The 55,708-nt window shown below is 71.4% G+C and carries 53 protein-coding genes (1 of these 53 cut by a window edge); 24 read left to right on the top strand and 29 right to left on the bottom strand.

Annotated elements, in window-relative coordinates; translation table 11 throughout:
- Together ABT171_RS18165 and ABT171_RS18170 are read right to left on the bottom strand one after the other, a co-directional pair.
- A protein-coding gene (locus ABT171_RS18165; protein WP_351244829.1) for a bifunctional [glutamine synthetase] adenylyltransferase/[glutamine synthetase]-adenylyl-L-tyrosine phosphorylase crosses the window boundary here: on the bottom strand, positions 1-1,066 show its 5' portion. It extends 1,928 nt beyond the left edge of the window; 1,066 of the gene's 2,994 nt are visible here — the first part of the coding sequence; its start codon is at positions 1,064-1,066; its stop codon lies beyond the left edge, outside the window.
- A 299-nt stretch (positions 1,067-1,365) separates the two neighbouring features.
- The gene (locus tag ABT171_RS18170) at positions 1,366-2,295 is read right to left on the bottom strand and encodes a DUF72 domain-containing protein (protein WP_351244831.1); all 930 of its coding nucleotides are present in this window, start codon (positions 2,293-2,295) and stop codon (positions 1,366-1,368) included.
- Positions 2,296-2,424: 129 nt separating this feature from the next.
- Here ABT171_RS18170 and ABT171_RS18175 point away from each other — a divergent pair, with 129 nt between their 5' ends.
- From ABT171_RS18175 to ABT171_RS18190, 4 genes are all read left to right on the top strand, one after another.
- Positions 2,425-3,312, top strand: coding sequence for an alkaline phosphatase family protein (locus ABT171_RS18175; RefSeq protein WP_351244833.1), 888 nt, complete (start codon positions 2,425-2,427; stop codon positions 3,310-3,312).
- Position 3,313: 1 nt separating this feature from the next.
- Complete coding sequence (locus ABT171_RS18180) at positions 3,314-4,573, top strand: MFS transporter (RefSeq protein ID WP_351244835.1); 1,260 nt, start codon at positions 3,314-3,316, stop codon at positions 4,571-4,573.
- Positions 4,570-5,589, top strand: a complete 1,020-nt coding sequence (locus ABT171_RS18185) for a TolB family protein (RefSeq protein ID WP_351244837.1) — start codon at positions 4,570-4,572, stop codon at positions 5,587-5,589. Before ABT171_RS18180 ends, ABT171_RS18185 begins: the two co-directional genes overlap by 4 nt.
- A 137-nt stretch (positions 5,590-5,726) precedes the next feature.
- Positions 5,727-5,996, top strand: a complete 270-nt coding sequence (locus tag ABT171_RS18190) for a hypothetical protein (protein WP_351244839.1) — start codon at positions 5,727-5,729, stop codon at positions 5,994-5,996.
- 116 nt (positions 5,997-6,112) lie between these two features.
- Here ABT171_RS18190 and glnA2 read toward each other — a convergent pair whose 3' ends face one another.
- A complete protein-coding gene (glnA2, locus tag ABT171_RS18195; protein ID WP_351244841.1) occupies positions 6,113-7,474 on the bottom strand; it encodes a gamma-glutamylpolyamine synthetase GlnA2 in 1,362 nt (453 codons plus the stop codon).
- A 308-nt stretch (positions 7,475-7,782) separates the two neighbouring features.
- On the opposite strand from glnA2, the gene ABT171_RS18200 reads away from it, so the two are divergent.
- Entirely contained in the window at positions 7,783-8,970 is a 1,188-nt protein-coding gene (locus ABT171_RS18200; RefSeq protein WP_351244843.1) for a globin domain-containing protein, read from the top strand.
- A gap of 10 nt (positions 8,971-8,980) precedes the next feature.
- Here the strand turns inward: ABT171_RS18200 and ABT171_RS18205 are convergent, their stop codons facing one another.
- Positions 8,981-10,027 (bottom strand): FAD-dependent monooxygenase, encoded by a 1,047-nt coding sequence (locus ABT171_RS18205; RefSeq protein ID WP_351244845.1) that lies wholly within the window; start codon positions 10,025-10,027, stop codon positions 8,981-8,983.
- Between the two features lie 150 nt (positions 10,028-10,177).
- Positions 10,178-10,621, bottom strand: a complete 444-nt coding sequence (locus tag ABT171_RS18210; RefSeq protein WP_351244847.1) for an Rrf2 family transcriptional regulator — start codon at positions 10,619-10,621, stop codon at positions 10,178-10,180.
- 152 nt (positions 10,622-10,773) lie between these two features.
- Here ABT171_RS18210 and ABT171_RS18215 point away from each other — a divergent pair, with 152 nt between their 5' ends.
- The 3 genes from ABT171_RS18215 to ABT171_RS18225 all read left to right on the top strand — a co-directional run bounded on the left by ABT171_RS18215 (position 10,774) and on the right by ABT171_RS18225 (position 14,387).
- Positions 10,774-11,496, top strand: coding sequence for a thioredoxin-like domain-containing protein (locus tag ABT171_RS18215; protein ID WP_351244849.1), 723 nt, complete (start codon positions 10,774-10,776; stop codon positions 11,494-11,496).
- Positions 11,496-12,143 (top strand): DUF305 domain-containing protein, encoded by a 648-nt coding sequence (locus tag ABT171_RS18220; protein ID WP_351244851.1) that lies wholly within the window; start codon positions 11,496-11,498, stop codon positions 12,141-12,143. Before ABT171_RS18215 ends, ABT171_RS18220 begins: the two co-directional genes overlap by 1 nt.
- Before the next feature lie 291 nt (positions 12,144-12,434).
- Positions 12,435-14,387, top strand: coding sequence for a S53 family peptidase (locus ABT171_RS18225; protein ID WP_351244853.1), 1,953 nt, complete (start codon positions 12,435-12,437; stop codon positions 14,385-14,387).
- A 305-nt stretch (positions 14,388-14,692) separates the two neighbouring features.
- On the opposite strand, the gene ABT171_RS18230 is transcribed toward ABT171_RS18225, so the two are convergent.
- The 4 genes from ABT171_RS18230 to ABT171_RS18245 form a co-directional block, all read right to left on the bottom strand.
- Positions 14,693-15,910, bottom strand: coding sequence for an MFS transporter (locus ABT171_RS18230; protein WP_351244855.1), 1,218 nt, complete (start codon positions 15,908-15,910; stop codon positions 14,693-14,695).
- 104 nt (positions 15,911-16,014) lie between these two features.
- Entirely contained in the window at positions 16,015-17,064 is a 1,050-nt protein-coding gene (locus ABT171_RS18235; RefSeq protein WP_351244857.1) for an endonuclease/exonuclease/phosphatase family protein, read from the bottom strand.
- 185 nt (positions 17,065-17,249) lie between these two features.
- Positions 17,250-17,879: a TetR/AcrR family transcriptional regulator gene (locus tag ABT171_RS18240; RefSeq protein ID WP_351244859.1), complete on the bottom strand. Its 630-nt coding sequence runs from the start codon at positions 17,877-17,879 to the stop codon at positions 17,250-17,252.
- Between the two features lie 76 nt (positions 17,880-17,955).
- On the bottom strand, positions 17,956-19,542 hold the full coding sequence (locus tag ABT171_RS18245) for an MFS transporter (protein WP_351244861.1): 1,587 nt from the start codon (positions 19,540-19,542) through the stop codon (positions 17,956-17,958).
- A gap of 197 nt (positions 19,543-19,739) precedes the next feature.
- Between ABT171_RS18245 and panB the strand changes: the two genes are divergently transcribed.
- From panB to ABT171_RS18260, 3 genes are all read left to right on the top strand, one after another.
- Positions 19,740-20,606 (top strand): 3-methyl-2-oxobutanoate hydroxymethyltransferase, encoded by an 867-nt coding sequence (gene panB, locus ABT171_RS18250; protein WP_351244863.1) that lies wholly within the window; start codon positions 19,740-19,742, stop codon positions 20,604-20,606.
- A gap of 112 nt (positions 20,607-20,718) precedes the next feature.
- Positions 20,719-21,744 carry an ATP-binding cassette domain-containing protein gene (locus tag ABT171_RS18255; protein ID WP_351244865.1) on the top strand — a complete coding sequence of 342 codons (1,026 nt, stop codon included), beginning with the start codon at positions 20,719-20,721 and terminating at the stop codon, positions 21,742-21,744.
- Positions 21,741-22,574, top strand: a complete 834-nt coding sequence (locus ABT171_RS18260; RefSeq protein WP_351244867.1) for an ABC transporter permease — start codon at positions 21,741-21,743, stop codon at positions 22,572-22,574. Before ABT171_RS18255 ends, ABT171_RS18260 begins: the two co-directional genes overlap by 4 nt.
- An 8-nt stretch (positions 22,575-22,582) precedes the next feature.
- Here ABT171_RS18260 and ABT171_RS18265 read toward each other — a convergent pair whose 3' ends face one another.
- Complete coding sequence (locus ABT171_RS18265; protein ID WP_351244869.1) at positions 22,583-25,852, bottom strand: AfsR/SARP family transcriptional regulator; 3,270 nt, start codon at positions 25,850-25,852, stop codon at positions 22,583-22,585.
- 22 nt (positions 25,853-25,874) lie between these two features.
- Positions 25,875-26,462, bottom strand: coding sequence for a DUF6578 domain-containing protein (locus tag ABT171_RS18270; protein WP_351244871.1), 588 nt, complete (start codon positions 26,460-26,462; stop codon positions 25,875-25,877).
- Positions 26,463-26,585: 123 nt separating this feature from the next.
- On the opposite strand from ABT171_RS18270, the gene ABT171_RS18275 reads away from it, so the two are divergent.
- Positions 26,586-27,386 (top strand): site-2 protease family protein, encoded by an 801-nt coding sequence (locus tag ABT171_RS18275; RefSeq protein ID WP_351244873.1) that lies wholly within the window; start codon positions 26,586-26,588, stop codon positions 27,384-27,386.
- Here ABT171_RS18275 and ABT171_RS18280 read toward each other — a convergent pair.
- Together ABT171_RS18280 and npdG are read right to left on the bottom strand one after the other, a co-directional pair.
- A complete protein-coding gene (locus ABT171_RS18280; RefSeq protein ID WP_351244875.1) occupies positions 27,376-27,567 on the bottom strand; it encodes a hypothetical protein in 192 nt (63 codons plus the stop codon). The two genes, ABT171_RS18275 and ABT171_RS18280, sit on opposite strands and share 11 nt — an antisense overlap.
- A 55-nt stretch (positions 27,568-27,622) precedes the next feature.
- Complete coding sequence (npdG, locus tag ABT171_RS18285) at positions 27,623-28,336, bottom strand: NADPH-dependent F420 reductase (RefSeq protein WP_351244877.1); 714 nt, start codon at positions 28,334-28,336, stop codon at positions 27,623-27,625.
- 137 nt (positions 28,337-28,473) lie between these two features.
- On the opposite strand from npdG, the gene ABT171_RS18290 reads away from it, so the two are divergent.
- The gene (locus ABT171_RS18290) at positions 28,474-29,070 is read left to right on the top strand and encodes a hypothetical protein (protein ID WP_351244879.1); all 597 of its coding nucleotides are present in this window, start codon (positions 28,474-28,476) and stop codon (positions 29,068-29,070) included.
- Between the two features lie 88 nt (positions 29,071-29,158).
- Positions 29,159-30,427, top strand: a complete 1,269-nt coding sequence (locus ABT171_RS18295; protein ID WP_503075656.1) for an MFS transporter — start codon at positions 29,159-29,161, stop codon at positions 30,425-30,427.
- A gap of 10 nt (positions 30,428-30,437) precedes the next feature.
- On the opposite strand, the gene ABT171_RS18300 is transcribed toward ABT171_RS18295, so the two are convergent.
- Positions 30,438-30,671, bottom strand: a complete 234-nt coding sequence (locus ABT171_RS18300) for a hypothetical protein (protein ID WP_351244883.1) — start codon at positions 30,669-30,671, stop codon at positions 30,438-30,440.
- A gap of 58 nt (positions 30,672-30,729) precedes the next feature.
- Here ABT171_RS18300 and map point away from each other — a divergent pair, with 58 nt between their 5' ends.
- Positions 30,730-31,587: a type I methionyl aminopeptidase gene (gene map, locus ABT171_RS18305; RefSeq protein ID WP_351244885.1), complete on the top strand. Its 858-nt coding sequence runs from the start codon at positions 30,730-30,732 to the stop codon at positions 31,585-31,587.
- A 160-nt stretch (positions 31,588-31,747) separates the two neighbouring features.
- A complete protein-coding gene (locus ABT171_RS18310) occupies positions 31,748-32,395 on the top strand; it encodes a biliverdin-producing heme oxygenase (RefSeq protein WP_351244887.1) in 648 nt (215 codons plus the stop codon).
- On the opposite strand, the gene ABT171_RS18315 is transcribed toward ABT171_RS18310, so the two are convergent.
- Complete coding sequence (locus ABT171_RS18315; RefSeq protein WP_351244889.1) at positions 32,392-33,036, bottom strand: PhzF family phenazine biosynthesis protein; 645 nt, start codon at positions 33,034-33,036, stop codon at positions 32,392-32,394. The genes ABT171_RS18310 and ABT171_RS18315 overlap by 4 nt on opposite strands.
- Positions 33,029-33,916: a hypothetical protein gene (locus ABT171_RS18320; protein WP_351244891.1), complete on the bottom strand. Its 888-nt coding sequence runs from the start codon at positions 33,914-33,916 to the stop codon at positions 33,029-33,031. Before ABT171_RS18320 ends, ABT171_RS18315 begins: the two co-directional genes overlap by 8 nt.
- 117 nt (positions 33,917-34,033) lie before the next feature.
- Between ABT171_RS18320 and efeO the strand changes: the two genes are divergently transcribed.
- The 4 genes from efeO to ABT171_RS18340 are packed head-to-tail and all read left to right on the top strand — an operon-like array spanning position 34,034 to position 38,273.
- Positions 34,034-35,170 (top strand): iron uptake system protein EfeO, encoded by a 1,137-nt coding sequence (gene efeO, locus ABT171_RS18325; protein WP_351244893.1) that lies wholly within the window; start codon positions 34,034-34,036, stop codon positions 35,168-35,170.
- 15 nt (positions 35,171-35,185) lie between these two features.
- Complete coding sequence (gene efeB, locus ABT171_RS18330; RefSeq protein ID WP_351244895.1) at positions 35,186-36,445, top strand: iron uptake transporter deferrochelatase/peroxidase subunit; 1,260 nt, start codon at positions 35,186-35,188, stop codon at positions 36,443-36,445.
- Between the two features lie 3 nt (positions 36,446-36,448).
- On the top strand, positions 36,449-37,321 hold the full coding sequence (efeU, locus tag ABT171_RS18335) for an iron uptake transporter permease EfeU (protein ID WP_351244897.1): 873 nt from the start codon (positions 36,449-36,451) through the stop codon (positions 37,319-37,321).
- A complete protein-coding gene (locus ABT171_RS18340; protein ID WP_351244899.1) occupies positions 37,281-38,273 on the top strand; it encodes an SCO2278 family lipoprotein in 993 nt (330 codons plus the stop codon). The genes efeU and ABT171_RS18340 overlap by 41 nt, the downstream gene beginning before the upstream one ends.
- Positions 38,274-38,300: 27 nt before the next feature.
- Here ABT171_RS18340 and ABT171_RS18345 read toward each other — a convergent pair whose 3' ends face one another.
- The 5 genes from ABT171_RS18345 to ABT171_RS18365 form a co-directional block, all read right to left on the bottom strand.
- Positions 38,301-39,026 (bottom strand): bifunctional DNA primase/polymerase, encoded by a 726-nt coding sequence (locus ABT171_RS18345; RefSeq protein ID WP_351244901.1) that lies wholly within the window; start codon positions 39,024-39,026, stop codon positions 38,301-38,303.
- A gap of 63 nt (positions 39,027-39,089) precedes the next feature.
- Entirely contained in the window at positions 39,090-39,719 is a 630-nt protein-coding gene (locus ABT171_RS18350; RefSeq protein ID WP_351244903.1) for a TetR/AcrR family transcriptional regulator, read from the bottom strand.
- A gap of 26 nt (positions 39,720-39,745) precedes the next feature.
- A complete protein-coding gene (locus ABT171_RS18355) occupies positions 39,746-40,753 on the bottom strand; it encodes a small ribosomal subunit Rsm22 family protein (protein WP_351244905.1) in 1,008 nt (335 codons plus the stop codon).
- Between the two features lie 20 nt (positions 40,754-40,773).
- Positions 40,774-41,955, bottom strand: coding sequence for a serine hydrolase domain-containing protein (locus ABT171_RS18360; RefSeq protein WP_351244907.1), 1,182 nt, complete (start codon positions 41,953-41,955; stop codon positions 40,774-40,776).
- Complete coding sequence (locus ABT171_RS18365; RefSeq protein WP_351244909.1) at positions 41,895-43,205, bottom strand: multidrug effflux MFS transporter; 1,311 nt, start codon at positions 43,203-43,205, stop codon at positions 41,895-41,897. The genes ABT171_RS18360 and ABT171_RS18365 overlap by 61 nt, the downstream gene beginning before the upstream one ends.
- A gap of 137 nt (positions 43,206-43,342) precedes the next feature.
- On the opposite strand from ABT171_RS18365, the gene ABT171_RS18370 reads away from it, so the two are divergent.
- Entirely contained in the window at positions 43,343-44,101 is a 759-nt protein-coding gene (locus ABT171_RS18370; RefSeq protein ID WP_351244912.1) for an SDR family oxidoreductase, read from the top strand.
- Between the two features lie 218 nt (positions 44,102-44,319).
- Here ABT171_RS18370 and ABT171_RS18375 read toward each other — a convergent pair whose 3' ends face one another.
- Together ABT171_RS18375 and ABT171_RS18380 are read right to left on the bottom strand one after the other, a co-directional pair.
- Entirely contained in the window at positions 44,320-45,540 is a 1,221-nt protein-coding gene (locus ABT171_RS18375) for a D-alanyl-D-alanine carboxypeptidase family protein (RefSeq protein WP_351244914.1), read from the bottom strand.
- A 125-nt stretch (positions 45,541-45,665) separates the two neighbouring features.
- Positions 45,666-45,992 (bottom strand): nuclear transport factor 2 family protein, encoded by a 327-nt coding sequence (locus ABT171_RS18380; protein ID WP_351244916.1) that lies wholly within the window; start codon positions 45,990-45,992, stop codon positions 45,666-45,668.
- 134 nt (positions 45,993-46,126) lie between these two features.
- Here ABT171_RS18380 and ABT171_RS18385 point away from each other — a divergent pair, with 134 nt between their 5' ends.
- Together ABT171_RS18385 and ABT171_RS18390 are read left to right on the top strand one after the other, a co-directional pair.
- On the top strand, positions 46,127-46,672 hold the full coding sequence (locus tag ABT171_RS18385) for a DoxX family membrane protein (RefSeq protein ID WP_351244918.1): 546 nt from the start codon (positions 46,127-46,129) through the stop codon (positions 46,670-46,672).
- A 132-nt stretch (positions 46,673-46,804) separates the two neighbouring features.
- Positions 46,805-47,110, top strand: coding sequence for a LysR family transcriptional regulator (locus ABT171_RS18390; protein ID WP_351244920.1), 306 nt, complete (start codon positions 46,805-46,807; stop codon positions 47,108-47,110).
- A gap of 9 nt (positions 47,111-47,119) precedes the next feature.
- On the opposite strand, the gene ABT171_RS18395 is transcribed toward ABT171_RS18390, so the two are convergent.
- A complete protein-coding gene (locus ABT171_RS18395; protein ID WP_351244922.1) occupies positions 47,120-47,863 on the bottom strand; it encodes an MFS transporter in 744 nt (247 codons plus the stop codon).
- A 68-nt stretch (positions 47,864-47,931) separates the two neighbouring features.
- Here ABT171_RS18395 and ABT171_RS18400 point away from each other — a divergent pair, with 68 nt between their 5' ends.
- Positions 47,932-48,303 (top strand): LysR family transcriptional regulator substrate-binding protein, encoded by a 372-nt coding sequence (locus tag ABT171_RS18400; protein WP_351245164.1) that lies wholly within the window; start codon positions 47,932-47,934, stop codon positions 48,301-48,303.
- Here the strand turns inward: ABT171_RS18400 and ABT171_RS18405 are convergent.
- From ABT171_RS18405 to ABT171_RS18425, 5 genes are all read right to left on the bottom strand, one after another.
- A complete protein-coding gene (locus ABT171_RS18405) occupies positions 48,300-48,824 on the bottom strand; it encodes a hypothetical protein (protein WP_351244924.1) in 525 nt (174 codons plus the stop codon). The two genes, ABT171_RS18400 and ABT171_RS18405, sit on opposite strands and share 4 nt — an antisense overlap.
- Complete coding sequence (locus tag ABT171_RS18410; protein WP_351244926.1) at positions 48,824-51,088, bottom strand: phasin family protein; 2,265 nt, start codon at positions 51,086-51,088, stop codon at positions 48,824-48,826. Before ABT171_RS18410 ends, ABT171_RS18405 begins: the two co-directional genes overlap by 1 nt.
- Before the next feature lie 36 nt (positions 51,089-51,124).
- Positions 51,125-51,562 (bottom strand): hypothetical protein, encoded by a 438-nt coding sequence (locus tag ABT171_RS18415; protein ID WP_351244928.1) that lies wholly within the window; start codon positions 51,560-51,562, stop codon positions 51,125-51,127.
- Between the two features lies 1 nt (position 51,563).
- The gene (gene mycP / locus ABT171_RS18420; protein WP_351244930.1) at positions 51,564-52,874 is read right to left on the bottom strand and encodes a type VII secretion-associated serine protease mycosin; all 1,311 of its coding nucleotides are present in this window, start codon (positions 52,872-52,874) and stop codon (positions 51,564-51,566) included.
- 1,778 nt (positions 52,875-54,652) lie between these two features.
- Positions 54,653-55,210 carry a DUF2563 family protein gene (locus tag ABT171_RS18425; protein WP_351244932.1) on the bottom strand — a complete coding sequence of 186 codons (558 nt, stop codon included), beginning with the start codon at positions 55,208-55,210 and terminating at the stop codon, positions 54,653-54,655.
- Between the last annotated feature and the right edge of the window lie 498 nt (positions 55,211-55,708).

Genomic DNA, 55,708 nt, shown 5'->3' on the forward strand with positions numbered 1-55,708 from the left:
GTTTGAGTTCTCTCTCGATCTCGGCCGCGGGGATGTTCGCGATGACGCGGCGGCGCATCTGCTGGACGTCCGGTACGAAGTTCTCGCGCTCGGCGGCCTTCCAGACCATCGGTTCGAGCGCGTCGACGTAGGCCCGGCCCAGTTCCGCGTCGCCCGCCACCGGGCGGGCCTTGAGCAGGGCCTGGAACTCCCAGGTCTTGGCCCACCGTTGGTAGTAGGCGAGGTGGGAGGAGAGGGTGCGGACGAGGGGGCCGTTGCGGCCCTCGGGGCGGAGGTTGGCGTCCACCGGCCAGATGGAGCCCTCGACCGTGGTCTCGGAGCAGATCCGCATGAGGTGCGAGGCGAGGCGGGTGGCGGATTTCAGGGCGTGGGCCTCCGTGGTGCCGTCGGCCGCCTCCGCCACGAAGATGACGTCCACGTCCGAGACGTAGTTCAGTTCGTGGCCGCCGCACTTGCCCATCGCGATCACCGCGAGGCGGCAGGCGGCGGCGTCCTCTGGGGCGTTCGCCCGCGCCAGGGCCAGGGCCGCGCGGAGGGTGGCAGTGGCGAGGTCGGCGAGTTCGGCGGCCGTCTCGGCGACGTCCGTGGTGCCGCAGACGTCGCGGGCCGCGATGGACAGCAGACAGCGGCGATAGGCGACGCGGAGGGAGACGGGGTCGGTGGCCTCGGCCAGGCCGCGCTCGAACTCCTCGACGCCGGGGTGCAGGTCCTGCGGCTCGTAGGTGACCAGGGCGCGCCAGTCGCCCGGGTGGCGGGCCAGGTGGTCGGCGAGGGCGGCGGAGGCGCCGAGGACGCCGAGCAGTCGGTCGCGCAGCGGCTTGGCGGCGATGAGGGTGTCGAGCAGTTCCCGGTGGGCCGTCTGGCCGTCCTGGGCCTCCAGGAGGCGGACGAGGCCGTGCAGGGCGAGGTCGGGGTCGGCGGTGGCGCCGAGGGCTTCCAGGAGGACGGGGTCGTTGCGGACGGGGGCGAGTTCCGGGCCGTCGAGGAGGCGCTCCGCGGCGGAGGGGTCGGTGAAGCCGTGCCGGAGCAGGCGGGTGAAGGTACTGCTTCTGCGGCCCGGCGTCATCTCCGTGACCTCCCCTCGGGTACGGGTCTCCTGGCCAGAGCCTAACCGGAGGGGCGGGGTGGGGTGGCTGGGAGCGGGGTGAGGTGGCTGAGGGTGGGGTGGATGGGCGTGGGGCGTGGGGGCCGGTACGGGTGAGTGTCGGGGGCGGGTCCGACGCCGGGTGTGGGTCCGATGCCGGGCGCGTGTCCGGTGCCGGCTGCGGCCTGTGGGGCGTCGTCGTGGCTGGTGTTCCGCCTGTGGCCGGTTGCGGGTCGGTGCCGCGGCGGGTGGTGTCCGTCCTCGGTCCGGCGGGCTGTTTCTCAGAGGCTCGGCGAGTTCTCGTCGGCCGCTGCGGGCGGACACCACCCGTCACGTCCGCCTTTCGCCGTGCGCGGCTGTGGGACCGTCGCGGACAGGAGGTCCCGCATCGTCTGCGCCGCCTTCACCGCCGCGTCGGCGCAGCAGTTGTTGAAGAGGAGGTGGATCTCCTCGGCGGCGGACGTGAGGGCTCGGATGCGTGGGAGCCATTCGAGCAGCTCCGCGGTGGTGTAGGCGTGGCGGAAGCGGTCCTCCTTGGTGCCCGAGCCCCAGTGGCGGCTGCGGCCGTGGAAGCGGATCACCGAGAGGCGGGCCGTGGTGAGGGGGGTGGTGGGCGGCATCGAGGTCGCTAAGCCCTGCGCGGTGTCGACCGCTACGGCGGTGGCGTCGAGGTCGGTGAGGAAAGCGCTGGTGCGGTGGGCCCGGTCGGGGTGCCACCAGGCGGGGTTGCGGAACTCCACGGCGAACGGCCAGCCGCGGGCGCGGTCCCGGGCCGTGCGGATGAAGGCCTCGGCGGCGGGGCCGGGGGTGAGGGCGGGCGGGTACTGGAAGAGCAGGGTGCCGAGGTGACCGGAGGTGCGCAGGGGGGTGAGCGCCTGGGCGTAGCGGGTCCAGATCTCCTGGCGGAGGGCGTCGTCCCGGGGGTGTGCGCGGAGGTCCGGCGGGAGGGCGGAGGGGCGGGTGGGGTGGCCGGTGAGGAGGGAGAAGGCCTTGACGTCGAACCGGAAGCCGGGTGGGGTGCGGTCCGCCCACTGCTGGCAGGTCCGTTCGTTCGGGAGGGCGTAGTACGGGGAGTCGGCCTCCACCACGGGGAAGCGGCTCGCGTAGTGCCGTAGGCGGCCCTCGGCGTCCCGGTGGCCGGGCGGGTACCAGCCGCTCGCCACCAGGGCTCGGTCCGTCCAGCCGCAAGTGCCCACGAGAATCCGCGCCATGGGGGCGGGAGTACCCCTCGTTCATCCGGTCTTCACCCGCGAGGTTGGCTGATGTGGGGCGCGGGAAGGTTGACGTGTGCATGCTCTGTCCGCACCGCCAGCCCCGTCCCCCACAACCCGGAGGTTGATGTGTCCGGCAGTTCCGTGTACCGCCGTGCCCGTACCGTCGTGGCGTCCGCGGCGGCGTTCGCCGCGGCCGCGGCCGGGCTGTGGACCGGGCTCGGCGAAGAGTCCGCGCACGCCGCGGGCGCCGTGCCGAGTCCGGACCACGTGATCGTCGTGGTCTTCGAGAACCACGCGTACAGCCAGGTCATCGGCTCCTCCCGCGCCCCGTACATCAACTCGCTGAAGTCGGGAGGCGCCAGCCTGACACAGTCGTACGCCGAGACCCACCCGAGCCAGCCGAACTACTACGCGATGTTCTCCGGCGACACCCAGGGCATCACGGACGACAGTTGTGTCACGCCCGGTTTCTCCTCGGCGCCCAACCTGGCGTCCGAGGTGATCGACGCCGGCCGCACCTGGGCCAGCTACAACGAGGATCTGCCCAGCCAGGGCGACACCACCTGCGGCAGCGGCGACTACGCCCAGAAGCACAACCCGTGGTTCGGGTTCAGCAACGTGCCGACGGACAGCGCCATGACGTTCGACCAGTTCCCGACGGACTACTCGACGCTGCCCCAGATGTCGTACGTGGTCCCCAACCTGTGCAGCGACATGCACGACTGCTCGGTGTCCACCGGTGACACCTGGCTGAAGAACAACCTGGGCGCCTACGCGACCTGGGCCAAGACCCACAACAGCCTGCTCGTCGTCACGTTCGACGAGGACAATCGGCTCAGTGGGAACCGTATTCCGACGGTGCTCTACGGTCAGCCGGTGACGGCCGGGTCGTCCAGCTCCACCACCTACAACCACTACGACCTGCTGCGCACCCTGGAGGACAGCCAGGGGCTGACCTCGCACGCGGGCAACGCGGCCTCCGCCAAGGACATCACCGGCATCTGGGCGTCCTGACGTGTACGTAGCGGACAGCCGCGCGAGTTCGCCGCCGTCCGCGGACGGTGCCGTCCGGCCCCTGGCCGGGCGGCGCCGTGCCGCGGTCGCCCCGACCGTGCTCGCGCTCGGCACGGTCAGCCTGGTGACCGATGTGTCGTCCGAGATGGTCACCGCCGTTCTGCCGTTGTACCTGGTCACCGGACTCGGCCTGTCCCCGCTGGGCTTCGGGCTGCTGGACGGGGTGTACAACGGGTTCTCGGCGGTCGTACGGCTCGCGGGCGGGCATCTCGCGGACCGGGGCGGCGGGCGGCACAAGTGGGTCGCCGGGTTCGGCTACGCGGTGTCGGCCGTGTGCAAACCGCTGCTGCTGCTTGCTCATTCGTTGACCCCGATCGGGCTGGTCCTCGCCGCCGACCGCACGGGGAAGGGGCTGCGGACGGCGCCCCGGGACGCCCTCATCTCGCTGTCCAGCACGGCGGAGACCCGTGGGCGGGCCTTCGGTGTGCACCGGGCCATGGACACGGCGGGTGCCCTGCTCGGGCCGCTGGTGGCCTTCCTGATCCTGCGGGCGACCGTTGACGGTTACGACGCGGTGTTCACCGTCAGCTTCTGTGTCGCGGTACTCGGTGTCCTGGTGCTGGTGCTGTTCGTGCCGGGCGCGCGTGGTGGCGCGGTCGCGGAGGAGCGGCCCACCCTGCGCGGTGCGGTGGGGCTGTTGCGGCACCGCGGGCTGCGGCGGGTCGCGCTGTGCGCGCTGCTGCTGGGTCTGGCCACGGTGAGCGACTCGTTCGTGTATCTGCTGCTCCAGCGGCGGCTGGGCGTACCGGACCGGTGGTTCGCGCTGCTGCCGCTCGGTACCGCCGCCTCGTTCCTGCTGCTGGCGGTGCCGCTCGGGCGGCTCGCGGACCGGGTGGGCCGGTGGGCGGTCTTCGTCGCCGGGCACGCTGCCCTGCTGGTCGCGTACGCGTCGCTGCTCACGGCATGGCACGGCCCGGCCCTGCCGTACGTCGTCCTGGCGCTGCACGGCGCCTTCTACGCGGCCACCGACGGGGTGCTGATGGCGGCGGCCTCGGACGGAGTGCCTCAGGCGCTGCGCTCGTCCGGGCTGGCCCTGGTGCAGACCGGGCAGGCGCTGGCCCGGTTCGCCTGCGGCCTGTTGTTCGGCGCGGCCTGGACGGTGTGGGGCGACCGGACGGCGCTGGCGGGCGCGACGCTGGTGCTGGCCGCGTGCGCCGTGTTCTCCCTGGTCCTGCGTCCGAAGGGGACGGTGCCCGGATGACCGTACGCAGCCGCGTCCTGATCCTGGTCGCCGCCGTCGCCGTGCTCGGGGCGGTGGGGCTGGCGTCCGTGCTGCACGCGTCGGCCCGGGCCGACCGCCGCGACCAGGAGCAGACGGGCGGTCCGCGGGTCACGGCGGGGACGCTGACGCTGAGCGGGCACGGGCGGATGGTGTTCCGGAACCTGGCGTGGGGGCCGCACCGGGACGAGCTCGTCGGTGTTCCGGCCGGCGATCCGTCGGGGGCGCGGACCGCGTCCGGGCTCAAGTGCCTGCGTTTCCACGCCGCTTCGGGCACGGGTGTGTGCCTGCAGGCGGTGCACGGGCCGGTCTCGGACACGTATCGCGCGCTCATCCTGGACGCCCGGTTGCGGACGGTGCGCCGGTACGACGTTCCGGGCATCCCGTCCCGGGCCCGGGTCTCCCCCACCGGTCACTTCGCGGCCTGGACGGCCTTCGTGGGCGGTGACTCGTACGCCGGGACCAACTTCTCCACGCGTGCGGCGATCGTGGACACGAGGAGCGGGGAACTGATCCCGTCCCTGGAGGACTTCCGGGTCGTCGGGGACGGGCATCCGTACCGGGCGCCGGACGTCAACTTCTGGGGGGTGACCTTCGCGGCGGACGACCGCACGTTCTACGCGACGCTGGCGACGAAGGGGCACACGTATCTGGTCCGCGGCGACCTGCGGACCCGTACCGTCACGACCCTGCACGCGAACGTCGAGTGCCCGTCCCTGTCGCCCGACGGCACCCGGATCGCCTACAAGAAGCGGGTCAACGGCCTGCCCAAGGACGCCCCTTGGCGTCTCTACGTGCTCGACCTGCGCACGATGCGCGAGACCCCGCTGGCCGAGCGGAGGAGCGTGGACGACCAGGCGGTCTGGCGGGACACCCGCACGCTGGTCTACGCCCTGCCGGGTGACTACGGCGCCGATCTGTACCAGGTTCCGGCGGACGGGTCGGGGCGGGCGCGGCGGATCGCCACGGCCGCGGTGTCGCCGGTGTACGTGCCGTAAGGGCCCGACCCCCGGTCCACTTGATCATGAAATCGGCGTGTCGATGTCCATTTTGGCGGATTTACACCCTAATCTCCGTTGCTGTAGGTGGAAGATCCGTGACAGGTCGCATCCACAACTCACTCTATGGAGATCACATGAACAAGCTTCACAAGGCTGCCGTCATGGTCGCGGCTCTCGGCAGCGTCGGGTTCCTGGCCGCCGGCACCGCGCACGCCGGGGGCGAAGGCGGCAACAGCGTCATGCAGAGCTCGAACTGCCGGTCGCACGACCTGAACGTCGACGTCCTCGGCGAGGTCGGAATCCTCAACGGCGTCCTGGGCAACGCGCTCAACGGCGAAGGCGACCCGGGCGCGCAGGCGACCCACATCGGCTCGACCATGGGCTGCGACAACAAGGCCTGGTAAGAGGCCGGTTCAGCACCCCTGAACGGTGGGAAGTGGCTGGGCGGTGGCACCGAGAGCGCTGTGGCGCACTCCGGTACCACCGCCCGCAACCGTTCCGGGCCGCACACCTGCCGCGACTACAGCACCGGCAGGTTCTTCCGCAGCTCGAAGGCCGTGACCTCGCTGCGGTACTCCTCCCACTCCTGGCGCTTGTTGCGCAGGAAGAAGTCGAAGACGTGCTCGCCGAGGGTCTCGGCGACCAGGTCGCTGCTCTCCATGAGGGTCAGGGCCTCGCCGAGGTTCTGCGGAAGGGGCTCGATGCCCATCGCGCGGCGCTCGGCGTTGGACAGGGCCCAGACGTCGTCCTCGGCGCCCGGCGGCAGCTCGTAGCCCTCCTCGATGCCCTTCAGGCCGGCGGCCAGCAGGACGGCGTAGGCGAGGTAGGGGTTGGCGCCGGAGTCGATGGAGCGGACCTCCACGCGCGCGGAGCCGGTCTTGCCGGGCTTGTACATCGGGACGCGGACCAGGGCGCTGCGGTTGTTGTGGCCCCAGCAGATGTAGGAAGGGGCCTCGCCGCCGGCGCCCGCCGTGCGCTCGGAGCCGCCCCAGATGCGCTTGTAGGAGTTCACCCACTGGTTGGTGACCGCGGAGATCTCCGCCGCGTGCCGCAGCAGGCCCGCGATGAAGGAGCGGCCGACCTTGGAGAGCTGGTACTCGGCGCCCGACTCGTAGAACGCGTTGCGGTCGCCCTCGAAGAGGGAGAGGTGGGTGTGCATGCCGGAGCCGGGGTGCTCGGAGAAGGGCTTCGGCATGAAGGTCGCCTGGACCCCCTGCTCCAGCGCCACCTGCTTCATGACCAGGCGGAACGTCATGATGTTGTCGGCCGTGGAGAGGGCGTCGGCGTAGCGCAGGTCGATCTCCTGCTGGCCGGGGGCGCCCTCGTGGTGGGAGAACTCCACCGAGATGCCCATCGACTCCAGCATGGTGATCGCCTGGCGGCGGAAGTCCATGCCGACGTTGGTCGGCGTGTGGTCGAAGTAGCCCGAGTTGTCGGCCGGGGTGGGGCGGGAGCCGTCCAGCGGGCGGTCCTTCAGGAGGAAGAACTCGATCTCCGGGTGGGTGTAGAAGGTGAAACCCAGGTCGGAGGTGCGGGCCAGGGCGCGCTTGAGGACGTAGCGCGGGTCGGCGAAGGACGGGGAGCCGTCCGGCATGAGGATGTCGCAGAACATGCGGGCGGTGCCGGGGGTCTCCGCGCGCCACGGCAGGACCTGGAAGGTGGACGGGTCCGGCTTGGCGATCATGTCGGACTCGTAGACCCGCGCGAAGCCCTCGATGGCCGAGCCGTCGAAGCCGATGCCCTCGTCGAAGGCCTGCTCCAGCTCGGCGGGGGCCACGGCGACGGACTTGAGGAAGCCCAGCACGTCCGTGAACCACAGGCGTACGAACCGGATGTCGCGCTCCTCCAGTGTCCGGAGCACGAACTCCTGCTGCTTGTCCATCTTCCGCTACCCCATCCTTGCTGGTCAGGCCGCCTGTCCCCCATCCCTCGGGAGGCGGTCGGGCACCTGAGCATCCCACCACAACACCATTTCGTGCGCGTTGCGGACCTTGATCGCCGGAGCGTCCTCGGTCCGAACGCCTCTCGTACGGCAGGTGTACTGCTCTCTCCCGCCCATCTTGCCTGCTCGCACCGACATCCGTAATGGCCGGTCCGCTTCGCGGCGTGAGCGACACCACGCCCGTTTAATTTGCATCTCGGATGCAAGTTTTCATAGCGTTCCGATCAGTCGAGCCCTGAGGAGCCCCGATGCTGTCCGAGCAGTCCGCGGCCACCGTCCGCGCCACCCTCCCCGCCGTCGGCGCGGCCATCGGCGAGATCACCGAGCGCTTCTACGCCCGCCTCTTCGCCGCCCGCCCCGAACTGCTGCGGGATCTTTTCAACCGCGGAAACCAGGCCTCCGGCGCCCAGAAGCAGGCCCTCGCCGGCTCCATCGCCGCCTTCGCCACGCACCTGCTGGAGCACCCGGACACCCGGCCCGACGCGATGCTCGGCCGGATCGCCCACAAGCACGCCTCGCTGGGCGTCACGCCCGAGCAGTACGACGTCGTGCACGAGCACCTCTTCGCCGCCATCGCCGAGGTCCTCGGCGAGGCCGTCACCCCCGAGGTCGCCGCCGCCTGGACCGAGGTCTACTGGCTGATGGCGAACGCGCTCGCCGCCATCGAGAAGCGGCTGTACGAGGAGAGCGGCAGCCGGGCCCGGCGGCCGTGGGAGGTCGTGGAGCGCGTCGAGGAGACGGCGGACGTGGTCACCTTCCGGCTGCGCCCCGCCGACGGCGGCCCGGTGCGCGGCTTCCGCGCCGGTCAGTACGTCTCCGTCCAGGCCGAACTGCCCGACGGCGCCCGCCAGGTACGGCAGTACAGCCTGTCCGGGGCGCCCGGCGAGAGCGCGCGCCAGTTCAGCGTCAAGCGCGTGACCGGCGACGGCACCACCCCCGACGGCGAGGTGTCGAACCACCTCCACGCACGCGTGCGGGCCGGCGACGTCCTGCACCTGTCCGAGCCGTACGGCGACCTCGTCCTGGACACCGACGCCGAAACCCCGCTGCTGCTCGCCTCCGCCGGCATCGGCGTGACCCCCATGGTCGCCATGCTGGCCGACCTCGCGGCCACCGGCCACCAGGGCCCCGTCACCGTCGTCCACGGCGACCGCTCCCCCGCCGACCACGCCCTGCGCGCCGACCACGAGACCTGCGCCGGGAAGCTCCCGGAGGCGTCCGTGCACTTCTTCTACGAGCACGACGCCGGGCCGGGCACCCGCACCGGCCTGGTCGACCTGACCGGCATCGCCGTACGGCCCGGCACGCGCGCGTACCTGTGCGGGCCGCTGCCCTTCATGCGCGCGGTCCGCGCCCAGCTGATCGAGCAGGGCGTGGCCCCGGCCGGCATCCACTACGAGGTGTTCGGCCCGGACCTGTGGCTGGCCAGGGGCTGAGCCCCTCCGGTCAGTGGGCGCCGAAGCTGCGGGCGCCCTCCCGGCCGGTCTCCTGGTTCTCCGCCACGTACGGGCGCAGCTCCTGCTCGTAGGCGGCGAAGGCCTTGGTGTGGTCGCCGCCGGACCCGGCGAGGTGCCGGGCCAGGGTGCGGGCGCCGATCAGGGCCTGGGAGGTGCCCATGCCCGAGGTGGGGGCGGCGCAGTAGCCGGCGTCGCCCAGCAGCACCACCCGGCCCTCGGACCAGCGGTCGAGGTGGACCTGACAGGCCGAGGAGACGTAGAGGTCGGTGGCGGCGGACATGTCGTCCAGCAGGCGGGGCACGATCCAGCCGGCACCGGCCATCCGCTCTCCGGTGATCCGCTCCTGCTCCGCCCGGTCCAGCAGGTCCAGCTTCGGCGAGTCGCTGGCGAAGGAGAGGCTGACGGACATCCGCTCCGGGTCGGCCGCGCTGAACGCGTAGACCGCCCGGCCGGAGCTCTGCCACAGCGCGCCCCGGTGGTCCAGGCCCAGCCGGTTCGGGGCGGTGAAGCCCACGCCCGACAGGCCGAGGTGCCGGATGGCCTCGCTGTGCGGGCCGAAGACCAGGCGTCGCACCACCGAGTAGATGCCGTCGGCGCCGACGACCAGGTCGTAGGTGTCCGGGGCGGCGCGTTCGAAGCCGACCCGGACCCCGTCGGCGTCCTGCTCGATCGCGTTGACCGAGTCGTCGAAGACATAGCGCACCTTCTGCGCCGTGTGCGCGTGCAGGATGCGTGTCAGGTCCCGCTTGGGCACCTCCAGTTCACCGGCGAAGTGCTCGGCGGGCAGTTCGCCCACGCGGTTGCCGCCGGCGTCCAGCAGATCGGTGCCGCGCATCCCGGTGGCGTGCCCGCGCACCTCCTCAAGGATCCCCAGGTCCGCCAGCGCCTCGAAGGCCGCGCCCCGGAAGTCGACGGCGTAGCCGCTGTCCCGCAGTGCCGGGGCGCGCTCGACCACGGTCACCTCGTGGCCGTCGCGGTGCAGGAGGAAGGCGAGCGCGGGACCGGCCACGCTCGCGCCGGAGATGAGGACCTTCATGACGTACCCCCGTCGTCGTTCTCTGGTCGGCCCCAGCCTTCAGCAAGTCCCCCCGGTGATCAACACCGTTTCCGGCCAGGGGATGCCCGCCTCGCCGCAGCGCGACCGGCCACGACGCGACGAACCCGCAGGCCACCGGCGTCCGACGCGTCAGTCGCGCTCCGGCCCCCGGGAGATCCCGAGCAGCAGGGGCCCGGTCGGCCCGGAGACGATGTCCGCCACCGTGACGGGGTCCAGCGCGGCGAAGAAGGCCTCCTGCGCCCGGTGCAGCGCGCCGCGCAGGAGGCAGCCGGAGTTCAGGGGGCAGGGCGTCGGTCCCTCGCAGTCGACCACGTCGCCGTCGCCCTCGAAGGTGCGCACCACCGCGCCGACCGAGGCCGTACGGCCCTTCCCGGTGAGCGTGAGACCGCCGCCCCGGCCGCGCCGGGCGTCGACGAGGCCCAGGTGCTGGAGTTCGGCGACGACCTTGGCGGCGTGCGTGTAGGGCACGTCCATGTCCGCCGCGACCTGGCGGGTGGTGGGCGTGGCGTCGGCGGCGACGGCCAGTCGCATCAGGACGCGCAGGGCCAGGTCGGTGGAGCGCAGGAGCCGCATACCACGAGCGTAGGTAATACGCATCCGCGGTTCAAATTATCCCGCCGTCCCTCACTTTGCCGGTCCGGGCCTACGGAAGCCCACTCCTTCCCCATTACGATCAGCGGGCCCCACCCTTCCCGTTGCCGGCCCTTTCCCCCAGAAGGACACTCATGGGTTCCGCCAAGAACAGCAGCGCGGCGCGCAAGGCGCGCATAGAGGAGATGCGCCGTACCGAGCGTGCGCGCGAACGCCGCAACCGCGCGCTCACCATCGCCGCGAGCGTGGTGGTCGTCGCCGGCCTCGCGGTCGGCGGTGTGGTCCTGCTGAATTCCCAGTCCGACGACGGGAAGAACAGCGCGAGCGACTCCAAGAGCTCCGGGGCCTCCGCGAACACCAAGAGCTCCGGGAACTCCAAGAGCTCCGGGAACTCCGGGGACTCCGGGCACTGGACCACCGGCAAGGACGGCGTGCGGACCTGGTCGGGGCAGCTGGCGCGGACGCACGTCCCGTCCGAGGTGTCGTACCCGATGCACCCCCCGGTCGGCGGCAACCACAACCAGATATGGGCGACCTGCGACGGCACCGTCTACACCCAGCCGCTGCGGGACGAGAACGCCGTGCACTCGCTGGAGCACGGCGCGGTCTGGGTGACGTACACCAGCAAGGCGAAGAAGGCCGACGTCGACACGCTGGCGGAGAAGGTGAAGAAGACGTCGTACTCGCTGATGAGCCCGTACGAGAACCAGGCGGCGCCGCTGATCCTGTCCGCCTGGGGCCGCCAGGTGGCCGTCAAGAGCGCGGACGACCCCGAGGTGAACAAGTTCTTCGCCGCCTACGTCCAGGGCCCGCAGACCCCGGAGCCCGGCGCCCCCTGCACCCAGGGGGCGATGTAGTGGCGCGCCGGCACGCCGGCTGGCTCGCCGGGGCCGCGGCGGCGGTGCTCGTCACGGCGGGCGCGATCACCTACGCGTCCGCCGAGGACACCGGCGGCCCGGGCCCGACGACTGCGGGCGCGCCGGCTCCGGGCCCGGAGTCGGCGGACGCCGGGTTCGCGCGGGACATGGCGGTCCACCACCAGCAGGCCGTCGAGATGTCGTACATCGTCCGGGACCGCACGAAGAACGCGGACGTGCGCAGGCTCGCCTACGACATCGCGCAGACGCAGGCCAACCAGCGCGGCATGTTGCTCGGCTGGCTGGACCTGTGGGGGCTGCCGAAGGTGTCGGCGAAGCCGCCCATGTCGTGGATGGGCATGGGCGGCATGCCCGAGCGCGGGGACGGCTCGCTGATGCCGGGCATGGCGACGAACACGGAGCTGAGGAAGCTCCGGTCGCTGAGCGGCAAGCAGGCCGAGATCCTCTACCTGCAGCTGATGACGGACCACCACAAGGGCGGGATCCACATGGCCGAGGGGTGCGTGGCCAAGTGCGCCGTCGGGGTGGAGAAGCGGCTCGCGCAGGGCATGGTCGACGCGCAGCAGTCGGAGCTTCAGGTGATGGCCGGGATGCTCAAGGAGCGGGGCGCGGCGCCGCGTTCGTGAGGAGCGGTGCGCGGACAGCGATGTGCGGACAGCGGTATGTGAACGGCGGCATGTGAACAGCCGCCGGGCCGTTCCGTTACCCAACCGTGAGGAACGAAAGGCACAATTCGCCCCACCTGACGGGCACTTGAGCTTCTCTTGACCTTTACGTTCCCCTGGCATGAACGGTTCATCGACAGAGTGAACCCCCATCATGTGATCCATTCGACCGGCCGAACCGCCGCGGGCCGGCGCGCGGACGCGTGACGTACCGACCACTACATGCATGCGAACCGCATCGCAGGGGGTTCTATGAGATCCAACCGCGCCAAGCTGCGCGCCGTGAGCATGGCAGCGACACTGCCCATGGTCGCCGGCGCGCTGGCGCTGGGCATACCCGCGGCGCACGCCGCGGACAGCCCCGCTCGTGACGCACTGAAGGGCACCAAGCCGCTCTGGGCCACGGCCAAGGCGGACAAGGGCGCGACCCCGGACAGCGCCAAGGTGAACGCCCGGGTCTACCTGGCCGGCAAGGACGCGGCGGGCCTCGCCGCCTACGCCAAGGCCGTGTCCGACCCCAGCTCGCCGCTCTACGGCAAGTACCTGAGCGCCAAGAAGGCGCAGGCCTCCTTCGGGGCCACCAAGGCCCAGGTGGCCGCCGTCAAGTCCTGGCTGACGTCGGCCGGTCTGAAGGTCACCGAGGTCACCCAGCACTACGTCGCCGTCTCCGGTGACGTGGCCGCCGCCGAGAAGGCGTTCGGCACCCAGCTGCACAACTACGCCAAGGGCTCGGCGACCTACCGCGCCCCCGCGCAGACGGCCTCCGTGCCGGACAGCCTGAAGGGCGCCGTCCTGACCGTCACCGGTCTGGACAACGCCCCGCACAAGTCCGACCACGACGACCAGCTGCCGCAGCCGAGCGCCGTGTTCAAGAACGCGGGCCCGTTCTCGACCTACTACGGCTCGAACACCGCGACCACGCTCCCGGACGCGTACGGCGGCAAGATCCCGTACGCGGTCAAGGGCTACACCGGCAAGCAGCTGCGCTCCGTCTACGGCGCCGGCTCCTACACCGGCAAGAACGTCCGCATCGCCATCACGGACGCCTACGCCTCGCCGACCATCGCCTACGACGCCGGCAAGTACGCGCTGAAGAACGGTGACGCGGCCTGGAAGACCGGCCAGCTGCACCAGGTGCTGCCGGCGAACTACACCAAGACCAAGGAGTGCGGCGCCGCCGGCTGGTACGGCGAGGAGACCCTCGACGTCGAAGCGGTGCACGCGGTCGCCCCGGCCGCCGACGTCACCTACGTCGGCGCGGCCTCCTGCTACGACGCCGACCTGCTCGACTCGCTCAGCAAGGTCGTCGACAACCACCTGGCGGACATCGTCTCCAACTCCTGGGGCGACATCGAGGCCAACCAGACCCCGGACCTCGCCGCCGCCTACGACCAGGTCTTCCAGCTGGGCGCGGTGCAGGGCATCGGCTTCTACTTCTCCTCCGGTGACGACGGCGACCAGGTCGCCAAGTCCGGTACGAAGCAGGTCGACACCCCGGCCAACTCGGCGTGGGTGACGGCGGTCGGCGGTACCTCCCTGGCCGTCGGCAAGGGTGACACGTACCAGTGGGAGACCGGCTGGGGCACCGAGAAGGCGACCCTGTCGCCCGACGGCAAGAGCTGGACCAACTTCCCCGGCGCCTTCACCTCGGGCGCGGGCGGCGGCACCAGCAGGACGGTCGCCCAGCCGTACTACCAGAAGGGTGTCGTCCCGGACTCGCTCGCCAAGGCCAACAGCGCCGACGGCAACCGCGTCGTCCCGGACATCGCGGCCATCGCCGACCCGAACACCGGCTTCCTGGTCGGCCAGACCCAGACCTTCCCGGACGGCTCGCAGCAGTACAGCGAGTACCGCATCGGCGGCACCTCGCTCGCCGCTCCGGTGATCGCGGCGGTCCAGGCCCTGGCCCAGGAGGCACGCGGCGGCAAGGCGATCGGCTTCGCCAACCCGACGATCTACGGCAAGTACGGCAAGAAGGGCGTCTTCCACGACGTCACGGACAACCCCACGGGCTCCGGCCTGGCGGTCGCCCGCGTGGACTTCGTCAACGGCCTGGACGCCAAGGGCGGCCTGCTCTACTCGGCCCGCACCCTCGGCAAGGACAGCTCCCTGTCCGCGGTGAAGGGCTACGACGACGTGACGGGCGTCGGCTCGCCGGCGGACGGGTACGTCGCGTCGTACGCGAAGAGCGCCAAGAAGCACTGACGCTCCGCTGAGCGCGAGGGGGCCCGGGGTCGTGGAGACCCCGGGCCCCGTTGCGTTGCTTCACCAGCTCGGCGAGTACGACTTCGACCGGCTTCGACGTCGGCCTCTGCGTGACCGTACCCGCATCGCCGATCGCCTCAGCGCAATCCCGGCGCACGGGCCAGCGGGCGTGATCCCGCCCAACCATCACAGGCCACCGAGCCTGCGGGCATACCGCCACTCCAGCACTCACGCGCAGATCGCAGATCAGTGACCGCTCGACGCCACCGCCACCCCGTCCGGCGGGTGAGGGGTGGGCGGAGTGCTCAGTGGTGCAACGCGCCCGACCCCTCCGGTACGTGGCCCGAGACCACCCGTCCCACCGACGGAGTCCCCCGGCGTCGGTCCACCGCCCACGCCACGCTCGCCACGCCCAGGCCCAGTACCGCCAGCATCGCGCCCGCCAGCGCGGGGGACGTCGTACCGAAGCCCGCCGCGAGGGCGAGGCCGCCGATCCAGGCGCCGCCGGCGTTGGCCAGGTTGAACGCCGCCTGGTTGGCGGAGGAGGCCAGGGACGGGGCCGCAGCCGCCTTCTCCATCACCATCAGCTGGAGGGGCGAACCCGTGATGAACGCCGCCGTGCCCAGCAGCGTCACCGCCAGCGCCGCGCTCCACTCCGCGCGCATCAGCAGCGGGAAGAGCAGCAGGACCGCGCCCAGAGACGCCAGGCCGCCGAAGAGCGTGCCCCGCAGGGAGTGGTCGGCGAGGCGGCCGCCCAGCAGGTTGCCCGCCGTCGCGCCCACGCCGAAGAGGGCCAGCAGCAGGGTGACGTTCGTATCGGCGTAGCCCGCCGTGTCCGTCAGCATCGGGGTGACGTAGCTGTAGGCCGCGAAGAGCGCGCCGAAGCCCGCCACCGTCGTACCGAGGGCCAGCCAGACCGGGAGGGAGCGCAGGGCCGCCAGTTCGCCGCGCAGGCCCGCCGACGCGGCCCCGTGCGTCCTGTCGTGCGGGATCAGCAGGGTCAGTGACGCGATCGCCGCCAGGCCGATCACGCTGACGCCCAGGAACGTCGCACGCCAGCCCAGGTGCTGGCCGACCAGCGTCGCCACCGGCACCCCGGCGACGTTGGCGACGGTCAGGCCGAGAAACATCAGGGAGACCGAGCGGGCCCTGCGCTCCGGCGGGACCATCGACGTCGCCACGACCGCGCCGACGCCGAAGAAGGCGCCGTGCGGCAGGCCGCTGAGGAAGCGGGCGGCGAGCAGGGAGCCGTTGCCGGGGGCGAGGGCGGACAGGGCGTTGCCCGCCACGAACAGCGCCATCAGGGCGATCAGGACCGTGCGGCGGGACATGCGGGCTGTGAGCGCGGCGAGCAGCGGGGCGCCGATCACCACGCCCAGCGCGTACGCCGAGACCAGGTGTCCGGCGGTGGGGATCGAGATGTGCAGGTCGTCCGCGACGTCGGGGAGCAGCCCCATCATCACGAACTCGGTGGTGCCTATTCCGAAAGCGCCGACGGCCAGGGCGAGCAGGGCCAGGGGCATGAAGGGCCTGTGCCTTTCCACGTAAGGGTCACGAAGGGGAGCGGAGTTCCGAACAGCCTATGTTCAGCTACGAAACAAAGTGGCCCTGGCCCCTGTTCCCCCGGTTACGAGGACGTGTCCAGCTTCACACGGGCGGCCACCGGAAGGTGATCGCTGCCGGTGCGCGGAAGTGTCCAGGAGCTCTCCGGCTCCATGCCCCTGACCATGATCTGGTCGATCCGTGCCATCGGGAACGACGCCGGCCAGCTGAACCCGAAGCCGCTGCCCGCCGCGCCCTGCGTGGAGCGCATCTGGGAGGTGACGGCATTGAGCGAGCGGTCGTTCATCGTGCCGTTCAGGTCGCCGAGCAGGACGACCCGCTTCAGGGGCTCGTCGGCGATGGCCTCGCCGAGCGCGTCGGCGCTCTTGTCCCGCTGGCGGGCGGTGAACCCGGCCTCCACCTTCACCCGCACCGAGGGCATGTGGGCGACGTACACCGCGACGGGGCCGTGCGGGGTGGTGACCGTGGCCCGCATCGCGCGCTTCCAGCCGAGCTTGATGTCCACCGCCTGGACATCGCTCATCGGGTACTTGCTCCACAGACCGACCGTGCCGACCACCGCGTGGTACCGGTACGTCGGCGCGAGCGCCTTCTCGTAGACGGCCACGGCCGTACCGGGGACCTCTTCCAGGGCCAGTACGTCGGCGCCGGAGGACGCGACGTCACGGGCGGTCACGGCCGGGTCGGGGTTGTCGGCGTTGACGTTGTGGGTCGCCACCATCAGGTCGCCGCCGGAGCCCGACTTGTCGGTGAGCAGCCCGCCGAAGAGGTTGAGCCAGACGATCGCCGGGAGCAGTACGGCGATGAGCGCGGTCGCCGACTTCCGGATCAGGCCGAGCAGCAGCAGGACCGGGATGGCGAGGCCCAGCCAGGGCAGAAACGTCTCGGTCAGACTGCCGAGGTTGCCCAGCCGGTTGGGGATGCGCGAGTGCACCAGCATCACCAGGGCGAGGAGCAGGGCGAGGACCGCGACGATGATGCCGCGGCGCCAGATCCGCGGGTCACCGCGCCATCCGGCGAGCAGGCGGTGTGTCAGGCGCCGAAGCCGGGATCCCGGTCGCTCGGGCCCCGAGCCGCCGTCCGCCGTCTCCGTCATGTACGCCTGCTGCGCCATACCGTCTGCCTCACTGCCTGCCGTGCACACCGTCGTCCCCGTGTACTTCCGACCCTAGGGGATGATCGGTCCTGTTCCCGCCGTCCCATGACGGCCGTACGGAAGACGAGGACGAAAGAGGCGGGGCGGGGAGTTCCGTTCCCCCCGGAACAGCCCCGGTCTGTGACGAAACGCGCACATGAGTGCTACGAGGCTGTCGAGCTGACGGGCCGTAGGCCTGCCAGGACCGTGTCGACGATCTGCTCCGCCAGGCCCTCGGGCAGGTCGGCGTCCGGGCGCAGCACGGCCCGGGTGAGCATGGGGCCGACCAGCATGTCGTTGGCCAGTTCCACGTCCACATCGGTGCGGAGTTCGCCGTTGCGCTGCCCGCGGCGCAGCACTTCCAGACCGAGGGCGCGCCGTGGCGCCACGACGTTCGCGTGGTACGCGGCCCAGATCCTGGGGCTGCTCTTCATCTGGGCGTGGGCGTTGTGCAGCAGCGCCGACGTCCGGCTGGCGAGACCGCGCTGGCGCAGGTTCTCCAGCAGGACGACGAGGTCGTCGCGCATGGAGACACCGGGGAGTTCGGGGTCGGCGGGCTCCGCGGCGCGCACCACGTCGATGAACAGTTCCTCCTTGCCGCTCCAGCGGCGGTAGATGGTGGCCTTGCCGACCCCGGCGGTGCGGGCGATGCGCTCGATGGAGAGTTCGGCGAGGGGTACGCCGTCCTCCAGGAGCTTCATCACGCCCTCGATGATGGCGCGTTCCACGGCCTCGCTACGGGGCCTGCCCCGTACGGGGCGGTGCGGGCACGGCCGGCTTTCGGCAAGGCTCACGTCGATCCGTCCTCTCGCTGTGCTGCGGGAATTGTCCCGCAGCCGCCTCCTTCCCCCGTTGAGCCACGGGCCCGCGTCAGTCGGCGGCCGTGACCAACTCCGTTTCCTTCCCGCCCTTCTCGGCGGTGGGCGGCTTGCCCGGCAGGAACAGGGCCGTGACGACGGCGCCGATCAGCGCGACGCCCACTCCGCACAGCGCGGTGGCGTGCATGGCGTGCAGGAACGCGTCGTCGGCGGGCGTGACCAGGGCCTTGCCCCGCGGGCCGAGCCTGTCGGCGATGCCGAGGGTGGCCTCGATGGACTCGGCGGCCTTGTCGCGCAGGGCGGGCGGCAGCATGCCGAGCTTGCCCTCGACGCCGTTGCGGTACGACGTGGCGAGCACCGAGCCGAGGACGGCGATGCCGAGCGCGCCGCCGACCTGGCGGAAGGTGTTGCTGAGCGCGGAGGCGGAGCCGGCCTTCTCGCGCGGCAGCGCCTGCATGATGACGACCGAGGTGGGCGTCATGATGTGCGCCATGCCGGTGCCCATGAGGAAGAAGACGACCTCCAGCAGCCAGATCGGTGTGTCGGCCTCGAACGTGGCGAACATGGCCAGCGTCGCCGCGATCAGCACCATGCCGGCGGTGGTGGTGGCCTTGTTGCCGAACCGGTCGACCAGCAGCCGGGCACGCGGCGCGAAGATCAGCTGGGCGGCGGCGAGCGGCAGCATCAGCACACCGGACTCCAGCGGGGAGTAGCCGCGCACGCTCTGGGTGTAGAAGACGCCGAAGAACGTGACGCCCATCAGCGCGAAGAAGACCAGCGCGATGGCGCCCATGGCGGCCGAGAAGACCTTGTTCCTGAAGTAGGTGACGTCGAGCGAGGGGTGGTCGCTGCGCTTCTCGAAGAGGACGAAGCCGGTCAGTACGACGAGACCGGCACCGATCGTCGCGAGCACCTTGGTGTCGGTGAAGTCGGCCAGTTCGCCGCCCTTGATGATGCCGTAGACCAGCAGGACCAGGCCGACGACGGACAGGACGACGCCGACGGGGTCCAGTCGGCCGGGCCTGGGGTCGCGGGAGTCGGGCACCAGCCAGACCATCAGGACCAGCGCGAGGACGACGATCGGCACGTTGACGAAGAAGACCGAGCCCCACCAGAAGTGGTCGAGGAGCGCGCCGCCGGTGATCGGCCCGATGGCGATGGCGAGGCCGACGCCGCCGGCCCAGATGCCGATGGCCTTGGGCTGCTCCTCGCGCTCGAAGACGTTCATCAGCACGGCCAGGGTGGCGGGCATGACGAAGGCGGCGCCGAGGGCCATCAGGGCGCGGTAGGCGATCAGCTGGTCCGGCGAGCCGGACTCGGCGGCGAGCATCGAGCCGATGCCGAACACGGCGATGCCGCCGAGGAGCACCTTCTTGCGGCCGAGGCGGTCGCCGATGAGGCCGGCGGTGAACAGCAGGCCGGCGAAGACGAGGGTGTAGGCGTTGATCGCCCACTCGATCTCGCTCTGGGTGGCGCCGAGGCCGGTCGGCGCGGGGCTGGAGATGGTCTTGATGGCGACGTTGAGGATCGAGTTGTCGAGCACCACGATCAGCAGGCTGAGCATGAGCACGCCGAGGATCACCCAGCGGCGCCGGTGCACCGCTTCCGGTATCCGGGAGGCAGGGACGGAGCTTGTCATGTCTTCAACCCTACGGCCATTTCGATACGGAACCGTCTCGTATCTTAATCCTTTACCAGGGTCTTACACGCGGGGCCTCCGGCGCCGGGCGGGGATCACAAGGGGCCCCTCTGGCCCTGGCTGGCACGAGGTGCCACCATGGAGACGATCCGGGGACGCCGTCAGGGCGCCTCGAGATGACTGAAGGAGCCGTTGCCATGACGCAGCTTTCGGCTGCCCAGAACAAGCCCTCCGACGGCAGCAAGGCGCTGTACGGGGGGAAGGGCACCCGCCGCATCACCGTCCGCGACATCACGCTCGCCAAGGAGCGGGGCGAGAAGTGGCCCATGCTCACCGCCTACGACGCGATGACCGCGTCCGTCTTCGACGAGGCCGGGATCCCGGTGATCCTGGTCGGCGACTCGGCGGGCAACTGCCACCTCGGGTACGAGACGACCGTACCCGTCACCCTCGACGAGATGACCATGCTGTCGGCGGCCGTGGTCCGCGGCACACAGCGCGCCCTGATCGTCGGCGACCTCCCCTTCGGCTCCTACCAGGAGGGCCCGGTGCAGGCGCTGCGCTCGGCGACCCGGCTGGTGAAGGAGGCCGGGGTCGGCGCGGTCAAGCTGGAGGGCGGCGAGCGGTCGCACGAGCAGATCCGGCTGCTGGTGGAGTCCGGCATCCCGGTGATGGCCCACATCGGGCTGACCCCGCAGTCCGTCAACGCGATGGGCTACCGCGTGCAGGGGCGCGGCGAGGAGGCGGCGCAGCAGCTGCTGCGGGACGCGAAGGCCGTGCAGGACGCGGGCGCCTTCGCGGTCGTCCTGGAGCTGGTTCCGGCGGAGCTGGCGGCCGAGGTGACGCGGGTGCTGCACATCCCGACGGTCGGGATCGGCGCCGGGCCGGAGACGGACGCGCAGGTGCTGGTCTGGACGGACATGCTCGGGCTGACCTCCGGCCGGGTCCCGAAGTTCGTCAAGAAGTACGCGAACCTCCGTGAGGTCATGGGCAACGCGGCGAAGTCGTTCGCGGAGGACGTCGTCGGCGGGACCTTCCCGCTGGAGGAACACTCCGTCCACTGAGCCATTGCGGCAACACCCCGGCAGCCCCGCTGATCTTCCCCCGTCAGCGGGGCTGCCCCCTTGTCGGTGGCCTGTCGGTGGTTTGTCGGTGGGCACTGGCACTGTCTTGGCCATGACGCGAATCGATGACAACCCCGTCGGCGCGAGCCACGCAGTGACGGTACGGGGACTGGTCAAGCACTACGGCGAGACCAAGGCGCTGGACGGTGTGGACCTGGACGTGCGCGAGGGCACCGTGATGGGTGTGCTCGGCCCGAACGGCGCCGGCAAGACCACCCTCGTGCGGATCCTGTCCACCCTGATCACCCCGGACGCCGGCCGGGCCACCGTGGCCGGCTACGACGTCGTACGGCAGCCCCGCCAGCTGCGCCGGGTGATAGGCCTGACCGGGCAGTACGCCTCCGTCGACGAGAAGTTGCCCGGCTGGGAGAACCTGTACATGATCGGCCGGCTGCTGGACCTGTCCCGCAAGGACGCCCGCGCCCGTGCCGACGAGCTGCTGGAGCGGTTCTCCCTGACGGAGGCGGCCAGGCGCCCGGCGAGCACGTACTCCGGCGGTATGCGGCGGCGGCTGGATCTCGCCGCCTCGATGATCGGCCGGCCGGCCGTTCTGTACCTCGACGAGCCGACCACCGGGCTCGACCCCCGTACCCGCAACGAGGTGTGGGACGAGGTCAAGGCGATGGTCGGCGACGGTGTCACCGTGCTGCTGACCACCCAGTACATGGAGGAGGCCGAGCAGCTCGCCTCCGAGCTGACCGTGGTGGACCGCGGGAAGGTCATCGCCACCGGCGGCATCGAGGAGCTGAAGGCCCGCGTCGGCGGGCGCACCCTCCGGGTCCGGCCGGTCGACCCGCTGCAGCTCCGGCCGCTCGCCGCCATGCTGGACGAGCTGGGCATCACCGGGCTCGCCTCCACCACCGTGGACACCGAGACCGGCACCCTGCTGGTGCCGATCCTCAGCGACGAGCAGCTGACGGCCGTGGTCGGCGCGGTCACCGCGCGCGGCATCACGATCTCCTCCATCACCACCGAACTCCCCAGCCTGGACGAGGTGTTCCTGTCGCTCACCGGCCACCGCGCCAGTGCCCCGCAGGACACGACGTCCGCCGACGCCCGCCAGGAGGTCGCCGTATGAGCGCCACCACCGCCACCGCCACCGCCACCGCCACCGCCACCGCCACCGACGTCCGCATCCCGCTGCGCGGGCATCTGCGGCACACCGGCGCGCTCATCCGCCGCAATCTGCTCTGGATCCGCCAGGACCCGGAGTCGATGTTCGACGCGCTGTTCATGCCGATCGTCTTCACGCTGCTGTTCGTGTTCGTCTTCGGCGGCTCGATCGGCCAGGCGCTGGGCGGCGGCCAGGAGAGGTACGTGCAGTACGTCATCCCCGGCATGCTGGCGATGATGAGCATGACCCTGTCGCAGGGCGTCGGCACCGGGTTCAGCCAGGACTTCAACAGCGGTGTCATGGACCGGTTCCGCACGCTCCCGATCGGACGCGGGTCCGTGCTGTTCGCGAAGATCGCCGTTGAGCTGGCGCGGATGCTGTTCGCGACGGTCATCCTGATGGTCGTCGCCGTCCTGGTCGGATTCCACATCCACCACTGGGCGGGCCTGTTCGCGACGGTGGGGCTGTCCGCGCTGTTCGCCTCCTCGATCATGTGGGTGTTCCTCACCCTCGGCGTGATGCTGAAGAGCGCCCAGTCGGTGCAGGGTGTGGGCTTCCTGGTGCTGTTCCCGCTGCAGTTCGGGTCGTCCATCTTCGCCCCGCCCACGTCGATGCCGGGCTGGCTGCGGACCTTCACCGACTACAACCCGCTGTCGACGCTCGCGGACGCGGCACGCCACCTCATGGACGGCGGCCCGGTCGCCCACGACCTGTGGATGACGGTGGGCTGGTCGGTGGCGATCACCGCGGTGATGGCGCCGATCGCCATCCACAAGTTCCGCACCAAGAGCTGAGCCGTCGCTCAGACCAGGGCGGTGGCCTCCGCGAGGGAGAGGCCACCGCCCTCGGCGTACGCGGCCCGGTAGGCCGGTTCGTCCAGGACCCGGCGGATCCGGGCCTCGGTCAGGTCGTGGCACCGCAGCTCGACACCGGAGAGGACGTGGCCGGCCGGCAGCAGGGCGTCGGCGGCGCCCAGGCAGCGGGCGGCGTCGGCGGCGCGGCTGCCGCCGTCCAGGTCGGCGAGTGCCGTCGCGGCGGTGGTGAGCCACACCGAGTGCAGGTGCGGGGCGATGGTCTGGGCCAGCGGGTCGGCGGCGAGGCGCGCCGCCCGCCGGCACCGGTCCAGGGCGGCCTCGGCCTGCCCCTCCAGAGCGTCCAGCCAGGCCTCCTGGCACAGGATCATGGAGTCGAAGACGACGAAGTGGGCGATCTGGAACTCCTCGCGCAGCAGGCGCAGTTGCTCCCGCGCCTCGGGGATGCGGCCGGTCAGGCCCAGCCAGCAGCCGAGGAACAGCCGGGCGGCCGGCATCGCCTCGTTGAGGGAGCCTTCCTGGCTCGCGATGACGTCCCGGAGCAGTTGCTCGCCGCCCTCCAGGTCGCCCGTCTCCATGAGCACGCTGCCGAGGCGGGCGCGGAGGACGGCCACCTGGCCGCGGGCGCCCAGGCCTTCGGCGTGTTCGATGGCCGCCCGGTAGTCGGCGGCGGCCTCGCGGTAGGCACCCTGGCGTTCATGGGCCTCGCCGCGGGCGGACAGCGCCTCGGCGACGCCCCAGCTGTCCCCGAGGCGGCGGAAGATCTCCAGCGACTCCTCGGCGTCGCGGGTGGCGCTGCCGGCCCATTCGGCGCGGTTGGCGAGGAGGTTGGCGCGCAGCTGCAGGTTCAGGGCCAGTTCCCACTCGAAGCCGGGGGTGTCGCGGCAGGTCTGCACGCTGGCGTCGACGACGGTCCACATCCGCTCGGCGCCGCCGGTCAGCATGCCGGCGAAGAACCAGAACAGGCCGGGCACCCGGCAGGTCTGCGGCAGCCCGGGCTCGTAGGTCTCCACGATGGCCCGCAGCTTGGCCTGCGCCTCGGGCGTCTGCCACGACTCCAGGTCGTGGTCCATGCAGGAGAGATGGGCGAGGTGGACGCCGCGCCGGGCCTCGGCGAGGACCTCGCCGGTGTACGGGGGCGGGGCGTCGGTGCAGCGCTCCCACAGCGGCGCGGCGGGCCGTACGGGTGCGGCGAAGGGATCGGGGCCGAGCGCCATGGCCTCCTCGCACCAGGCGCGGGTCTCGATGCGCTGGTCCCGCATCCGCCAGAAGGACACCAGGGACAGCACCAGGCACAGCGCTTCCTGCTCGTGCCGGGCGGCGACGGCGTGCCGCAGCGCGGTGCGCAGGTTCTCGTACTCCAGCTGGAACCGGTCGACGGCGGTGCGCTGTCCGCTGCCGCGCAGCAACGTGTCGGTGGTGCGGGCGAGTTCGCGGTAGTACGCCAGGTGGGCGCGCTCGGCGTCGGCGCGGCGGCCGGTCTCGTCCAGCCGTTCGCCGGCGTACTCGGCGACGGTCTCCAGCAGCCGGTAGCGCATCCCGCCGTCGGCGCCCCCGCCCGGCGAAGGCGCGGCCACCACCAGGGACTTGTCGACCAGGGAGCCGAGCGCGTCCAGGGCGACGGGGCCGCACACGGCCTCGGCGGCGGCCAGGTCGCAGCCGCCCGCGAAGACGGACAGCCGGGCGAGGACGTCCCGTTCGTCCTCGTCGAGCAGTTCCCAGGACCAGTCCACGACGGCCCGCAGGGTCTGCTGGCGGGGCAGCACGGTGCGGCTGCCGGAGGTGAGCAGCCGGAAGCGGTCGTCGAGCCGGTCGGCTATCTGGCGCGGGGTGAGCATGCGCAGCCGGGCCGCCGCCAGCTCGATCGCGAGCGGCAGTCCGTCCAGCCGCCGGCAGATCTCGGCGCACGCCTCGGGATCGTCCTCGACACGGAAGCCGGGCCGGGCCGCCGTGCCCCGGTCGGTGAGCAGCCGCAGGGCCACCGGCTCCGGCAGCGGCTCCACCGGACGCACCAGCTCCCCCGGCACGCCGAGGGGTTCCCGGCTGGTGGCGAGGACGGTCAGCCCGGGGCAGCGGGCCAGCAGCCGCTCGGTGAGGCGGGCGGCGGCCTCCACGACGTGCTCGCAGTTGTCGAGCACGATGAGCATCCGGCGCCGCGCGCAGTGCTCCACGAGCCGTTCGAGGGGGTCGTCGTACCGGTCGGCGACGGCTCGCATGCTCTCGGCTCCGGCGCCGTGCAGCACGGTCTCGCGGGCGCCGATCGCGGTGAGCACGGCCTGGGGTACGGCGTCGGGGTCGTCCACGGGAGCGAGCTCGGCCAGCCACACCCCGTCCCGGACGGTGTGCCGTACCGCTTCGGCGGTCTCCTGGGACAACCGGGTCTTTCCGGCGCCGCCGGGCCCGAGCAGGGTGACCAGGCGGGCGGCGGCGAGATCGGCGCCGATGGCATCGATGTCGGCTTCTCGGCCGACGAAGGAGGTGAGCCGGGCGGGCAGGTTGCCGAGGGCCGGGCGCGCGGGCTCCGGCGGAGCCTCCGCGAGCAGCAACTCCTTGTGCAGGGCGCGCAGTTCCGGGCCGGGGTCGGAGCCGAGCCGGTCGGCGAGCAGCCGTCGTACGTCCTCGTAGGCGGCGAGTGCCTGGGCCGGGCGGCCGGTGTCGCGCAGGGCGCGCAGCCTGAGCGCCTGCAGCGGCTCGTCCAGCGGGTGGTCGTCGCACAGGGCGGTCAGCTCGGGCAGGGACTGCTCGGCGTGCCCGAGGGCGAGTGCGGCGGTGTGCCGGGCGCGCAGCGCGTCGATGCGGCGGGTCTCCCAGCGGGCCGCCTCGGCGGTGTGGTCGGGCAGGTCGGCGAGGGCGGGGCCGCGCCACAGGGCGAGCGCGTCGTCGAGGGCGGCGGCGGCCTTGGCCGGGTCGCCGTCGGCGAGTGCGGCGAGGCCGTCGCCGGTCAGCCGCTCGAAGCGGGTGAGGTCGACGTCGTCGGGGGCGGCGGTGAGCCGGTAGCCGCCCCCGGCGGAGGCGACGGCGTCCGCGCCGAGGGTGCGGCGCAGCCGGCCGACGAGTGCCTGCAGCGCACCGGCGGCGTCGGCGGGCGGCTCGGCGCCCCACACCTCGTCGACGAGCACGCCCGCGGGCACGGTCCGCCCGGCCCGCAGCGCGAGCACGCCCAGCAGGGCACGCAGCCGCGCCCCGCCGACCGGGACGGCCGTGCCGTCGGGGCGGAATACCTGGGTGGGGCCGAGCAACGAAAAGCGCACGGGGTCCATTGTCTCCGGGGCTCGGGCGGCGTCAGAGCCGGTCGTCGGGGTGCGGCGGGGTGGTGTCGGACACTTCCGGCACATCGGCGTCGTCGGCGATGCCGTCGCTGTCGTCGAAGTCGTCGAGGCCGTCCGGCAGGCACGGGCCCTGAAGGACGTGCGAGGTGTCCGGGGCGTCCAGGGTGACGAGGGCGCCCGTGGCCCGGCGGATCCGGTGCGGGCCCGGGCCGCTGCCGGGTTCCTCCCTCTCGAACCACTTCGGGCAGGTGTCGACGGGTTCCAGGGTGTACGCGCCGGGCACCGCTTCCATGCTGTACGGGGACGGGAGGATGACCGTGCCCTCGGACTCCCTGTCGGCGAGGGCGCGGCGTATGCGCGCGAGGGCGCGCTGGTCCGTGTGCGCCAGGTGCTCCTGCTGAACCAGTTCGATGGCGCGGACCCGGCCGACGGTCTCCTCGTCCGGACCGCCGTGGTTCTCCACCCACGCCTCGGCGCCGTACCCGAGGCCCTCCCGGATGTTCTCGGCGTCGTAGGCGACCAGCTTCCAGGCCACCTCCTCGCCCACCGCGAACGGGGTGCCGCAGCACTCCATCTGCCAGTCCTCGTAGAACACCCTCATCCGTGGCATCCCCCCAGGTTTCCAGGAACCGGACGGTGAGCGCGAGACGTTTCCCCGACGGGTGCGCGGCCGGTACGGTCGCACTCCCGACCGTCCTCGCCCCGTCCGCACAGGAGTCTGCCGATGACCACCGCCACCACCCGCCGCGGCGAACGCCGAGTCAGTCCGGTGTTCGTCGGGATCCTGGCCGTGACGGCGGTGACGGGCTGGGCCACCTGGAGCGGGTACGCGGCGCAGCCGGGCGTCGCGGTGTTCCTGTTCGTGACCTCGGCCTGGATCGTCTCCCTGTGCCTGCACGAGTACGCGCACGCGCGCACGGCCCTGCACAGCGGGGACATCACGGTCGGCGCCAAGGGCTACCTCACGCTGAACCCGCTGAAGTACACGCACGCGCTGCTGAGCATCGTGCTCCCGGTGCTCTTCGTGATCATGGGCGGGATCGGCCTGCCGGGCGGCGCGGTGTTCATCGAGCGCGGCCGGATCCGGGGCCGCTGGCGGCACAGTCTGATCTCGGCGGCGGGCCCGCTGACGAACGTGCTGTTCGCGGTCGTGTGCACCGCGCCGTTCTGGCTGCACGCCCTGGACGGCGTGCCCGCGGACTTCCGGTCCGCGCTGGCGTTCCTGGCGCTGCTCCAGGTGACGGCGGCGATCCTGAACTTCCTGCCGGTGCCGGGCCTGGACGGCTACGGCGTCATCGAGCCCTGGCTGTCGTACCGGGTGAAGCGTCAGGTGGAGCCGTTCGCGCCGTTCGGCCTGCTGTTCGTGTTCGCGCTGCTGTGGGTGCCGTCGGTGAACACCGCGTTCTTCGACGTCATAGACGCGCTGCTGCGGCACCTGGGCGTGGGCGACTTCCCGCTCTACTGCGGCCAGGAGCTGTACCGCTTCTGGCAGGGCACCCCCGAGATCTGCCAGGTCACCCCGTGACGGACGTGTCCTGCGCGGCGGCGGCCCGGTCGCGCTTGACGTAGTACCAGGTCATGTTGGACGTCAGGCCCGCCAGCAGCACCCAGACGATCCCCAGCCAGCTGCCCTGGACGAACGAGACGACGGCGGCGGCCACGGAGAGGACGCAGACGACGAGGGTGTAAAGGCCGATGCGGGGCATGACGGGTGGCTCCTTGCGGGGGACACTGCTACGACGAACAGTGTCCCCCATCCGCTCACACGTCGGTGATGCGGAGCCCGGCGTGTGCCTTGTAGCGGCGGTTCACGGAGATCAGGTTCGCGACCAGCGACTCGACCTGGTGGGCGTTGCGCAGCCGCCCGGCGAAGATGCCGCGCATCCCGGGGATGCGCCCGGCGAGGGCCTGCACGATCTCGACGTCGGCCCGCTCCTCGCCCAGCACCATGACATCGGTGTCGATCTGCTCGATCTCCGGGTCCTGGAGCAGGACGGCCGACAGGTGGTGGAAGGCGGCGGTGACCCGGGAGTCCGGCAGCAGGGCGGCGGCCTGTTCGGCGGCGCTGCCCTCCTCGGGCCTGAGGGCGTAGGCGCCCTTCTTGTCGAAGCCGAGCGGATTGACGCAGTCCACGACGAGCTTGCCGGCCAGCTCCTCGCGCAGGGACTTCAGCGTGTCGCCGTGGCCGTCCCACGGTACGGCGACGATCACGATGTCGCTGCGGCGCGCGGTCTCGGCGTTGTCGGCGCCCTCGACACCGTGACCGAGTTCCCCGGCGGCGGCCCGGGCCCGCTCGGCGGCGCGGGAGCCGATGATCACCTTCTGGCCGGCCCGGGCGAGCCGGTAGGCGAGGCCCTTGCCCTGCGGTCCGGTGCCGCCGAGCACGCCGACGACGTACCCGGAGACGTCGGGCAGGTCCCAGGGGTCCTTGGCGGGGGCCTTGGCAGGGGTCTGTGCACTGTCGGTAGAGGTCATGCGGGCGAGCCTACGTCCGTGGCGCGGACGGCACCGGTCCCGGAGCGCGCTCCCGCCGGTGGTGTACGTCGCCTGGGCGGGCGAATTCCGCGTGAACCGCGCGTCGCGACCGGCCGGGTGCGGCAGGATGCGGGCGCATGGACGCCGTACGGGTCGCGCTGCTGCGGGAAGTGCTCGCCGGGACCGAGTGGCTGGGGGCCACCCGGCGGTTCGCGGGGGTGCTGCGCGGGTCGGTGGTGGCGCACGGGGGCGGGCTGCTGCTGGTGGGCACGCCGGAGTACGAGCCGTGGCATCTGGCCGCCCACCTGGTGGACGAGGCCGCGTGGTCCGGTACGCCCGAGCTGGCGCCGACCCTGGTACGCCATCACGCGCGCCCCTGCGACCCGCCGCACCTGGCCGTCGGACCGGGCCGGATCGAGGCGGCGCGGCGCGGTGAGACCCTGCTGGTGGTGGCGCCCGAGGAGCCCGCGCCGCTGCTGGAACGCGTCCACGACGCCCGCCGGGCCGGGGTCACCGTGCTGGCTCTCGGTGCGGGCGGGGGCGAACTCGCCGCGATGGCGCATGACACGCTGGCCGTGCCGGAGGGGGCGGAGCTGGACCTGGACACGGTGCAGCACCTGCTCAGCGCGGCGGCGGGCGAGAACGGCGGCTCTCCGAGGGTCCGGCGGGGGTTCCGGGACCGTCTGTCCCGGCTGGCGGAGGTGTTGACGGCGCCGCCACCCGCTCCTTGGTGACGCCGGGTGCCCGGCTCCCTGGTGACGCGAGCGGCTCGGCACGGAAATGCGGTTGTCCCCGCACCCCCGCCCAGCCGAACATGCCCCAGTGACCCGCGCCCTTCTCCCCGACCTCTCCCCCTGGAAGGCCTCCGCAGATTTCCGGCGTCTCTGGAAATCCGGCCTGATCAGCAACTTCGGCAGCTTCCTCACCTTCGTCGCGCTCCCGGTCCAGCTGAAGGACCTCACCGGCTCCGCGGCAGCGGTGGGCGCGATCGGCGCCGTGGAGCTGCTGCCGCTCATCGTCTGCGGCCTGTACGGCGGTGCCCTCGCCGACGCGCTCGACAAGCGGAAGCTCATCGTGTGGACGGAGGCCGGGCAGGGTGTGCTGAGTGCCGTCCTGCTGCTCAACGCGCTGGCCCCGCACCCCATGGTCGGGCCGCTGTACGCCGTCGCCGCGCTCTCCTCCGCCCTGGTCTCCGTCCAGCGCCCGGCCCTCGACTCCCTGTGGCCCCGGATCGTCGCCCACGACGACATGCCCGCCGCGGCCTCGCTGAACTCGCTGCGCTGGACCGTCGGCGGAGTCGCCGGCCCGGCGGTCGCGGGCGTGGTCGTCGCCTACGCGGGCCTGGGCTGGGCGTACGCGGCCGACCTGCTGACCTTCGTCGTCTCGCTGGCGTACATCGTGCGGATCGCCCCCTCCCCCGCCTCCCACGAGGCGTCGAGGCCCTCGCTGGGCGCCGTCCTGGAAGGCGCCCGGTACGCCTGGAGCCGCAAGGAACTCCTCGGCACCTACGTCGTCGACCTCGCCGCGATGTTCCTGGCGATGCCGCTCGCGGTGCTGCCGTTCCTCGCCGACGAGCTGCACGCGGACTGGGCGCTCGGGCTGATGTACGCCAGCCTGCCCGCCGGGGCGATGCTGGTGAGCCTGACCAGCGGCTGGGCCGCGCGGATCCACCGGCACGGGCTGATGGTGGTGCTGTCGGCGGCCGGCTGGGGTCTGGCGGTCGCGGCGGCGGGCGTCTGCGGGAACGTGTGGCTGGTCCTGCTCTTCCTGACCGTGGGCGGCGGCTTCGACATGGTCAGCGGGATCTTCCGGGCCGCGATGTGGAACCAGACGATCCCGGACGAGCTGCGCGGCCGGCTCGCCGGGATCGAGCTGCTGTCCTACTCGGTCGGCCCGCAGCTGGCCCAGGTCCGGGCGGGTGGCCTGGCCGCCTGGGCGGGCGTACGGACCTCCGTCGTCTCCGGCGGGCTGGCGTGCGCGGGTGCGCTGGGGCTGCTGGCGCTGTGCCTGCCGGGGCTCATGCGGTACGACGCCCGGACCAATGAACACGCGCTGCGGATGCGCGAGCGCCGCGCCGTCGTACGGACGTGACCCCGCGCCCTCACGCGTCGTCGGTGTCGCCCCGCGCGGACGCGTCGTGCCAGCGCGGGTCGTTCTCCCACTGGAGGTTGCGCTCGGCGGCGGTCTCCATCGCGCGCTGGGCCTCCTGCGGCGACGCGTACGGCCCGAAGCGGTCCTTGCCCGGGCAGTCCGGGCCTTCTTCGACCTTCTTGTGTTCCAGGCAGTAGTACCACTCACCGGGCTTGCCGGCGGTGCGCTTCTTGAACAGGGCCATGAGCAGCTCCTCTCGCCACCGACATGTTCCCCCATGTCCGCTCGATAGACTCACTGGCATGTCTGGCCAGTCGCTGCTCGTTCCAGGGGAGCTGTCTCCCACCCGTTCGGTTCCCGGAAACATCCGCCGCCCCGAGTACGTCGGCAAGCCCGCGCCGGCGCCGTACACCGGACCGGAGGTGCAGACCGCGGAGACCATCGAGGCGATGCGGACCGCCGGCCGCATCGCCGCGCGGGCGATGGAGGAGGCCGCGAAGATCATCGCGCCGGGGGTGACCACGGACCAGCTGGACAAGGTGGCGCACGAGTACATGTGCGACCACGGCGCCTATCCGTCCACGCTCGGCTACCGCGGCTTCCCGAAGTCGCTGTGCACCTCGGTCAACGAGGTCATCTGCCACGGCATCCCGGACTCGACGGTCCTCAGGGACGGCGACATCGTCAACCTGGACGTGACGGCGTACATCGGCGGGGTGCACGGCGACAACAACGCCACCTACCTGGTCGGGGACGTGGACGAGGAGTCCCGGCTGCTGGTGGAGCGGACCCGGGAGGCGCTGAACCGCGCGATCAAGGCGGTCCGGCCGGGCCGGCAGATCAATGTCATCGGCCGGGTCATCGAGTCGTACGCCAAGCGGTTCGGGTACGGGGTGGTGCGGGACTTCACCGGGCACGGGATCAACTCGTCGTTCCACTCCGGACTGATCATCCCGCACTACGACAGCCCGCACGCGACGACGGTCATGCAGCCCGGGATGACCTTCACGATCGAGCCGATGCTGACGCTGGGCACCCACGAGTACGACATGTGGGACGACGGCTGGACGGTCGTGACCAAGGACCGCAGGCGGACCGCGCAGTTCGAGCACACGCTGGTGGTGACGGAGACCGGCGCGGAGATCCTGACCCTGCCGTGACGCCGCGCTGCCTCGCTTCGGCCCGCTCTCTTCGGAGGGCGGGCCTTTTGCATGCCCGGATCTTGCATGCCCGGATCCAGGTTGTGGGCCGGACCCTGGTGTTTTTCCGACACGCTGTCGGTAAACTTACCGACAGGCCGTCGGCAACCGAGGAGTGTCCATGGAGTCGTTCTCGTCCCTCATCCGCACCGCGTCCCACGAGCAGCACGTGGAGGCGGAGACCTCGACGTTCATGGGGGACCTGCTCGGCGGCAGGCTCGGCGTGGACGCGTATGCGCGCTACACCGAGCAGCTGTGGTTCGTGTACGAGGCGCTGGAGCACGCGGCCGGGCGGCTGGCCTCGGATCCGGTGGCGGGGCCGTTCATCCGGCCCGAGCTGTTCCGGCTGGCCGCGCTGGAGCGCGACCTGGCGCATCTGCGGGGTCCGGGGTGGCGGGCGGGGGTGAGCGCCCTGCCCGCCACGCGCGCGTACGCGGCCCGGGTCCGCGAGTGCGCCGAGCGCTGGCCCGGCGGCTATGTCGCCCACCACTACACGCGCTACCTGGGCGACCTGTCCGGCGGTCAGATCATCCGCGACCGGGCCGAGAAGACCTGGGGCTTCACCAGGAAGGGCGACGGCGTCCGCTTCTACGTCTTCGACGGCGTGCCCAACCCGGCGGCCTTCAAGCGGAGTTACCGGCAGTTGCTCGACGGGATAGGGGCGGACGACCTGGAGAAGCAGCGGATCGTCGGAGAGTGCAAGCGGGCTTTCGCCCTGAACACCGCGGTGTTCCGGGCGCTCGGGGACGAGTTCCCGCTCAGCGCCTAACGCTCCAGGAACACCCGGCCCCCGACCTCCACCCATCCCTCCGGCTGGGGTGCGGTCAGGATCTGGGAGCCCCTGCCCTGGGTGATGTTCAGGGCGCGGCCCAGCCGGTCGGTGAGGAGGAGGGCGGCGGCGCCGGTGGCCTCGTCCTCGTCGATGCCGTCCCCGCGGCCGGGGAAGGCGCGGGCGCGGATCCGGCCGGCCGCCTCGTCCTCCCAGGCCCAGGCGTATGTCCACTCCCCCGGCGGGGGCACGTCGAGGGCGTCCACCTCTGCGGCGGTGGCGTACTGGCGCAGGGTGCGCGGAGGGGCCCACTCCGGCCGCGCCTCGATCCAGGTGAACTCGCCGTCCAGGCGGGTGCCGGCCACTCCGGCGGGAGTGACCAGTTCGGGCACGTCGAGCAGCCAGGCCGTGCCGACGCAGGGGTGACCGGCGAAGGGCAGGCGCAGGGCGGGCGTGTAGATGTCGATCACGCCGCGCTCGGGGTCGTCCACGAACACGGTCTCGCTGAAGCCGAGTTTGGCCGCGAAGGCCTGCCGGTCCTCGCGCTCGGGCAGCACCGAGCCGTCGCGGACGACACCGAGTTCGTTGCCGTAGCCGCCGTCCGGTCCGCAGAAGACGCGGAGTACGTCGTAGTCAGTCACGGGGGAATTGAAACATCGCGGCGGCGGCGAGCGCGTCCCAGGCAGGGGCGCCGCCGGGCACGGGCCAGGTGCGGATGGCGGACGGTTCGTAGGGCAGTCCGGCCAGTGCGTCGCCGTAGCCCTGCTGCACGGCCGTGCGCTGCCGTTCGAGCGCGGGCGTGGCGGGGTGCGCGGCGAGCCGGTCCAGGTGGCGGCGGTGGCCTTCGGTCATCGCCCGGGCGTCCCGGCGCCATCGTTCCTCGTCGAGCAGCCGGGTGAGCACCACACACTCCGGGGTCCGCTCCTCCGCCAGTGCGGCGACCACCCGGTCATGGCCGTCGAGAATCACCCAGCCGTCGAGGAAGGGCACCCACCACAGCAGGACGGGCGCGAGTGTGCCCTCGCGGACGTGCTTGCGGTACGCCTTCACGCGCGGGGCGTCCGGCGGCGCGAGTTCCCGCAGCGGCAGGACGCCCTGCCAGCCGCCGCCGCAGTACAGCTCCAGACTCCCCCCGGGCCAGTCGCGGACGAAGTCGGAGGTCCAGACGTAGGGAGGCAGGGTGGCGCGCAGGGCGAGTTCCCAGCGGCCGTCGTACAGGGGCGTTCCCTCGGCCTCCGTCAGCCATGTCGCGTACCGGTGCGGCCAGTTGACGGCCGCTCTCATCCCGGCGGAGCGGAGGGGCGGCAGCACGGGGCGGTAGCCGTGCAGGCGGTGCAGGTGCAGGTCGTGGCAGCATCCGTCGCCCGTGAGGCCGCCGAGCAGCACGGGCCGCGCGCCCTGCCGGAGCATCCTCCGCCGCCCGTCCTCGGTGGCCTCGAAGCGGAGTGCCGGCGCTGCCCGGTCCGCGACCTCCAGCACCAGCCGGCCGGCTCCCAGCGGTTCCCTGCGCGCGTTCCCCATGCCCGCCACCCTCCCACGCGCCCTTTGAGACGTGAATCACGACCCCGGAGGGTATTGGTGAGGTAAGGCTCAGGTAAGTTAGGCCAGCCTCACCACACCAGATCTGCTGGAGCCTGCATGCGAGCCGTCCGACTGACCGTCACCGCCGCCACGACCGTGGCCGCTCTGACCGCCCTCTCGGCCTGCACCGCGAAGAGCGAGGCCAAGGACGGCGACGCCGTCCAGGTCACCGCGGCCGACTCGAAGTGCGACACCTCCGCGAAGTCGGTCCCGGCGGGACACGTCACGCTGAAGATCCAGAACAAGGGCTCCCAGGCCACCGAGGTCGAGATCCTCTTCCCGGACGACCGGATCGTCTCCGAGAAGGAGAACATCGGCCCGGGCACCGAGTACACGCTGACCGCCGAGGTCAAGGCGGGCTCGTACGAGATCGCCTGCCGCCCCGGCATGAAGGGCCGCGGCGTCCGGCAGAAGCTCGACGTGACCGGCGGCGGTACGGACGCCAGGCGGAACCCGGGGCTGGACAAGGCGGTCGCCGACTACCGCCAGTACGCGCAGGACCAGGCCGACGCCACCGTGCCGCTCGCCGAGACCTTCGCCAAGGCGATCAAGGCCGGCGACCTCGACGCCGCCAAGAAGGCCTACGCCCCCTCCCGCCTGGGCTGGGAGCGCACCGAGCCGGTCGCCGAGTCCTTCGGTGACATCGACCCCAAGACCGACACCCGCGCCGACGGCCTGGAGAAGGGCCAGAAGTGGACGGGCTGGCACCGGCTGGAGAAGGCCCTCTGGACGGACAGGAAGATCGGCGCCGACGAGAAGACCCTCGCCGACCAGCTGGTGAGCGACCTGAAGGACTGGCAGAAGCGGGTCGGTACGGCCCAGATCACCCCGACCTCCATGGCCAACGGCGCCAAGGAGCTGCTCGACGAGGTCGCCACCGGCAAGGTCACCGGTGAGGAGGACCGCTACTCGCACACCGACCTGGCCGACTTCAAGGGCAACGTCGAGGGCGCGCAGAAGGCGTACGAGCTGCTCAAGCCGGTCGCCGCGAAGAACGACCCGGCGCTGGCCAAGGAGCTGGACAAGCAGTTCACCGCACTGAACGGCGTGCTCGACCAGTACCGCTCGGACAAGGACTCCTACGACTTCGTCTCCTACGACAAGGTCACCAAGGAGCAGCGCAAGGAGCTGTCGGACGCGGTGAACGCGCTCGCCGAGCCGCTGTCCAAGCTCGCCGCCGCGGTCGCGAAGTAAGCAGGGGGCAGGGCGATGACCGAGACCCAGGGGAGCAATCCGTCGCGTCGTTCGCTGATCGGCTGGGGCGGCGCCGGGCTCGCGCTCGGTGCCGCGGCGGCCGGCGGCGCGGTGGCGATGGCCAAGGCCGGCGACGACGTGGACCCGGTGGCCGCCGAGGCGGGCGGCGCGGTGGAGTTCCACGGCGCCCACCAGGCGGGCATCGCCACGCCCGTCCAGGACCGGCTGCACTTCGCCGCGTTCGACGTGAAGACCGAGGACCGCGAGGAGTTCGTCCAGCTGCTCAAGGACTGGACGGCGGCGGCCCGGCGGATGACCGCCGGCAAGCCCGTCGGCGAGGGCGCCTACGGCGGACTCGCCGAGGCACCGCCGGACGACACCGGCGAGGCGCTGGGCCTCAAGCCCTCTCGGCTGACGCTCACCCTCGGCTTCGGGCCCTCGTTCTTCGAGCACTTCGGGCTGCGGAACCGGCGGCCGGCGGCCCTCGCCGACCTGCCGCAGTTCCCGGGGGACAACCTGGACCGGTCCCGCACCGGCGGCGACCTGTGCGTCCAGGCCTGCGCGGACGACCCGCAGGTGGCCGTGCACGCGATCCGCAACCTCGCCCGCATCGGCTTCGGCAAGGTCGCCATCCGCTGGTCGCAGCTCGGCTTCGGCAAGACCTCGTCCACCACGCCGGACGCGCAGACACCGCGCAACCTGATGGGCTTCAAGGACGGCACCCGCAACATCGCGGGCACCGAGACCGACCGGCTGAAGAAGTTCGTGTGGGTCGGCGAGGGCGACGGGGGCGCCGAGGACGCCTGGATGACCGGCGGGTCGTATCTCGTCGCCCGGCGCATCCGCATGAACATCGAGACCTGGGACCGCACCTCCCTGCAGGAGCAGGAGGACGTGTTCGGGCGGGACAAGCGCGAGGGCGCGCCGGTCGGCAAGGCCAAGGAGCACGACGAGCCGTTCCTGAAGGCGATGAAGCCCGACGCGCATGTGCGCCTCGCGCACCCGGACTCGAACGACGGGATCACGATCCTGCGCCGGGGCTACTCCTTCACCGACGGCACCGACGGCCTCGGCCGCCTGGACGCCGGCCTGTTCTTCCTGGCCTACCAGCGGGACGTGCGCAAGGGGTTCATCCCGCTGCAGCGCAGGCTGTCCGCGCACGACGCGCTCAACGAGTACATCCAGCACGTGGGTTCGGCGGTCTTCGCGATCCCGCCCGGCGTCCGGGACTCCGGCGACTGGTGGGGCCGCACGCTGTTCTCCAAGGAGGCGTAGCCCGTGTTCTCCAACTACCTGATCGGCCTGCGCGAGGGCCTGGAGGCGTCGCTCGTCGTCTGCATCCTCATCGCGTATCTGGTCAAGACCGGCCGCCGGGACGCGCTGAGGCCGGTGTGGACCGGCATCGGCATCGCGGTCGCCATCGCGATGGGCTTCGGCTGTGTCCTGCAGTACGGCTCCCAGGAGCTGACGTTCCAGGCGCAGGAGGCGCTCGGCGGCTCGCTGTCGGTCGTCGCCGTCGGCCTGGTGACCTGGATGGTGTTCTGGATGCGGCGCACCGCCCGGCACCTGAGGTCGGAGCTGCACGGCAGGCTGGACGCGGCCCTCGCCATGGGCACCGGCGCGCTGGTCGCCACCGCCTTCCTGGCCGTCGGCCGGGAGGGCCTGGAGACCGCGCTGTTCGTGTGGGCGTCGGTGCACGCGGCGAGCGACGGCACCCCTCGGCCGCTGATCGGCGTGGCCCTCGGCCTCGCCACCGCGGTCCTGCTCGGCTGGCTGTTCTACCGGGGTGCCCTGAAGATCAACCTGGCGAAGTTCTTCACCTGGACCGGCGGCATGCTGGTGGTCGTGGCGGCGGGCGTACTCGCCTACGGCTTCCACGACCTCCAGGAGGCCGACTGGCTCCCCGGCCTGACGCACCTGGCCTTCGACATCAGCGACACCGTCCCGCCGGACAGCTGGTACGGCACCCTGCTCAAGGGCGTCCTCAACTTCCAGCCCGACCCGACGGTCCTCCAGGTCACGGTGTGGCTGCTGTACCTGATCCCGACGCTCGCGATCTTCCTCGCCCCGGTAGGGTTCGCCTCCGGAAAGGGGAAGGTGAAGGGATCCGATGAGCAGGGAGCACAGCCCGCGCAGGCTCCGCAGGCGTGACCGGAACGCACTCATAGCGGCCGCACTGACCGCTTTGTCGCTGACGGTGAGCGGATGCGTGGTGGTGCACGGGGAGCGCGAGGTGCTCCCCGCCGCCACCCGCGCCGAGGCCGCCAAGGCGCTCACCGCGTTCACGACCGCGTACAACAAGGCCGACAAGGCCTACGACAACTCTCTGGACGCGCCCTATCTCACCGGTCCGTTCGGCGACATCACCGCCGCCCGGCTGAAGGCGCTGCACACCAACAGCCCGTCCGGCAACCCGAACCACGTGCCGCTCAAGCTGTCGGACGTGAAGATCACGATCCCGGAGAAGGCCGGCTGGCCGCGCTGGTTCGTCGCCGACGCCCGGGGCAACAAGACCGGCAAGGCCCGCTGGCTGATGGTGTTCACCCGGGCCGACCTCGGTCAGCGCTGGCGGGTGGCGTACGTGACCCTCCTGGCGCCCGGCGCCGTCCCGGAGTTCAAGACGGACAAGGACGGCTGGGCCGAGGCGGTACCGGCCGACTCACCGCAGCTCGCCGTCGCGCCCGGGAAGCTGAGCGCCCACTACGCGACCTACCTGGAGAACGGCGGCCAGGCCTTCGCCGCCGGCCCGTACACCAGCGCCGAACGCGCCAACCGCGCCAAGCGGGCCCACAAGCCCGGCCTGGCCACGCAGTTCATCGACCGGCCGCTGACGAGCGGCGACTACGCACCGCTGGCCCTGCGCACGGCGGACGGCGGCGCGCTGGTGTTCTTCACCACGCACCACTACGAGAAGCAGACCGCGTTCACCGGCACCACGGTCCCGGCGCAGACCAAGGACGTCCAGGCGCTGACCAAGGGCGAGGTGAAGCAGTCCCTGACCCTGGAGCTCATGGCGGCAGACGCGGCCCTGGACCCGGCGGGAAGCGGCAAGGTGTCGGTCCTGGGACGAGTGCCGGGCCTCATAGCGGCACAGGGTGCGTGAGAAAGCACCCCACAGGGGCGCGGGGCCCTAGGCGCCCCGCACCGGCCATACCGCGCTGTCGGCGCCCGCGTACCGCGCGCACGCGTCGGTCAGCGCCTCCAACAGACTCAGCGGATCCGGCAACGCGTGCTCCGGCCCCCGCACCCACCGCACCCGCTGGTCGTCACCGGGCAGCCGGGCCGGCGGCACCAGGACGTACGACCCCCGGCAGTGCCAGCGCAGCAACGGGTGCTCGTCCATGGTCTCGGGGTGGCAGTCCAGCTCGCACGGCCACCACTCGTCCTCGTCCTCGGGAGTGCCGCGGGTGAGGGTGAACAACAGCATGCGGCCGTCGTCGCTCTCCGCGACGGGGCCGACCTCGACGCCGGCGGAGAGCAGCCGCTCAAGGGCCTCCCGCCCGGCTGCCAGGGGGACGTCGAGGACGTCGTGGACCATGCCGGTCGCGGTGATGAAGTTGGCCTGCGGCTGGTGCCGGGCCCAGCGCTCGATCTGGGCGCGGTCGGTGGTGGACTGGGTCTGCCAGGCGAACGACACCGGGTGCCGGGCCGGGGTGGGGCAGCCGACGCGGTCGCAGGAGCAGCGGTAGCCGGGTGCGGGGTGCGCGGCGGGGGCCAGCGGCAGGCCCGCCGCGGCGGCGGCGAGCAGCAGGGACTCACGGCCGCCGTCGTCGGCGGCCTCCTTCGGGCGGCGTCCGAGCAGCCACTGGGAGAGTTTGCCCTGCCGGCCCGACCGGCCGCCGAACGTCGCGCTCATCTATCCCCTCGGTCTGGTGGTCGCCTCGCTGCTGTGCGGACAGTGTGCCTTATCGTCCCCTCTTCATGCGCTTCGGGGTGGCTGGGGTGCGATTCCGTGCAGTGCGTACTCGACCAGGGTGTCCGTGTAGTCGTACGAGATCGGCCCCGTGTGCTGCAGCCAGCGCTGTGCGAGCGGTGAGACGAACAGTTCCAGGGCGATACGGGGATCGACGCCGGCCCGTACGTCCCCGGCGTCCTGGGCGGCGCGCAGCCGGTCGACGTACAGCTGGAGCTGGGGTTCGAGGAGTTCGGTGACGAACCGGCGGCCGAGCGGCTCGTTGACCACGCCCTCGGCGGCCAGTGCCCGGGAGGGCACCTCGAAGCGCGGGTCGAGCAGCTGGTCCACGGTGATCCGCAGTACCGCCTTGAGGTCGGCGGCGAGGTCCCCGGTGTCCGGGATGGCGTACGGCTCCTGGCCCGCTTCCTGTGCCGCCTGCCGGGAGAGGTCGAGGAACGCCTCCAGCAGGACGGCCGCCTTGGACGGCCACCAGCGGTAGATCGTCTGCTTGCCGACCCCGGCCCGGGCGGCGATCCCCTCGACGGTGGTCTTGGGATACCCGACCTCGCCGACCAGGGCGAGGGCGGCGTCGTAGATCGCCCGGCGGGACTTCTCGCTGCGGCGGGTGGTGTCGGGGGCCGGCTTGTTGACCATGGGGCGACGTTAACAAGCCACGGCTGCTACGCGGACGGATCCTCCGGGGAGTCCTCCGGCGGCCAGGTGTCTCCCCACTCGGCGTCCCGGGCCGCCTTGTACAGGGAGCCGTGGCGTTTGGTGACCGTGGTGCGGCGCAGCTGGTCGTCGGCCTCGCACAGGTCCAGCAGCACCTGGCCCTTGCGGATCTGCGGGCGCCGGACGACCCGGGCGGGGGACGGCTGGGCGGGCAGGCGGGTGGCGACGACGTAGGAGAACTTCTCGTCCTCGTACGGCAGGGTGCCGCCCTTGACCTGGCGGTGCAGGGACGAGCGGCTCACCCGCGCGGAGAAGTGGCACCAGTCCCGGCCGGGCTCGATGGGGCAGGCGGCGCTGTGCGGGCAGGGGGCGACGACGTGCAGTCCGGCGTGGATCAGGCGGTCGCGGGCTTCGAGGACGCGGGCGTAGCCGGCCGGGGTGCCGGCCTCCACGATCACCACGGTCCGCGCGGCGGCCGCGGCGGCGTCGACGAGGGCGGCGCGGTCGGGCTCGGCCAGCTCGTTGAGGACGTACGACACCGTGACGAGGTCGGTGTCCTCCAGGGTGAGGTCGGCGCCGATCCGGGCGCGCTGCCAGCGGGCGGCGCGCAGGGCCGGGTTGGCGGCGGCGATCTCGCGGCCGAGGGCGAGTGCGGGCTGGGCCCAGTCCAGCACGGTGACGGCGCGCTCGCCGGGCCAGGTCGCGGTGACGGCCCAGGTGGCGGCGCCGGTGCCGCCGCCGACGTCGACGTGGCTGCCGGGCGTCCAGTCGGGCACGGCCTGTGCGAACGCCTCCAGTGCCGAGCGGACCGCTTCGAAGGTGGCGGGCATGCGGTAGGCGGCGTAGGCGGCCACGTCGGCGCGGTCGCGGAGGATCGGGGCGTGGGTGGGGGTTTCCCCGCGGTAGCTGGCGATCAGCCGTTCCACGGCTCCGGCGGCCTGGGTGGGCGGGAGCCCGGCGAGGACGTCGTCCAGGGCGGCGCGCAGGGTCTGGGCCGGGGTCACGGGGTCGTTCACCCGGTGATTCTACGGCGGACTCAGATCACCGCCCGTGCCAGCCGCGTGGCCAGGGCCGCCCTGGGCCTGCTGTCCGGTGCCCTGCGCCTCGGATGCACGGTGTTGGCCAGCAGCACCAGGAACGTGTCCGTCCTCGGGTCGAGGACGAGCGAGGTGCCGGTGAAGCCGGTGTGGCCCGCCGCGCCGTGGCCCGCCAGTTCGCCCATGAACCACGGCTGGTCGACGGCGAAGCCCAGCCCCGGCGGGGTCAGCAGCAGGTCGACGAAGTCGGGGCCGAGGATGCGGGCGGGGCCGTAGGAGCCGCCGGCGAGCAGGGTGCGGCAGAAGACCGCGAGGTCGCGTGCGGTGGAGAAGAGTCCCGCGTGCCCGGCGACGCCGCCGAGCGCCCAGGCGTTCTCGTCGTGGACCACGCCCCGCAGCATCCCGCGGTCCGCCTTGGCCCACGGCCGCCGCTGGTCCTCGGTGGCGGCGGCGCCGGGGCGGGGTCCGAAGCCGGTGGCCGTCATGCCGAGCGGGCGGGTGATGCCGTCCCGGACGAGGACGTCGAGGGTACGGCCGGTGACGCGTTCCAGGACGAACTGGAGCAGGAGCATGTTGAGGTCGGAGTACCGGTACCGGCCCGGCTCGGCCGTGGGGGCCTCGGCGCGCAGCAGGGCCAGCCGGGCGGCGGCGTCCGGGCAGTCGTACAGGGGCAGCTCGGGGCGGAGTCCCGAGGTGTGGGTGAGCAGCTGCCGCACCGTGATGCCGTGGGCGGCCGCGGCGTGGAAGTCGGGCAGGTAGTCGCCGACCCGGGCGTCCATGCCGAGGGTGCCGCGCTCGATCTGCTGCACGGCGGCGACGGCGGTGCACAGCTTGGTGAGGGAGGCCAGGTCGAAGGGCGTGTCGACGGTGGCCGGGACCCGGGCGGCGGGTGGCAGTTCGACGCCGGTGTCGGTCTCCGGGTCGTAGGAGGAGTAGCGGACCGCCCAGCCCGCCGCCTCGGCCACGGCGATCACGGGGCCGCGGCCGGCCAGCACGACGGCGCCGGCCGCCCAGGGGCGGTCGCCGGCGGTGAGGGCGTGCACCTCGCCGACCAGGTGCCCGAGCTCCACGGGGTCGAGCCCGGCCCGTTCCGGCGTGCCGGCGCGCAGTCTGGGTGCGCTCAGTTCCCGTCTCCCTCCGCGTGCGCACGTGCGTTCCCACGGGCGCTCCAGGGACGGCACATTCCCACGAAGCAGGCCGTCGCGACCAGTGCTCCCGCCAGCTGGACCACCGCCATGGGGACGGCGGTGTGCTCTCCGGCGACGCCGACGAGCGGGGAGGCGACCGCGCCGACGAGGAAGGAGGAGGTGCCGAGCAGCGCGGAGGCGGAGCCGGCGGCGTGCCGGGTGCGCAGCAGGGCGAGGGACTGGGCGTTGGGCAGGGTGATGCCCATGGCGGACATGAGGACGAAGAGCGCGGCGGCGACGGGGGTGAGGCCCACCTCGCCGAGGGCGCCGGTGGACATCAGCAGCAGGGCGGTCGCGGCGAGCACGATCACCGTCAGGCCGGCGGCGAGGACCTTGTCCAGGGCGACCCGGCCGACCAGCAGCTTGCCGTTGACCTGTCCGGCGATCACCAGGCCGACCGAGTTCAGGCCGAACAGCAGGCTGAAGGTCTGCGGGGAGGCGCCGTAGATCTCCTGGACGACGAAGGGGGACGCGGATATGTACGCGAACAGCGCGGCGAAGGCGAAGCCGCCGGCCAGCATGTATCCGGTGAAGGGCAGGTCGGCGAGCAGCCCGCGCATCGCCCGCAGCGCCGCCCCCGCTCCCCCGCCGTGCCGTTCGGCGGGCGGCAGGGTCTCGGGCAGCCGCAGCCAGACCAGCGCGGTGAGCAGGGCACCGACCGCCGTGAGGACGACGAAGACACCGCGCCAGTCGGTCACCCGCAGGATCTGCCCGCCGATCAGCGGGGCCACGATCGGCGCTACGCCGGAGATCAGCATCAGGGTGGAGAAGAAGCGGGCCATGGCGACTCCGTCGTACAGGTCGCGTACGACGGCCCGCGCGATGACGATGCCGGCCGCGCCCGCGAGGCCCTGGGCCAGGCGGAAGGCGACGAGGGTCCCGGCGTCCGGGGCCACCGCGCACAGGGCGGTCGCCAGGAGGTACACGGCGAGGCCGGTGAGCAGCGGGCGGCGGCGGCCCCAGCGGTCGCTCATCGGGCCGACGACCAGTTGCCCGAGCGCCATGCCCAGCAGGCAGGCGGTGAGGGTGAGCTGGACGGTGGCGGCGGGGGCGTGCAGGGACCGGGTGACCTCCGGCAGCGACGGGAGGTACATGTCCATCGCGAGCGGGGGTGTCGCGGTGAGGCCGCCGAGGACGAGGGTGACGAGCAGGCCGGTGCGGCGGGTGGCGGCGGCCGGTGGCGCGGCAGGGGTGGGGGAACCCTGTTCCGTCTCCGGTGGCGGTGCCGCCGCGTGCTCGGACATCTGTCCCTCCCTGGGTGTGACCGGCACCCATGTTCTCAGCTCGAACAGACTGCCGAGGCATATGGCCGCCCGACCACGTAACCGCATGGCGGACGGTGGATTCCGCATGCCGGATGTTCCGCCTACGCTGCGGAGCCATGACTGACAGGCAATCGAAGATCGCGGTGGTGACCGGCGCCGGTTCCGGCATCGGGCGGGCCGTCGCCGTGGAGCTGCTCGGGGCCGGCTGGTCGGTGGCGCTGGCCGGCCGGCGCACCGAGCCGCTGGAGGCGACGGCGGCACTGGCCCCGGGGACCGCCGCGCTGGCCGTGCGCACCGACGTGTCCCGGTCCGAGGACGTGGCGGCGCTGTTCACGGCGACGGTGGAGCGGTTCGGGCGGGTGGACCTGCTGTTCAACAACGCGGGGATCAACGGCCCCCGCGAGGTCCCGGTCGAGGAGCTGTCGTACGAGGACTGGCGGCACGTGGTGGACACCAACCTCAACGGGGCGTTCCTGTGCGCGCAGGCGGCGTACCGGCGGATGAAGGAGCAGGATCCGCAGGGCGGCCGGATCATCAACAACGGCTCGGTCTCGGCCCACACGCCCCGCCCGCTCTCGGTCGCGTACACCACGACCAAGCACGCGCTGACCGGGCTGACCAAGTCGCTGTCGCTGGACGGGCGGCCGTACCGCATCGCGGTCGGGCAGATCGACATCGGCAACGCGGCGACCGACATGACGGCCCGGATGCGGGCCGGCGCACTCCAGGCGAACGGCGAGGTGGTCCCGGAGCCGGTGATGGACGTGGCCGACGTGGCACGCACCGTGCGGCACATGGCCGAGCTGCCGCTGGAGGCGAACGTGCAGTTCGCGACGGTGCTGGCGACGGCGATGCCGTACATCGGGCGCGGCTGACCCCGTGGCGCGAGGGGGCTTCGAACATACGCGGTATTGCGGCCGGTCGAGCTTATATGCTCAACTTTCCTCCACAAGAGCTTCACAGTTGGAGCATGTGGATTCCGCAGGCCATACCGAGGGGGGAAGCGGCGGCCGTTCCACCGGGCCGGAGTTGGGGGCGGCCCCCGCGCGGGACGCGGGGTGCGCACCGGCCGGTGGAACGGCCACCGCTTGTTTCAGCGCCGGTGCCTGCCGCCGCCCTGCGCCGCCGGATCCTCGGCCCCCTGCGACGCCTCGGCCGCCGCGGCCGCCGCCACCGCCCTGCGCCGCTTCTTCACCACCAGCGCTCCGGCCGCCGCCAGCAGCAGCGCCGTGCCTCCCGCACCCTCCACCAGCCGTCCCGTGGACGGCCCGCCGGAGCCCGGGCCGGGCGCCCCGGCCGCCGCCCGTACCCCCCCTCGCGTGGGCGCCGGACTCGCGCTCGCCCCGCCCTCGCTGAGCGGATCGACCAGCGTGCCCACGGCCTGTGCCGAACGCCCCGGCCCGAAGCCCCAGTCGAGCAGCGCGGCGGTCTGCTCGTAGACGGCGTTGCTGCCCTCGGCGGGGTGCATGACCGTCACCAGCAGGGTGCGCCCGTCCCGGGTGGCCGCGCCGGTGAAGGTGTTGCCGGCGTGGCTGGTGTAGCCGTTCTTGACGCCGATCAGGCCGTTGTACGTCGGCAGGCCGAACGCCCCGGTCAGCAGGCGGTCGGTGTTCTGGATCTGGAAGGTCTTCTTGCCGCCCGCCGGGAAGTCGGCGGTGCGCGTGGCGCAGTAACCGCGGAAGTCGGCGTCCTTCAGGCCGTGCCGGGCGAACAGCGTGAGGTCGTACGCGGAGGAGATCTGGCCGGGGTGGTCGAAGCCGTCGGGGCTGACCACATGGGTGTCCAGGGCCTGCAGGTCCGCGGCCTTGGCCTGCATCTCGGCGACGGTCCTGGCGATGCCGCCGTTCATGTGGGAGAGCACATGCACCGCGTCGTTGCCGGAGCGCAGGAACACGCCCTGCCACAGCTGCTCGACGGTGTAGGTGATGCCGGGCTTGATGCCGACCAGGCTGGAGCCGGCCGGGACGTCGGCGACATCGGCGTCCTTGACCGTGTACCGCTCGGTACGGTCGAACTTCTTCAGCACGGTGTCCGCGAACAGCATCTTCAGCGTGGACGCGGGCGGCAGCCGCCGGTGCGCGTTGAACGAGGCGAGCACGTCTCCGCTGTAGTAGTCGGCGACCAACCAGGACTGGGCGGTGATCTTCTTGGGCAGCCCCGAGGCACCGCGCACCTGGACGCCGGCGCGGGCCAGCTGCTCGCCCCCGATGACGGTGGAGTCGACGGCGACGGCCGCGGTGGCTGTGGACACGGGAAGGGCGGCGGCCGTCAACCCGAGGACGGCACGTCGGCTGAGCCGGGAACATTCACGCACCCGGGGACCGTACACCGCGCCCAGCAGGGGATTCGCTCAGGGCGGGCCGGTACGGCGTGGAATGTGTCGCGTTGTGAAAATCCGATGACTCACCCCTGATTCTCAACTCCCTTTTACCTGCCCGTCTATGCCTGCCCGGTCTCGAAGCGCGAGATCCGGCCGTCGTCGCGCACCGTGAAGGTCCACTTGGTGCGCATCTCGCCCCAGGTGTCGTTGCGGTAGCGGGCGAGCAGGACGCGGCCGCCGGCGGACTCGTTGTCGACCTCCATATGGCCGTGGGAGGAGAAGATCTCCCGGTCGGTCCAGTCGGCGAGGTCACGGTCGGAACCGTCGTCGGACATGGTCGCGTCGGGGGCGAGCAGCGCCATGAAGCCCTCCCGGTCATGGGAGTTGACGGCGTTCACGAAGGCCCGGACGACCGGATCACTGAGCTTGGCTGGCTGAATCGTCATGGCGTCAGGTTCACACCGCCCTCCCGGCCCCGCCACCCGAACGCCCGCCACGGCGGGCCCGCCGGTGTGCGAGCTGCGACGGTGGAAGCGTGGCAGGAACCTGCCCCCGTCCGCCTGTCTGCATGGGAGTCACCGTGAGCTGTTACGACCGACGTGATCTGGGCCTGCTGCTCCTGAGACTGGGGACCGGCGGGGTGCTGGCCGCGCACGGCGCGCAGAAGCTGTTCGGCTGGTTCGGCGGGCACGGCCTGGCGGGCACCGGCCGGTTCATGGAGTCCGTCGGCTACGCACCCGGCAGGGCGAGCGCCACGGCGGCCGGGCTCGCGGAGGCCGGCGGCGGCACCCTGCTCGCCCTGGGCCTGGCCACCCCGGCGGCGGGCGCGGCGGCGGCCGGCGCGATGGCGGGGGCGGCGGCGGTCCACCTGCCCAGCGGCTTCTTCGCCCAGGAGGGCGGCTACGAGTACGCGGCGAGCCTGGGCCTCGCGGCAGCCGGCCTCGCCATCGCGGGCCCCGGCCGGCTCTCCCTCGACCACGCCCTCGGTCATGTCCTGGACCGTGGCTGGATGGTGCCGGCCGCCCTCGGCGCCACGGCCGCGGCGACGGCCCTGGTCGTGGGCGTACGCGCACGGCGGGTGCGGGCCAAGAGGGAGGGTGAGCAGGAGGTGCTGTTCGAGGAGTAACGGAAGGTGCCACTCCGGGACACCTGGGCGCCAAACAACCTTTCCCGTTCAATTATTGGACATGCCTGACTGATAAGGTATCAATATAGCCATATCATCGTGCGGCAACGCAGGCGGTTCGGGGGGATTTCCGTGCGGCGCGACATAGAAGTCAAACTCCTGCGCACCTTGCTGGCCGTCGTCACCGAAGACGGGTTCTCCCGCGCCGCCCAGTCGCTCCACGTCACCCAGCCGACGGTCAGCCAGCAGATCCAGCGGCTGGAATCGATCGTCCAGGCCCCGCTGTTCCACCGCGGGAAACGACCGCTGCGCCTCACCCCGGCCGGGCGGGAGCTGGTGGCGCACGCCCGCCAGATCATCATGTTGAACAACGAAGTACTGAGTCGCGTGACGGCGATTTCCCGCCAGGAGACGAGTGGGGCCGCTCCACGGCCGTAAGGGTGAGCATCACTTCAGCCCCCCGGAACGGCCCCTGAGCCCCGTCATGGCGACGATCGCCCCGAGCAGCACGGCCAGGCCGCCGACCACCAGGGCCCACCGGGTGCCGCCGGCGTTCGTCGGGGACAGGTCGAGGACCACGCCGAGGACGACGACGCCAAGACAGGCGCCGACCTGGCGGGCGGAGTTGAGCGCGCCGGCGCCGATGCCGGCCGGCTCGGGCGGCACCGCGCTCGCCATGCCGGCGACGAGCGCGGGCAGGGCGAAGGAGACGCCGAATCCGAAGGCGAGCAGACCTACGACGGTGGCGGCCAGGGCGAAGGCGGAGTCACCGGTGAACGGCGCCTGCAGCAGCGCGCCGGCGCCCATGAGGAGGAACCCGGTGGTGGCGCGGCGGCGGGGGCCGATACGGCCGACGAGGCGTCCGGTGCAGAGGGGGTTGAAGGCGGTGGGCAGGGTCAGCGGGAGGAAGGCCAGGCCGGCACTGAACGAGGAGTAGCCACGGCTCTCCTGGAAGAACAGCGACAGCACGAACGGCAGCCCGGGCAGACCGAAGTTGGCGAGCAGCCCGGCGCCGAGCGCGGCGGAGAAACCACGGCTGCGGAACATGCGCAGCGGCAGCATCGCCGCGGCCCCGGCGCGCGCCTCCGCGGCGACGAACACCGCCGCCGCGACCACCGCCAGGATGAAGGAACCGACCACCGGACCCGTCCCCCAGCCCCGGTCCGGGCCCTCGATCAGCCCGTACGACAAGGCGCCGAGGGCGACGACGGCGCTGGTCTGGCCGACGCCGTCGAGGCGTCACCCCGCCGGACCACCCGCTGGCGGTACGCGGCCGGGCGCCCATCGGCGAGCTGACCGCGGAACCCTTCCTCGCCACCGAACGGGGCTACGGCTTCCGGGAGATGTTCGACCACACCTTCTCCGGGCCGGTCGTCAGGGAGCCGGTCGCGGAGGTGTCGAGCATCGGCACCCTCGTCGCGTGCGTGGCCGCGGGCATGGGCTGTGCCCTGCTCCCGTCCCTCGCGGTACGCGCCCAGGCCGACGCGGCGAGGTCGCACTCGTATCACCCTGCGGAGGGTGGTTCGTCAGCAGTTGGGGGGCTGAGGGGGGTTCTCAGGGGTTCTCAGGGGTTCTCAGGGGCTCTCAGGGGCTCTCGGGGTGATGGGCGGTGGCGGAGGGCAGCCGCCTAATCGGTGCAGTGGAACTTCTTCGTTTCGCGTGGGACGAAGTCGTTGACGAACCGTTGGAGTTTCTTGTAGCCGGTGGGAGTGTTCTCGACGCGGTCGCCGAAGAAGTCGATCCCGAAGGTCATGTATGCGGTCCGAGAGGTGCAGGTGGCCAGGACCGTGGCGCCATTGCTTCCGATCGCCGCGTGTCCCGGGAAGGACACGGCCCGCTCGGCGGCGTTCTTGAACGGTGGATCCGCAGCACTCCAGTCCGCCGGATCCGGAGCCCGGTCCACACGCGTGATGGCGACGAACAACACCCGGTTGCCGCCCGCGCTCAGGGCGCAGCCCGCACCCTGCTGAGCTTCCAAGGCCGTGTATGTCTGCTTCACTGATCCGTTGTCCGGGATGAGCGGTGACAAGGCCGCCTTCGACACCGGGACCTTGCAGAAGTCCGCGGGGACGGTGGCATGGGTGCTGCAGCCCGCCGCCGCTGCCATGACGACGCCGCACAACAGGGCCACCACCATGTGCTTCGTCGGCATCACTGTGCTCCTGCCCTGCCGCGGGCTAGCGCATTGCCGTTGTTGGCCGAGGTGTTGATCTGGTCGTACATGCCCTGTCCGTGCGAGTAGTCGGTGTGGGTGTCGGCCCAGTGGGAGTTGGCCACGTACCACTGGTTGGCAATGGCGTTGAGCTGGTTCTGGCGATGGTGGAAGGTCGCCTGGCTGTCGCTCGTGAGCTTGTCCGCCTGATGCTTCTGTTCATCCATGATCCAGGCACTGGTGATCACGTCGGCTCCGCGCTGCAAGGCGTCGCCGTAGCCGGGGACGAAGTTCAGCATCCCGCCGGTGAGGTGGTAGCTCCACGCCTTGTCCCAGGTGTAGTCGTGCTGGTCACCCTTGAGTGCCAGGTACCGGCCCTCCTCCATGAAACCGACCGCGGTGCCGGCCGCGTGGAGGGTGTCTTCCGGGTGTCGCGAAGGGTCGTGAATGTCGTCCATGATCGCGTAGTTCATACCCGTGTGAAGCAGGTTGTAGGAGTCCTGGCTCCGCGATATCTGCTTCGTCATCTCCAGTACCTGGTCACGGTTCAGGTTCGGGCCGTCGGTAATGTGTCGACCGCCGCTCGGATCGCTCATCGCCACATAGGTCTCATGACCGTGATTGGTCATGATCTTCGCCATGTCGTCACGCAGGGACGACGGCATGTCGTCTCCCTGCTGTGACAGGACATCCAGCGCGTGCACGAACACCCTGTTGTTGGCGTCCGTGTGCGACGTGACTCCCATCGGGCGGGGCCCATGCGGGTCGATCCCTGTCGCTGCCGCCGTCAGGGCGTCGCCCAGTCCCTTGCGATCGTCCGTGTCCAGGGCATTGGGCCCGTCGCTTTCATGCTCCCCCCGCCATTCGGTGGTATTGACGACGTTCCAGTCCCGGTCCTTGAGGAGGTAGTGGAGGCGGTCGTTGTGGCCAAAGGCGTGCGGATCGAGATAGCCGGTGGACGCCTCCGGGTCACGGCTCATGATGCCCAGGGCGCCGTCAACCGGGTCATTGGCGAACCAGCCGTCGCCGTTCTTGCTGTCGAAGTTGCCGTAGAGGTTCCAGATGTGCGGGTGGTCCTTCTCCGCCGCGATCGCGCCGTCGGTGACGTCGGAGAGGAACTGCGGTGAGTAGTTGCTGTGTCCCTGCTGCATCAGGGTGACCAGGCTCTGGTAGCCGCGCACCTGCTGTCCGTGTTCCCGGGCGACCCTGTCGACCTCTCCGGCAGTCTTGAGGTCGTACTTGTCGGTGCCGTGTTCCCTCAGGTCGTTGCCGAACTTGATGTAGAACTGGGCGTCGTCTGTCAGCAGCCAGTTGTCGAAGGCGTCGTTGTAGCCCTTTGATCCGAAGGGCAGGTGTCTTCCATTCGCGTCCTTGAAGTCCGGGACACGGGTGGCAGTCGCCAGCGAGTCGGCTATGCCTCCGTTGATCTGCAGGTAGGCGTTCTTGTCCTTCGTGTCTTCGAGGTACGCCAGGTCGTCGATCTTGCTGGTGAGCTTGAGGGACTTGTCCGCGCCGAGGGAATTGAGGAGGGTCTGGCTGAAGACCTTGTCATGGGAGTTGTCGCGCATGAGGCGCTGCCACTCCTTCAGGTCATCGCCGTCCAGTTTGTCGCCGGCCAGAATCACGTTCGCGTATCCCTTGGCCTCGCGGGCCTCGTACACTTCGATCTCACCGACGGCGGAGCCGTTGAAGGTGTGACCGCCCCGCCCCGCCGCCTCGTCGAACGCACGCTGGATCCAACTCTTGATGCCGGCCGCCTCGTAGAGAGCGTGCTTGACGCCCTCGTCGGCGTCGTCCACCGCCTGTACAGCATCCTTGATCTTCTTCGTCCAGGCCGCCTCGGCGTCCTTCGCCCGGGACACGTACTTGGGGTAGTCCTCGTCGTGTCGCATGGGGGTGAGCTTGCGGAAGTCGTAGACCGCCTCGCCCTGGCTGTTGACGGACATGTGGTCCGCCTTCACCTGCTCGACAACGTCGTTCACGTGGCCTATGAGTTTGGAGAACTCTTGATGGGCTTCCCGCAGGATGGAGGCGATGGCACGGGCTTCAGTCTGCGCGTCCTTGAACTGCTGCCGAGTGGCAGCCAATTGCAGGGCCCTGACCGCGGCAGTGAGGCCTGCCGTGTCCTCGGTCGCCGCCGACTCCACCTTCGCGGCATAGAGGGCCTCCAGGTCCTCGAAGCCGCCGGCCATGTCCTCCCAGTCGGTGGCCGCCGTCCTCAGAACACCGAGCTTGATGGTGACCACGTCCTGATAGCTGAGCATGCCCGTCCTTCCCCCCGTCCCCGTTTCCCCGGTTTTCTAGACCTCGCGCCCCTGGTGGGGCCCGGCGTTGATCTGCGCCGTCCGGCTGCCGACTCCGTAGTCGACGTACTGGAGGTGCTCATGGCTGTCCTCCAGCGCCGCCTTGTCCTGCCCCAGGCGCGCCTTCAGGTTTTTGACCTGCAACTCCCATTCGTCGTGGGCGTCCTTGAGCCCGGCGCCGGTCTGCCAGCCGCTGAACTCCCGCACGGCTGTGGCTGTGGACCCGTCGGCGTAACTGCCCGCCTTGTCCGTGCCCTGCGGTAGCTCACCCTGCAAGGCTTTGACTGCGGTGTCGTTCCCCGCCTTGTTCGTCTTCAGATCAGACGCGCCCGCGGCGCCGCCCCCGCCCGCCTCCGCAGCGCTGTCCAACTGCATCCAGTTCTGCCGACGGGCCAGCGCGTCGGCCTTCAGCTGCTCCCACTCGTCCCACGCCATGTCAGGGCCTCCCCCCGTAGTTGCTGTCTCCGTACCACGGTGCCTGCCCCGGCCCAGGTGGCATGGCTGCGCGAGCCTGGGCCACCGCCGCTGCACGTCGACGCCGGCGCACCGCTCCAGCGGCGAGAGCCCCACCCGCAACCAAGACAACTCCCGCACCCCCGAGAATCCATGGCAGTGCAGACCCGCCGCCCGTAGATGCGGACGCTGCCGAGGTTGGGATGCCGTCATCCTTCGCGGAGGCCGTGGCCGACCCGTTGGGTGTCTTGGACGCCGCTTGCTTGAAGTCGGGTAGCGGGTAGACGTCGGCCGGGCCGGGGTCCCCCGGGTTGGTCAGCGCGATGCGGGGGCGCACGGCGCCGTAGCCGAGGTAGTCGGTGCGCTCCTTGCCACTTGTTGGCTTGCTCGCCGTGTTGAGCATGACTCGCAGGACCTGGTTGTTGGTCCAGTTCGGGTGCTTGGACCAGATCAGGGCGGCGGAGGCGGAGGCGATCGCCGTGGCGTCGCTGGTGCCGTGGGAACTGCACAGTTCTGTGCCGCCGAGGCAGGCGGAGATGATGTCATCGCCCGGTGCAACCAGATCGACCTGCGAGCCGTGCTCGGACTCCTTCGCCGCCTTGACGCTTTTGTCGATCGCTCCGACACCCACTACGCCGGGAGTGGCGCCCGGGTAATTGACTTCATTGAGGGTGTCGCCGTCATTGCCCACGGCTGCGAAGATCAGCTTGCCTTTGGACAGCGCGTAAGCAACGGCGTCCGTCAACTCCCGAGAGTTTGCGGCACTGCCTCCCGAAATGCTGATGATCTGGGCGCGGGAATCGGCCGCGAACCGGATGGCCTTCGCCGTGGCAGTGGGAAAGTCGTCCTGGTTGCCGTCGGCGCGGTTGCGCTCGATGAAGCCCGGAGTGCGGATCGGCATGATCTTGGCCCCGGGGGCCAGGCCGTACGAGCCCGTACTGGCACCCTTAGCACCCGTGCCGGCGATGAGCACGGCCATGGTGGTGCCGTGACCGTCGTAGTCCGTGCGTTCGTCACCGGCGCGCTTCGAGAAATCCTTGCCGGCCACGACCTGGCCCCGCAGGTCCGGAATGTCGGCCTGGACACCGGTGTCGATCACCGCAACCGTGATGCCCTTGCCCGTACTGGTCTTCCACATCTCATCGGCGTGCATGGCATCGAGGTACCACTGCCGCTCGCGGACGCTGTCAGCGTGCGCGGGGGTAACGGCCATGCTCGCCAACAAGGACCCCGCGGCCGCGGACACGGCCCGGCTGCGCCATCTGGCCCGCTCACTGCGGCTGCGCATGGTCATCCTTCTCGTCCTAGGTCTCCATCAGGCCCTTGGGGCAGTGGCGGCGGGAGTGGTCGGTTCTTCTTCTCCTCTGCCTGATGCTCCGCGTTTTCCTCCGCCTGGTGCTCCCTGTCCTCTGCCTGGTCGGTCTCGCGGCTGCCGGCGCGCCTGGCGCGGGCTGAACGGTCGTCACGCTTCGGGACGGGGGTGGAGGCACCACGGGATGGTCCATCTCGCTGCTGCAGCGGCTCGTCTGCGCTCGCTTCGCTTGCGGGTCGGACACCTCGCGAGGTGAAACCTGCCCGCTTGCGGTCTCGGGAAGGTCGGGGCTGCCCCCCGGCGATCCCGTTGGACGAGGCAGGCATGCGCCTTCGCGCCACGCCCTCCCGGTTCGCAACGCGGTCGTCGTCGCGGGCTGGCGTGGCCCCTGCAGCACGGCTTCTCAGCCCGGCTCCACGGCCGCTGGGAGCTCGCTGCTCGTTCGGAGTGCCGCCGATGACATTGCCACGTGGAAACGCACCACCAGGCTGTCCGGGCGTTGACGAGACGGGACGGCCGCCTGTGATGGCACTTCCGCTCCTGGCCGAAGGGGAGCCAGTCGGTCCGGGCTCAGCGCCGGGCTGACCGCCGGTCGCACCGGGGCCGTACGGGCCGGAGAATCCGCGTCCTGGAATGCGCGGGAGCGCGGACGTGCCCGGTCCGGATGGCGTGGCCAGAGGGCCCCGGCCCCCGTACACAGGACGCTCGCTCCCTCCTCGGACGCCGGGAGGCAGCGGTGTGCCGGTCCTGAACGCCGGCGTGGGCCCGGTCACCACAGGTGTCCGACCGTCCGGACTGTCCCCCGGTCCGACAGGCGGCGCTGACGGTGAGGCAGGATTCACCGGAGACGGCAGGGTGCCTGTGCTGTCGATCACCGTGTTCGCAGCATCTACGTGATGTCGCGGCAGCGGTACATCTGACACGCTGGCTGCACTCGTTGGATGGTGTGGCAGGGACACTCTCGGTACAGGACTTGTCCGGCTCAGGCTGGAGTCGACGGTTGTCTGCCGTGCTGGTACCTCTGTTCGCACGGGCGTCCCGGGGTAAGTCCCCTTCCCCCCGTCGGCAGGGGCGGAAATGTGGGTTTCGCCGCCGAACCGATCCGGCACGAACCGCTGAGGCAACTCCGGGAACGTCGGTGCCTCCAGCGCGCTGATCTGCTCCGTCGACGCCGTGTACGACTGGGCGAGCTTCATCATCAGCCCGCCCGCCTCGGCACGGACGTTGGCGTACTGGGACTTGGCCTTCGTCACCGCGGAGTCCGACGGACCGCCGTCGTGGCTGCCGACATCCGTCGCCTTCGCCGCATGCGCGTCAAGCACCAAACGCGCGCTGACACTCTGGTTCTTCAGCATCTCAAGCTGCGGCTTGACCTCGTGCAGCGTGTCCGCCGCGTGGCCCAGCCACTTGCCCGCGTTCTCGCTGTAATCACCCAGGCCCGCCGTGGCCAGCGCTGCCTGGTAGCACCAGGTCCTAAACGCCGCGCCGCCCTCGCCCTCCCACTCGACCGCCATGCTGTGGGTCCGCAGATCGCCGCCGATCTCCTTGATCGTCTTGGCGGCCGACGTCAGAAGCTCACCGAGACCACTGGCCGTCGGCCCGTCGGCCGACTCGACCATGCGCCACAGCTCTTCGGGGTCCTGGAGGAGGAACCGCTCCTGCCTGACCGTCTCCCACATGCGGCTGACAAAGTCAGACATGGACCCCCACCACCTTTCCTGCCCAGAGCATGCCGTCGCGCTGCCTCATCACCACGGGCATCACAGACCGCCTGCTGTCTGCGAGTTCGACGTGGAACCGTGTCCGCCATGGCCGGACGCATCCGCCCCGCCGTGAGCGTGTCCCTTTGATCCCGGCCCGACCTCATCGACAGCCAACTTGTCAGCCTCGACACGGATGCGGTGCAGGCGATCGCGAACGTCGGCGTCGAGATCCTGATAGTTGTTCTTCGACGCATCGACCGTGACCATCAGCCCCTCGATCTGCAGAGCCAGCACCTTGGAAAGGCGCTCCAGCTGGGAATGCACGTGGGTGTAGGCACCGTGGAGAGCGTCGGCTTCGTCGAAGTTGCCCAACCGCCCCTTCGGCAGGGCGCCGTCCGCGATCCTCTGCGGGGCAGCCTCCGACTTCTCCAGCCGAGTCAGAAGGTCGTTCACCCGGTTCTTGAAGGCCGTCAGAGTCTCGGCCTCGACCCGCAACTCCCGGGCCACGGCGGCACCGACACCTGCGATCGGCCCGATACCAGACGCGGCCAGCGCGCCGGCCGCCGATTCCAGCGCGGCCGCAGTTGCCTGCGGATCCCCCGTGTTGTCGGCCACCGTGTCCTCCCCCGTGCGGTCAGCCCCTCAGCAGCGCCTCAGACACTCACTTGTGGTGCCCGTGCCATCTCCATCCGTAACAGAAGCAACACGGCACGATAGTCGTGATCTTGCCTGGGCACGGGATTTTGACGCCCTACCAGTCCACGACTGACCGGAAAGTGGCCATGCCGTACGTCACAGCCACGCCGCTGCCTCCGTGTAACTCCTTGTCGCACCCGGAAACGGGGCAAGGGCGGCGTCCGCCGTCAGACGCAGGGGCGTCTCGCGAATGGCTGGTACGGAAGGAGCCCCTACCTCGGCCTTGGCAGAAGCTCTGCCATGCCGCCGTTCGGGCAGCCCGGCCAGCGTGCGCCGGACTCCCCGACGTGTCCGGCGGCCCGTACTCGTAACGGTTCGTCCCCCGCTTGCTCCGCTTGAAGACGGGGTCATTGTCGTCGAAGCGCGCGGCTGCGACCGCCGGCAGTCACAGCCGAGGCGGCGGGGATCATCGGCATC

Origin of the sequence: Streptomyces sp. NPDC001851 (assembly GCF_040297165.1) — a bacterium.
Classification (GTDB): domain Bacteria; phylum Actinomycetota; class Actinomycetes; order Streptomycetales; family Streptomycetaceae; genus Streptomyces.

What these genes read in the sequence shown, in the direction of transcription:
- efeO (WP_351244893.1), top strand. Translation starts at nt 34,034, where the DNA reads ATGCGAGCCGTCCGACTGACCGTCACCGCCGCCACGACCGTGGCCGCT.
- ABT171_RS18235 (WP_351244857.1), bottom strand. Translation starts at nt 17,064, where the DNA reads ATGGCGCAGCAGGCGTACATGACGGAGACGGCGGACGGCGGCTCGGGG.
- ABT171_RS18340 (WP_351244899.1), top strand. Translation starts at nt 37,281, where the DNA reads ATGAGCAGGGAGCACAGCCCGCGCAGGCTCCGCAGGCGTGACCGGAAC.
- ABT171_RS18410 (WP_351244926.1), bottom strand. Translation starts at nt 51,088, where the DNA reads ATGCTCAGCTATCAGGACGTGGTCACCATCAAGCTCGGTGTTCTGAGG.
- mycP (WP_351244930.1), bottom strand. Translation starts at nt 52,874, where the DNA reads ATGACCATGCGCAGCCGCAGTGAGCGGGCCAGATGGCGCAGCCGGGCC.
- ABT171_RS18290 (WP_351244879.1), top strand. Translation starts at nt 28,474, where the DNA reads ATGGACGCCGTACGGGTCGCGCTGCTGCGGGAAGTGCTCGCCGGGACC.
- ABT171_RS18280 (WP_351244875.1), bottom strand. Translation starts at nt 27,567, where the DNA reads ATGCCCCGCATCGGCCTTTACACCCTCGTCGTCTGCGTCCTCTCCGTG.
- ABT171_RS18370 (WP_351244912.1), top strand. Translation starts at nt 43,343, where the DNA reads ATGACTGACAGGCAATCGAAGATCGCGGTGGTGACCGGCGCCGGTTCC.
- npdG (WP_351244877.1), bottom strand. Translation starts at nt 28,336, where the DNA reads ATGACCTCTACCGACAGTGCACAGACCCCTGCCAAGGCCCCCGCCAAG.
- ABT171_RS18260 (WP_351244867.1), top strand. Translation starts at nt 21,741, where the DNA reads ATGAGCGCCACCACCGCCACCGCCACCGCCACCGCCACCGCCACCGCC.
- ABT171_RS18210 (WP_351244847.1), bottom strand. Translation starts at nt 10,621, where the DNA reads ATGCGGCTCCTGCGCTCCACCGACCTGGCCCTGCGCGTCCTGATGCGA.
- panB (WP_351244863.1), top strand. Translation starts at nt 19,740, where the DNA reads ATGACGCAGCTTTCGGCTGCCCAGAACAAGCCCTCCGACGGCAGCAAG.
- ABT171_RS18265 (WP_351244869.1), bottom strand. Translation starts at nt 25,852, where the DNA reads ATGGACCCCGTGCGCTTTTCGTTGCTCGGCCCCACCCAGGTATTCCGC.
- glnA2 (WP_351244841.1), bottom strand. Translation starts at nt 7,474, where the DNA reads ATGGACAAGCAGCAGGAGTTCGTGCTCCGGACACTGGAGGAGCGCGAC.
- efeB (WP_351244895.1), top strand. Translation starts at nt 35,186, where the DNA reads ATGACCGAGACCCAGGGGAGCAATCCGTCGCGTCGTTCGCTGATCGGC.
- ABT171_RS18185 (WP_351244837.1), top strand. Translation starts at nt 4,570, where the DNA reads ATGACCGTACGCAGCCGCGTCCTGATCCTGGTCGCCGCCGTCGCCGTG.
- ABT171_RS18415 (WP_351244928.1), bottom strand. Translation starts at nt 51,562, where the DNA reads ATGGCGTGGGACGAGTGGGAGCAGCTGAAGGCCGACGCGCTGGCCCGT.
- ABT171_RS18190 (WP_351244839.1), top strand. Translation starts at nt 5,727, where the DNA reads ATGAACAAGCTTCACAAGGCTGCCGTCATGGTCGCGGCTCTCGGCAGC.
- ABT171_RS18380 (WP_351244916.1), bottom strand. Translation starts at nt 45,992, where the DNA reads ATGACGATTCAGCCAGCCAAGCTCAGTGATCCGGTCGTCCGGGCCTTC.
- ABT171_RS18300 (WP_351244883.1), bottom strand. Translation starts at nt 30,671, where the DNA reads ATGGCCCTGTTCAAGAAGCGCACCGCCGGCAAGCCCGGTGAGTGGTAC.
- ABT171_RS18230 (WP_351244855.1), bottom strand. Translation starts at nt 15,910, where the DNA reads ATGCCCCTGGCCCTGCTCGCCCTGGCCGTCGGCGCTTTCGGAATAGGC.
- map (WP_351244885.1), top strand. Translation starts at nt 30,730, where the DNA reads ATGTCTGGCCAGTCGCTGCTCGTTCCAGGGGAGCTGTCTCCCACCCGT.
- ABT171_RS18345 (WP_351244901.1), bottom strand. Translation starts at nt 39,026, where the DNA reads ATGAGCGCGACGTTCGGCGGCCGGTCGGGCCGGCAGGGCAAACTCTCC.
- ABT171_RS18245 (WP_351244861.1), bottom strand. Translation starts at nt 19,542, where the DNA reads ATGACAAGCTCCGTCCCTGCCTCCCGGATACCGGAAGCGGTGCACCGG.
- ABT171_RS18310 (WP_351244887.1), top strand. Translation starts at nt 31,748, where the DNA reads ATGGAGTCGTTCTCGTCCCTCATCCGCACCGCGTCCCACGAGCAGCAC.
- ABT171_RS18255 (WP_351244865.1), top strand. Translation starts at nt 20,719, where the DNA reads ATGACGCGAATCGATGACAACCCCGTCGGCGCGAGCCACGCAGTGACG.
- ABT171_RS18205 (WP_351244845.1), bottom strand. Translation starts at nt 10,027, where the DNA reads ATGAAGGTCCTCATCTCCGGCGCGAGCGTGGCCGGTCCCGCGCTCGCC.
- ABT171_RS18200 (WP_351244843.1), top strand. Translation starts at nt 7,783, where the DNA reads ATGCTGTCCGAGCAGTCCGCGGCCACCGTCCGCGCCACCCTCCCCGCC.
- ABT171_RS18170 (WP_351244831.1), bottom strand. Translation starts at nt 2,295, where the DNA reads ATGGCGCGGATTCTCGTGGGCACTTGCGGCTGGACGGACCGAGCCCTG.
- ABT171_RS18275 (WP_351244873.1), top strand. Translation starts at nt 26,586, where the DNA reads ATGACCACCGCCACCACCCGCCGCGGCGAACGCCGAGTCAGTCCGGTG.
- ABT171_RS18405 (WP_351244924.1), bottom strand. Translation starts at nt 48,824, where the DNA reads ATGCCGACGAAGCACATGGTGGTGGCCCTGTTGTGCGGCGTCGTCATG.
- ABT171_RS18215 (WP_351244849.1), top strand. Translation starts at nt 10,774, where the DNA reads ATGGGTTCCGCCAAGAACAGCAGCGCGGCGCGCAAGGCGCGCATAGAG.
- ABT171_RS18350 (WP_351244903.1), bottom strand. Translation starts at nt 39,719, where the DNA reads ATGGTCAACAAGCCGGCCCCCGACACCACCCGCCGCAGCGAGAAGTCC.
- ABT171_RS18270 (WP_351244871.1), bottom strand. Translation starts at nt 26,462, where the DNA reads ATGAGGGTGTTCTACGAGGACTGGCAGATGGAGTGCTGCGGCACCCCG.
- ABT171_RS18225 (WP_351244853.1), top strand. Translation starts at nt 12,435, where the DNA reads ATGAGATCCAACCGCGCCAAGCTGCGCGCCGTGAGCATGGCAGCGACA.
- ABT171_RS18365 (WP_351244909.1), bottom strand. Translation starts at nt 43,205, where the DNA reads ATGTCCGAGCACGCGGCGGCACCGCCACCGGAGACGGAACAGGGTTCC.
- ABT171_RS18320 (WP_351244891.1), bottom strand. Translation starts at nt 33,916, where the DNA reads ATGGGGAACGCGCGCAGGGAACCGCTGGGAGCCGGCCGGCTGGTGCTG.